Annotated in this window: 49 protein-coding genes, 1 riboswitch and 1 other annotated feature (1 of these 51 running past the window's edge); of the genes, 18 read left to right on the top strand and 31 right to left on the bottom strand. The window is 47.5% G+C overall.

Annotated features, from left to right (window positions below):
* Positions 1 to 1,031: 1,031 nt before the first annotated feature.
* The 8 genes from BUA17_RS20360 to BUA17_RS20395 form a co-directional block, all read right to left on the bottom strand.
* Entirely contained in the window at positions 1,032 to 2,408 is a 1,377-nt protein-coding gene (locus BUA17_RS20360) for an NCS2 family permease (RefSeq protein WP_063568417.1), read from the bottom strand.
* A 179-nt stretch (positions 2,409 to 2,587) separates the two neighbouring features.
* A riboswitch (purine riboswitch) is annotated at positions 2,588 to 2,687 on the bottom strand.
* A 342-nt stretch (positions 2,688 to 3,029) separates the two neighbouring features.
* Positions 3,030 to 3,281 carry a hypothetical protein gene (locus tag BUA17_RS20365; RefSeq protein ID WP_072734818.1) on the bottom strand — a complete coding sequence of 84 codons (252 nt, stop codon included), beginning with the start codon at positions 3,279 to 3,281 and terminating at the stop codon, positions 3,030 to 3,032.
* Positions 3,282 to 3,377: 96 nt separating this feature from the next.
* A complete protein-coding gene (locus BUA17_RS20370; RefSeq protein WP_072734819.1) occupies positions 3,378 to 4,418 on the bottom strand; it encodes a leucine-rich repeat domain-containing protein in 1,041 nt (346 codons plus the stop codon).
* Between the two features lie 179 nt (positions 4,419 to 4,597).
* Positions 4,598 to 6,136: a glutamine-hydrolyzing GMP synthase gene (gene guaA / locus BUA17_RS20375; RefSeq protein ID WP_072734820.1), complete on the bottom strand. Its 1,539-nt coding sequence runs from the start codon at positions 6,134 to 6,136 to the stop codon at positions 4,598 to 4,600.
* Positions 6,137 to 6,452: 316 nt separating this feature from the next.
* Positions 6,453 to 8,816, bottom strand: a complete 2,364-nt coding sequence (locus BUA17_RS20380; RefSeq protein ID WP_072734821.1) for a DUF4129 domain-containing transglutaminase family protein — start codon at positions 8,814 to 8,816, stop codon at positions 6,453 to 6,455.
* The gene (locus BUA17_RS20385) at positions 8,803 to 10,170 is read right to left on the bottom strand and encodes a DUF58 domain-containing protein (protein WP_072734822.1); all 1,368 of its coding nucleotides are present in this window, start codon (positions 10,168 to 10,170) and stop codon (positions 8,803 to 8,805) included. Before BUA17_RS20385 ends, BUA17_RS20380 begins: the two co-directional genes overlap by 14 nt.
* Entirely contained in the window at positions 10,167 to 11,156 is a 990-nt protein-coding gene (locus BUA17_RS20390) for an AAA family ATPase (RefSeq protein ID WP_072734823.1), read from the bottom strand. The genes BUA17_RS20385 and BUA17_RS20390 overlap by 4 nt, the downstream gene beginning before the upstream one ends.
* A 103-nt stretch (positions 11,157 to 11,259) precedes the next feature.
* Positions 11,260 to 12,528, bottom strand: coding sequence for a polysaccharide deacetylase family protein (locus BUA17_RS20395; RefSeq protein ID WP_072734824.1), 1,269 nt, complete (start codon positions 12,526 to 12,528; stop codon positions 11,260 to 11,262).
* A gap of 245 nt (positions 12,529 to 12,773) precedes the next feature.
* Between BUA17_RS20395 and BUA17_RS20400 the strand changes: the two genes are divergently transcribed.
* The 6 genes from BUA17_RS20400 (at position 12,774) to BUA17_RS20425 (ending at position 18,946) form a co-directional block, all read left to right on the top strand.
* Positions 12,774 to 13,418 (top strand): DedA family protein, encoded by a 645-nt coding sequence (locus tag BUA17_RS20400; protein WP_072734825.1) that lies wholly within the window; start codon positions 12,774 to 12,776, stop codon positions 13,416 to 13,418.
* Between the two features lie 254 nt (positions 13,419 to 13,672).
* Positions 13,673 to 15,184: a spore germination protein gene (locus BUA17_RS20405; protein WP_063568174.1), complete on the top strand. Its 1,512-nt coding sequence runs from the start codon at positions 13,673 to 13,675 to the stop codon at positions 15,182 to 15,184.
* An 18-nt stretch (positions 15,185 to 15,202) separates the two neighbouring features.
* Positions 15,203 to 16,405, top strand: coding sequence for a Ger(x)C family spore germination protein (locus tag BUA17_RS20410; protein WP_072734826.1), 1,203 nt, complete (start codon positions 15,203 to 15,205; stop codon positions 16,403 to 16,405).
* 5 nt (positions 16,406 to 16,410) lie between these two features.
* Positions 16,411 to 16,647 (top strand): hypothetical protein, encoded by a 237-nt coding sequence (locus tag BUA17_RS20415; RefSeq protein WP_063568172.1) that lies wholly within the window; start codon positions 16,411 to 16,413, stop codon positions 16,645 to 16,647.
* Between the two features lie 20 nt (positions 16,648 to 16,667).
* Positions 16,668 to 17,774 carry a GerAB/ArcD/ProY family transporter gene (locus BUA17_RS20420; RefSeq protein WP_063568171.1) on the top strand — a complete coding sequence of 369 codons (1,107 nt, stop codon included), beginning with the start codon at positions 16,668 to 16,670 and terminating at the stop codon, positions 17,772 to 17,774.
* 44 nt (positions 17,775 to 17,818) lie between these two features.
* Positions 17,819 to 18,946 carry a GerAB/ArcD/ProY family transporter gene (locus BUA17_RS20425; protein WP_072734827.1) on the top strand — a complete coding sequence of 376 codons (1,128 nt, stop codon included), beginning with the start codon at positions 17,819 to 17,821 and terminating at the stop codon, positions 18,944 to 18,946.
* 92 nt (positions 18,947 to 19,038) lie between these two features.
* Here the strand turns inward: BUA17_RS20425 and bcp are convergent, their stop codons facing one another.
* The 4 genes from bcp to BUA17_RS20445 are packed head-to-tail and all read right to left on the bottom strand — an operon-like array spanning position 19,039 to position 22,180.
* Positions 19,039 to 19,503, bottom strand: a complete 465-nt coding sequence (bcp, locus tag BUA17_RS20430; RefSeq protein ID WP_063568169.1) for a thioredoxin-dependent thiol peroxidase — start codon at positions 19,501 to 19,503, stop codon at positions 19,039 to 19,041.
* Between the two features lie 44 nt (positions 19,504 to 19,547).
* A complete protein-coding gene (locus tag BUA17_RS20435; protein WP_170867911.1) occupies positions 19,548 to 20,324 on the bottom strand; it encodes an ABC transporter permease in 777 nt (258 codons plus the stop codon).
* A 13-nt stretch (positions 20,325 to 20,337) separates the two neighbouring features.
* Positions 20,338 to 21,132, bottom strand: a complete 795-nt coding sequence (locus tag BUA17_RS20440; protein WP_053779604.1) for an ABC transporter permease — start codon at positions 21,130 to 21,132, stop codon at positions 20,338 to 20,340.
* Between the two features lies 1 nt (position 21,133).
* Positions 21,134 to 22,180 (bottom strand): ABC transporter ATP-binding protein, encoded by a 1,047-nt coding sequence (locus BUA17_RS20445; protein ID WP_063568167.1) that lies wholly within the window; start codon positions 22,178 to 22,180, stop codon positions 21,134 to 21,136.
* A gap of 204 nt (positions 22,181 to 22,384) precedes the next feature.
* On the opposite strand from BUA17_RS20445, the gene BUA17_RS20450 reads away from it, so the two are divergent.
* Both BUA17_RS20450 and BUA17_RS20455 read left to right on the top strand, forming a co-directional pair.
* Positions 22,385 to 23,428, top strand: a complete 1,044-nt coding sequence (locus BUA17_RS20450; RefSeq protein ID WP_072734829.1) for an LCP family protein — start codon at positions 22,385 to 22,387, stop codon at positions 23,426 to 23,428.
* Between the two features lie 81 nt (positions 23,429 to 23,509).
* Positions 23,510 to 24,829, top strand: coding sequence for a glutamate-1-semialdehyde 2,1-aminomutase (locus tag BUA17_RS20455; protein WP_072734830.1), 1,320 nt, complete (start codon positions 23,510 to 23,512; stop codon positions 24,827 to 24,829).
* Positions 24,830 to 24,915: 86 nt separating this feature from the next.
* On the opposite strand, the gene BUA17_RS20460 is transcribed toward BUA17_RS20455, so the two are convergent.
* Positions 24,916 to 26,310, bottom strand: a complete 1,395-nt coding sequence (locus BUA17_RS20460) for an aminotransferase-like domain-containing protein (protein ID WP_072734831.1) — start codon at positions 26,308 to 26,310, stop codon at positions 24,916 to 24,918.
* A gap of 176 nt (positions 26,311 to 26,486) precedes the next feature.
* On the opposite strand from BUA17_RS20460, the gene BUA17_RS20465 reads away from it, so the two are divergent.
* The 5 genes from BUA17_RS20465 to BUA17_RS20485 all read left to right on the top strand — a co-directional run bounded on the left by BUA17_RS20465 (position 26,487) and on the right by BUA17_RS20485 (position 32,686).
* Entirely contained in the window at positions 26,487 to 27,422 is a 936-nt protein-coding gene (locus tag BUA17_RS20465; RefSeq protein WP_064642360.1) for a DMT family transporter, read from the top strand.
* A 27-nt stretch (positions 27,423 to 27,449) separates the two neighbouring features.
* Positions 27,450 to 27,753 (top strand) — a binding site (T-box leader).
* 161 nt (positions 27,754 to 27,914) lie between these two features.
* Entirely contained in the window at positions 27,915 to 28,907 is a 993-nt protein-coding gene (gene trpS, locus BUA17_RS20470; protein ID WP_072734832.1) for a tryptophan--tRNA ligase, read from the top strand.
* Between the two features lie 68 nt (positions 28,908 to 28,975).
* Positions 28,976 to 30,082: a GerAB/ArcD/ProY family transporter gene (locus tag BUA17_RS20475; RefSeq protein ID WP_072734833.1), complete on the top strand. Its 1,107-nt coding sequence runs from the start codon at positions 28,976 to 28,978 to the stop codon at positions 30,080 to 30,082.
* Positions 30,063 to 31,532, top strand: a complete 1,470-nt coding sequence (locus BUA17_RS20480) for a spore germination protein (protein WP_072734834.1) — start codon at positions 30,063 to 30,065, stop codon at positions 31,530 to 31,532. The genes BUA17_RS20475 and BUA17_RS20480 overlap by 20 nt, the downstream gene beginning before the upstream one ends.
* A complete protein-coding gene (locus tag BUA17_RS20485; protein ID WP_063568159.1) occupies positions 31,529 to 32,686 on the top strand; it encodes a Ger(x)C family spore germination protein in 1,158 nt (385 codons plus the stop codon). Before BUA17_RS20480 ends, BUA17_RS20485 begins: the two co-directional genes overlap by 4 nt.
* 77 nt (positions 32,687 to 32,763) lie before the next feature.
* Here the strand turns inward: BUA17_RS20485 and BUA17_RS20490 are convergent, their stop codons facing one another.
* Positions 32,764 to 33,174, bottom strand: a complete 411-nt coding sequence (locus BUA17_RS20490; protein WP_072734835.1) for a sensory rhodopsin transducer — start codon at positions 33,172 to 33,174, stop codon at positions 32,764 to 32,766.
* 236 nt (positions 33,175 to 33,410) lie between these two features.
* Here BUA17_RS20490 and BUA17_RS30935 point away from each other — a divergent pair, with 236 nt between their 5' ends.
* Positions 33,411 to 33,647 carry a hypothetical protein gene (locus BUA17_RS30935; protein WP_139295704.1) on the top strand — a complete coding sequence of 79 codons (237 nt, stop codon included), beginning with the start codon at positions 33,411 to 33,413 and terminating at the stop codon, positions 33,645 to 33,647.
* Between the two features lie 241 nt (positions 33,648 to 33,888).
* On the opposite strand, the gene BUA17_RS20500 is transcribed toward BUA17_RS30935, so the two are convergent.
* From BUA17_RS20500 to BUA17_RS20525, 6 genes are all read right to left on the bottom strand, one after another.
* The gene (locus BUA17_RS20500; RefSeq protein ID WP_083584796.1) at positions 33,889 to 35,130 is read right to left on the bottom strand and encodes a rhamnogalacturonan acetylesterase; all 1,242 of its coding nucleotides are present in this window, start codon (positions 35,128 to 35,130) and stop codon (positions 33,889 to 33,891) included.
* Positions 35,131 to 35,187: 57 nt separating this feature from the next.
* Positions 35,188 to 36,027, bottom strand: a complete 840-nt coding sequence (locus BUA17_RS20505; protein WP_024633028.1) for a carbohydrate ABC transporter permease — start codon at positions 36,025 to 36,027, stop codon at positions 35,188 to 35,190.
* A 2-nt stretch (positions 36,028 to 36,029) separates the two neighbouring features.
* The gene (locus BUA17_RS20510; protein WP_024633027.1) at positions 36,030 to 36,932 is read right to left on the bottom strand and encodes a carbohydrate ABC transporter permease; all 903 of its coding nucleotides are present in this window, start codon (positions 36,930 to 36,932) and stop codon (positions 36,030 to 36,032) included.
* Positions 36,933 to 37,073: 141 nt separating this feature from the next.
* Positions 37,074 to 38,357, bottom strand: coding sequence for an ABC transporter substrate-binding protein (locus BUA17_RS20515; protein WP_063568057.1), 1,284 nt, complete (start codon positions 38,355 to 38,357; stop codon positions 37,074 to 37,076).
* A 221-nt stretch (positions 38,358 to 38,578) separates the two neighbouring features.
* The gene (locus BUA17_RS20520; RefSeq protein WP_072734837.1) at positions 38,579 to 40,132 is read right to left on the bottom strand and encodes a response regulator; all 1,554 of its coding nucleotides are present in this window, start codon (positions 40,130 to 40,132) and stop codon (positions 38,579 to 38,581) included.
* Positions 40,107 to 41,894: a sensor histidine kinase gene (locus BUA17_RS20525; RefSeq protein WP_072734838.1), complete on the bottom strand. Its 1,788-nt coding sequence runs from the start codon at positions 41,892 to 41,894 to the stop codon at positions 40,107 to 40,109. The genes BUA17_RS20520 and BUA17_RS20525 overlap by 26 nt, the downstream gene beginning before the upstream one ends.
* A gap of 203 nt (positions 41,895 to 42,097) precedes the next feature.
* Here BUA17_RS20525 and BUA17_RS20530 point away from each other — a divergent pair, with 203 nt between their 5' ends.
* Positions 42,098 to 42,652, top strand: coding sequence for a hypothetical protein (locus BUA17_RS20530; protein WP_072734839.1), 555 nt, complete (start codon positions 42,098 to 42,100; stop codon positions 42,650 to 42,652).
* A gap of 109 nt (positions 42,653 to 42,761) precedes the next feature.
* On the opposite strand, the gene BUA17_RS20535 is transcribed toward BUA17_RS20530, so the two are convergent.
* The 7 genes from BUA17_RS20535 to BUA17_RS20565 form a co-directional block, all read right to left on the bottom strand.
* Positions 42,762 to 44,078, bottom strand: a complete 1,317-nt coding sequence (locus BUA17_RS20535) for an SGNH/GDSL hydrolase family protein (RefSeq protein ID WP_072734840.1) — start codon at positions 44,076 to 44,078, stop codon at positions 42,762 to 42,764.
* A 207-nt stretch (positions 44,079 to 44,285) separates the two neighbouring features.
* On the bottom strand, positions 44,286 to 44,576 hold the full coding sequence (locus tag BUA17_RS20540; protein WP_072734841.1) for a hypothetical protein: 291 nt from the start codon (positions 44,574 to 44,576) through the stop codon (positions 44,286 to 44,288).
* A 25-nt stretch (positions 44,577 to 44,601) separates the two neighbouring features.
* Positions 44,602 to 45,474, bottom strand: coding sequence for an inositol monophosphatase family protein (locus tag BUA17_RS20545; protein ID WP_072734842.1), 873 nt, complete (start codon positions 45,472 to 45,474; stop codon positions 44,602 to 44,604).
* Positions 45,475 to 45,572: 98 nt separating this feature from the next.
* The gene (uvsE, locus tag BUA17_RS20550) at positions 45,573 to 46,574 is read right to left on the bottom strand and encodes a UV DNA damage repair endonuclease UvsE (RefSeq protein ID WP_072734843.1); all 1,002 of its coding nucleotides are present in this window, start codon (positions 46,572 to 46,574) and stop codon (positions 45,573 to 45,575) included.
* A 157-nt stretch (positions 46,575 to 46,731) separates the two neighbouring features.
* Complete coding sequence (locus BUA17_RS20555; RefSeq protein ID WP_053779624.1) at positions 46,732 to 47,055, bottom strand: hypothetical protein; 324 nt, start codon at positions 47,053 to 47,055, stop codon at positions 46,732 to 46,734.
* A 31-nt stretch (positions 47,056 to 47,086) separates the two neighbouring features.
* The gene (locus tag BUA17_RS20560) at positions 47,087 to 48,187 is read right to left on the bottom strand and encodes a D-alanine--D-alanine ligase (protein WP_063568050.1); all 1,101 of its coding nucleotides are present in this window, start codon (positions 48,185 to 48,187) and stop codon (positions 47,087 to 47,089) included.
* Positions 48,188 to 48,318: 131 nt separating this feature from the next.
* The gene (locus BUA17_RS20565; protein ID WP_063568049.1) at positions 48,319 to 49,338 is read right to left on the bottom strand and encodes an amidase domain-containing protein; all 1,020 of its coding nucleotides are present in this window, start codon (positions 49,336 to 49,338) and stop codon (positions 48,319 to 48,321) included.
* A gap of 360 nt (positions 49,339 to 49,698) precedes the next feature.
* Between BUA17_RS20565 and acnA the strand changes: the two genes are divergently transcribed.
* Positions 49,699 to 52,413 (top strand): aconitate hydratase AcnA, encoded by a 2,715-nt coding sequence (gene acnA / locus BUA17_RS20570; RefSeq protein WP_063568048.1) that lies wholly within the window; start codon positions 49,699 to 49,701, stop codon positions 52,411 to 52,413.
* A 182-nt stretch (positions 52,414 to 52,595) separates the two neighbouring features.
* Here the strand turns inward: acnA and BUA17_RS20575 are convergent, their stop codons facing one another.
* From BUA17_RS20575 to BUA17_RS20590, 4 genes are all read right to left on the bottom strand, one after another.
* A complete protein-coding gene (locus tag BUA17_RS20575) occupies positions 52,596 to 53,147 on the bottom strand; it encodes a VanZ family protein (protein WP_072734844.1) in 552 nt (183 codons plus the stop codon).
* Positions 53,148 to 53,175: 28 nt separating this feature from the next.
* On the bottom strand, positions 53,176 to 54,039 hold the full coding sequence (locus BUA17_RS20580; protein ID WP_072734845.1) for a M15 family metallopeptidase: 864 nt from the start codon (positions 54,037 to 54,039) through the stop codon (positions 53,176 to 53,178).
* 98 nt (positions 54,040 to 54,137) lie between these two features.
* Positions 54,138 to 55,226: a HAMP domain-containing sensor histidine kinase gene (locus tag BUA17_RS20585; protein WP_063568045.1), complete on the bottom strand. Its 1,089-nt coding sequence runs from the start codon at positions 55,224 to 55,226 to the stop codon at positions 54,138 to 54,140.
* Positions 55,219 to 55,914, bottom strand: a complete 696-nt coding sequence (locus BUA17_RS20590; RefSeq protein WP_063568044.1) for a response regulator transcription factor — start codon at positions 55,912 to 55,914, stop codon at positions 55,219 to 55,221. The genes BUA17_RS20585 and BUA17_RS20590 overlap by 8 nt, the downstream gene beginning before the upstream one ends.
* A gap of 83 nt (positions 55,915 to 55,997) precedes the next feature.
* Between BUA17_RS20590 and BUA17_RS20595 the strand changes: the two genes are divergently transcribed.
* A complete protein-coding gene (locus BUA17_RS20595) occupies positions 55,998 to 56,948 on the top strand; it encodes a helix-turn-helix transcriptional regulator (RefSeq protein ID WP_063568043.1) in 951 nt (316 codons plus the stop codon).
* Positions 56,949 to 57,020: 72 nt separating this feature from the next.
* Positions 57,021 to 57,671 carry the 5' portion of a zinc ribbon domain-containing protein gene (locus BUA17_RS20600; RefSeq protein ID WP_072734846.1) on the top strand. Its footprint extends 168 nt past the window's final position, so only the first 651 of its 819 coding nucleotides appear in the window; it begins with the start codon at positions 57,021 to 57,023; the stop codon falls past the right edge of the window.

A 57,671-nucleotide genomic window follows, 5' to 3' on the forward strand; every position in this document is an offset into this window, starting at 1 on the left:
AATCATACAGTCCGAAGACGTGTACCGATTTCTCAGCGTCGATCTTGCAAGCAAGATCGTTACTCACTCGTTGTTCAGTTTTCAAAGATCAAACTTGTTTCACTGCCGTGTATTGTTCACCTCAGCAACTTTTATATCTTATCACATCCGAACCAACTTTGCAAGCTCTTTTTTCAAGTTTCTTTCGAAGCTTATTTCATTCGCTTGCCGCACCGTGTTTCTCGTGTTTTCTTGGCCGGAATTAGAATATACCATGTACAGATTTCGAATGCAAGCTTTATTTTCAATTTATCTGTGAGGGGTTCTCTTCTTCCTCTCTACTCCTATTTATACCTTATACGATACTCATCCCTCATCAGCAACTATCTTTCTAATCTCGGAGAATAGCAACTCTCTCACATTACAATAGTTTCTATTATATATAGTAGAGTGTCTTTCAAACTGGCTATATCCAGCTGCTATTTAATTCTCGTCGTGCTGTTTTTCAATTTTGCTATTTTGGTATACACATAGGGCCTGATGATCTTACCATCCGATCCGCTTACATCAAAGAAAACCAACGTTATGCTTCTTAGTCAACTCACGCATCAATTTACAGGCATCTTACGCAACAGACCATGCGAATGCAGCATAAATCACTTCTTTTCCAAGCGAGTATTCTGTTAATCAATTATCTGTTCCCGCTCCTTCCATCGCTTCAAACACATCATCGTCCACATTCATAGAAAGAAATGCCCGAATAGGAATGCTCCTCCGACCACTTTCGACTACTTTGTATGCTCACTATACCATCTTCATAAACGACGCTTTATCAAATGGAGCTCTTGGCTGGATAAAAAATCATCAAATCATAACTCATGTATGTTCCTCCTTTATATATAGAAGGAAGAAGAAAGTCAAAGTTCATGCTACATATATAGAAGAAACAAAAAAGCGAAAGCCCCGTTAATGTACCAAGGCTTCCGCTTCTTTTCATTTGTACAATAATAAATACATCATAAGTATCTGACCCAATCCATTCAGTCAAACCTTTATTCCCCACCTATAAATACATACCGACATATAACAATGATAGCCAATATCCACATAAGCCAGTGTATCTTCACTTTGCGATCCGTAACCAGGTTACCGAATACGGCCAGGATTACATAAGATACAATCCCTGCAGAAATCCCGTTTGCAATTCCTCCAGTGAAAGGCATCAATACGATGGTAAGAAACGCCGGGAAAGCTTGCAGGAAGTCATCCCACTCAATGCTACGAACCTGATTCATCATCAAGACACCCACGATGATCAACGCCGGAGCTGTTGCAGCGGACGGAACAACCAATGCCAGTGGAGCAATAAACAAAGCCAGGATGAACAGGATACCTGTCGTTACAGAGGTCAGACCTGTACGTCCACCAGCTTCGACGCCTGAGGCACTTTCAACGAATGCGGTAATTGTACTTGTACCCAGTGCAGCCCCTGCACTTACACCCACTGCATCCACGAGCATTGCTTTACCAATTGTTTTCTCGCCTTTCTTCTTATCCTTCATAATCCCCATTCGTGTTGCTGTACCCACCATTGTTCCAAATGTGTCAAACAGCTCTACAAAGGTGAAGATGAAGATGATTTCAAACAATCCAAGGCTAATTGCACCTTTCAAGTCCAGTTGTCCAACCGCCAGATCGCTGAAGTTAGGCAACCAGCTTGCACCGGATAAACCGCTGAGATTCGTAACGCCCATGGGGATACCAATCAACGTTGTAGCAATGATACCGATTAGCAGTGCACCTTTGACGCGCATAACCATCAGTACAGCTATAATGAGCAGTCCAATCAGTGCCAGTAATGCATCATGATGTGTGATGAAATTACCTAAAGACAGATTAAAACTGCTGCCAGGAATCGGTTGGCTCAGATCTGCATCAGGTGCAACATTAACTGTTACAGCGACCAGATTAGCAAGTTTGAAACCTACAATGGTAATAAAGAGACCAATACCAACGGTGATTGCCATTTTTAATGAGTCTGGAACTGCAACGAGCAGCATTTGACGAATTTTGGTTACTGTCAAAATAATAAACACGATACCAGAAATAAATACGGCTCCGAGAGCTGCCTGCCAGGAAATCGCACCGTTGGAACTCAGAACCACGGTCATGAAGTAAGCGTTCAAACCCATACCTGGTGCAAGGGCGATCGGAATGTTAACGAACAATCCCATAATGATGGTCATCAGACCAGCACCCACGGCTGTTGCAAAAAATACTGCATTGTCCGACATACCGGCTCCGGCTGATCCCAAGAACAACGTGTTTACGAAAAGAATGTACGCCATTGTCATAAAGGTAGTAAGACCCGCAACAATCTCCGTTCTAACGTTCGTTCCGTTTTCTTTTAATTTAAAGAAACGATCCATAATTCAATAATTCCCCCTTAGAGATGTTGAAGCCTTTTGAAAAACGACAAATACCCCTGAGATGAATGCATCACCCAGGGTTTTAACTGATGAGGAGTGGCACGGTGCCAATTAGGGAGAACAAAAAAAATTCTAATGTGCGTGATGTCATGCCCGACGCAATCATGTAGAATTCATGTGCTCAGCCTTCTCCTCTTCGTAGCCAGATCATTAGGGTGATCTCGTAGAGACTCCCAGGCCAATCCCCGGGATTATACGAAGTAGTATGCGCTATTTGTGTGTTTCCAATCACTATTTTAGGAGGGTTACCTCTAGTTTGTCAATGAGAAAAACGAATATTATTATCACTTATCATATAAATCGTTCGTATTATTTAACAAAATGAACCAGTTCAGCGGTTTACCACCCAAATTAAACTGAGGTTTCACAAATCAAAAAGCTACCGCAATCAAAGGTGGCAAGCACACTTTGATTGCGGTAGCTTCATAGGTTACCGTTACCGAGAGGATGGATATGTGATGAAGATCATGTATTTGGATATTCAAAAAGCTTAGGTATAGAGAGCAGTCTGCTACGGTTACTAGTTCATTTTTTTGCATGATAGGTCCTATGCCATATATTCTAAATCTCTGTCTGACGCACGTCCTGTGCCTGCTGTTGTTCCTGACCTGTATTATCGGTCGATCCCTCAGACAATTCCTGATTCTGTGCTTGATCGGAAGATGAATCTGCTGCCTCTAAGTTCACAAATGAAGAATCTCCCGCACCAAGAGCCAAGTCCTGCATACCCGAGCCGCATCCTGCCAGCATCACCATCAGAAACGCACTTCCAATGCCCATCTTCCATTTGCTCATATTGTCGGTTTTACGCATACATTCAATTCTCCTTTCAGTTGCCATATAGCCTTATTCTGTACTTAGTGTACAAGCCCGACATGAAAATAATATGAAACGAACTTAAAAAAGAAATTAAATATTCAGAGATTCATCGTTATACCACCATCCGCTCTCATCCCACATGCCTGCTGCCATTATCGCCTGCTTCGCCACTTTTTGCTGTTTGGCACTTTTCAAATGAACGATCATTCTTTCCAAGGATTTATGATAAATCAGGGATTCGATATCTTCGGCATTAATATGCTTCATTTGCAGAAGAGCGAGCTCTTTCAGACTTTTGGAAGTCTTTGCCCAGTCAATATTCTCCACATTCACATTGTTCAGGAAAACACGCTGTAATTCAGTCAGATTTTCAAGAGACGGCAGACTCGTTAGATGCGGCTGGTCCTCTATCCCTAATAAGCGCAATCCCTTCAATTCAGGCAATACGGATAGGTCAGATAATCCTTTCACCCTTAGGAGCTTCAACAATTGCAAGGAATCCATGCCCGCAAGGCTATCCAGATTCTCTGCTCCACCAAAACTGAGATGAAGTTCGCGCAAACCCGTTAAATCTTTTAAGTATCCCAATTCCTTTAAGGGCATTCCCGAAACATAGAGGGACCGGAGTGAAGACAATGTTCCGATCGTTTCGATGTTAGTTGTATGACCATTCACACTCAGCGTTTTAAGCTCGGTAAAGCGGTTAAGTACGGACAAATTGGTTTTCTTTGTTTTAGTTTTGCCGATGCGGAGCTGCTCTAAAGTGTTAGGTACAAGTGTTAATACATCAAGAGATTCCGCTTCAAATACGTCAAAAGCAAATTCTTTTAACCTTAGCATTTCACCTAAGCCCTCAATCCCATGAACGCGTCTATTACAATCAATCACAAGCTTTTCTAAATGGTTCATATATCTTAGACCAGACAAGTCGCCAGATTGCGAATGAAAGCCATATATGCGAAAAGTAACATCGGGTCTGTTGGCAAACAGCTCCTCATTCAATATCTGCATCAGGTTCACATCCGGGATATTGTGCTCGCTGTATTGAACAATCTTTAGCTCAGGATGAGCCGTAAATGCGACAACCTCCTCACGAGTCCATCCCGGGTTGAGTTCTATTCTTTCCTTCATCCGCTATTATTCCTCCTTACAGAGTTTCTTCTTCGTAATATCTATTGGTTGGTCCATTGATTATCTAAACCAAAGTATAAATAACGTCTGGCGCAAACACAAAATGAAAAGAAAAAAGAGACCGAAGCTCCTTTAACGGAAACTCCGATCCCTTGTTATTAAATCTGTATAGATAACTTCTATTCCCACTCAATCGTTGCTGGCGGTTTGGAAGTTACGTCATACACGATACGGTTTACGTTATCCACTTCGTTAACGATCCGCACGGAGATTTTCTCCAATACGTCCCAAGGGATACGTGCCCAGTCAGCTGTCATACCATCGATGGATGTTACAGCACGGATACCTACAGTATAGGAATACGTACGCGCATCACCCATAACCCCAACACTCTTCATGTTAGGCAGGGCCGTAAAGTATTGCCAGATTTCGCGGTCAAGACCGGCTTTGGCAATCTCCTCGCGCAGGATGTAGTCCGAATCACGAACGATTTTGAGCTTGTCCTCCGTTACTTCGCCCAGTACACGGATAGCAAGACCCGGACCTGGGAATGGCTGACGCCATACAATTGCTTCTGGCAGACCGCACTCTTCGCCGACTTTACGCACTTCGTCTTTGAACAAGGCACTCAGTGGTTCGATCAGCTTGAAGTTCATGTCCTCAGGCAATCCGCCCACATTGTGGTGGGATTTGATAGTTTGAGCTGTCGCTGTGCCACTTTCCACGATATCCGTGTACAGTGTACCTTGCGCCAGGAATGCAAAATCATCAAACTGCTTGGATTCTTCGTCAAATACGTAAATAAACTCGTTACCGATAATTTTACGTTTTTGTTCCGGATCATCCACGCCTGCCAGTTTGGACAGGAAACGCTCTTGTGCATCGATTTTGACAACTTTCATGTCGAATTTGCCGACGAACGTCTCCATTACGCTCTCCGCTTCGCCTTTACGCAGCAGACCATGGTCGATAAACATACATGTCAGTTGGTCACCGATGGCTTTGTGAAGCAATGCAGCAACAACGGAAGAATCTACACCGCCGCTAAGTGCGCACAATACTTTACCATCGCCCACTTTTTCACGGATATCCTTGATCGTATCTTCGATAAACGTCTCCATGCTCCAGTTGCCTTCGCAACCACAGATTTCGTACAGGAAGTTTTTGATCATTTCATTACCGCGAACAGAGTGACGTACTTCTGGATGGAACTGAACAGCATACAATTTGCGCTCATCGTTGCTCATCGCTGCGATTGGCGCACTTTCCGTGCCTGCATCCAGTTTGAATCCAGCAGGAAGAGCAACCACGTGGTCACCATGACTCATCCATACCGTATGTTCACCTTCGATACCTTGTGCAAGAGCAGAACCTGGTGCAAACTCGATATCCGCTTTACCGTACTCACGCTTCTCGGAACGCTCCACTTTACCATCAAGCTGTTGCGCCATAAGCTGCATGCCGTAACAAATTCCGAAGATTGGCACTCCCAGATCATAAACGGCCGAATCTACGTGTGGTGCATTTTCTGCATAAACGCTAGATGGTCCGCCCGAGAATACGATTCCTTTTGGTGATAATTCTGCGATTTTCTCCGCCGGTGTGTTATACGGCAAAAGCTCGCTGTATACGCCCAGATCCCGGATTCTTCTGGCGATTAACTGGTTGTATTGGCCCCCAAAGTCAAGGACAACCACTATTTCATTTTGCTTATTCATTACCGAGCCTCCCTCAATTAATGAAACTAATTATACGCAACGACAAAACATACCGTCAAGGAAAGGCGAAACTCCTTTTTTCGACATCTCAAAACATGGCATATTCAACGCCTGAGATTACAATATTTAGTCGAATATTCTCGCCTCCATTCTATATATTTCCGATCGGAAATATAAGAAAAGGGTTGACGCACTATTTTCATCATAAAAGAGATCTTCCGCATAAAGCTCACGGTGTATGATCGCGGAAAGACGCCTCATTCGCTTTATGGGGCGAGAAAGGCGTCCTATGTTTAGTGCTGCGCTGTACTTCGTGTTACAGCGCCTGCATGCGCCGGGCCAGTTGAAGTGCCCGGCGCAGGAAGTCCAGACTGTCCGCGCGCAGCGGACGGTCCGGCCCGTACAGCAGCCGTTCCCAGTCGGCTGCGAACCGCGCGATGTCCGCGCCGTCCGTGCCTGCGGCTACGGCGGGTGACGCTGCATATTCACGCAGCGTCATTCCCGGCGGCCGCGGGCCGTAGCGGCGCGCGAGCGCGGTCCAGACCGGAGCGGCGGCGCTGAGCAGCCGCTCGCGGTCCGGAAAGCTGCTGCGCGGCCACGCCAGCAGCAGCCTTAGCCGCAGCGTGGGGCGAAGCCGCCGCATGCGGATGGCCCCGGCGGCGCACAGCAGCGCCGCTGCCGCAAGGGCTGCCGCGAGCCATGGGTGCGCGGCAATGGCCCGTGCGCGGGCGAGCAGCCATGCGCCCGCGTGAGCTACCCCGCCGTCCGTCTGCGGCGGGGTTACGGCAACGGGCTGCTGCCCGCTGAGCGCAGCGGCATCTTGGCCTTCACCCTGCGTCATGGTGAAGCCCGGCGTAGCCTCAAACGGCATCCAGCCCGCACCTAGAAAATACACTTCTACCCAGGAGTGTGCATCTCCTTGGGTCACAATGTATTGCCCGGAGACGTCCGCATCGGCTTCCCCGGGCCCGAATCCCTTCACCCAGCGTGCCGGAATGCCCTCTGCACGTAGCAGCACAATCATAGCTGTCGAGAAATGATTGCAATACCCCTCCCGTGTAACGAATAGAAAATCGTCCACAAAATCAGTTCCTCGTGGTGGCATACGGGTATCCAGTGTATATTCGGCGTGGTCCGCAAGATACGACTTTACGGCTTGCACGGCATCATAACGACTCTCACTTCCCTGAATGATTTCCTTCGCAAGAGCCTGCACACGTCCGGGAAGCGTAGTTGGTAGCTGCAAATACGTTCTGCGAATTGCCGCCGGATCTTTCATGTTGGACTTCTTTCCCAGAAGGCGTAGTTGTTCAGGTGTTGCCACGGGAATCACGATGTCTGCCGTATAACTTTTGACCGGTTGATTGTCATAGGTAGCCGCCAGCCATAACGTGGCGGAATCTTCATTTGATAGTAATAAACGTTTATTCTTCTGATTATCCCTGTTCTTATCCTGGAACGAAAGATTGAGTGGCATTCCACCTGTAAAGAGGGGATTGGGTCCTCTCCATTCTCGCTTCATCGTTACCGTTTGACGAATACGTTGCCAATAGGCTGGATACTCCCAACCATCGGTACGCACCAATCCAGATGGACTTGCCGTCTCAAAGCTCTGCACAGGATCACTCCAGGTGCTTCCGTTATAATATGAACGGGTCTCGCCCCGCCAATACGTAGCTTCCGGACTTTTCGCCGTAAAAAAGATCGTGTCTCCCTGCACCAAAGGTGCGCCCATTGGTGCATCCGCTGTACTATATCCTGTGACGGCGGTTGTGGCAGGAATACTTCCGTGCTGTGTATAGCCTGCCCAGCGGGCCAGCCGTTCACCCATCTGCTCAAGGGATATACGTTCCGGTGGAGGAATGGAAGCAAGTTGACCAGGAATCGCTGAGAAAAGTACCATACCTGCAGACACCGCAAGCGTTACCGTGCACCAACGGCCATAAGGACTATGCTTAAAGATCGGTGTAGTGACCCCGCCATTAAGGCGAAGCAACTGTAACATGGACTGAATGAGTAGAATCCACAGCACAGAACGTATCACCGAAGCATATACATCCAGTCCGGCAAAGGATTCAAGCAGCAGCAAATAGACCAATGTTGCACTGCCAAACAGCATCACACTTCGTCGCAGCAGTACAAGGGACTGCACGGAAGCCATCAGCATGCTCCAACCGCACATCATGAGCAGACCTCTTGTCTCCACACTAATCGAGTGAACACGCCAGGTACTCATGAAACTGCCCATATCCTCAGAAAGAGTGGCCGGATATGTAACAGCCCATCCAGCGGGGTCATTACCTCCATACATACAACATAATGCGGCTAGAGCAATGAGGAGTCTAATCAGTATTCCCGTGATCCAGCCGGTACGAAGCAACCCCGCGAGCAGCAAGGTTCCTGTTAATCCTGCCATCACGGACAAGAATCGTTCACTGCCCTGCTGACCCGTTGACGTAACCGGATAAATCCACTCCAGGGACAATATAAGCAAAATGGCGGAAAGACCGATTCTGTAAAGGAGAGGCTCCGAATTTTGGCCATGACTCTTCAAATCCACTCCAGATGTCCTGGTTTCCCCTTTATATATGGAATGCACAGACTCTAATCCCAAACTGGCGGTGTGCCTCCGGTCAGCCACAGTGGAGTTCACTTGAGGGTTTCCATTATGCTCCCACATCCGTTACCTCCGCCTTTCTCATTGAAGGTAAAGAGCTGTCTGTGATCCAATGGATCTGTACTCCACTTTGACGAAGCTGTTCCAGACTTTCATTGCCCATGTCACGAATGGTTCGATCTATTGCAATAGACTGTGCTGTTTCTGAAACTACAGTGGTATCAGAAGTCGCATCACCTTGAGTTCCTCGCTTCTGAGCCATATTGCTGCTGAGGGATTCCGCTCGCGATATAGGTGATGGATCTTCTCCAGCCATGAACTCCGTTAACTGAACCTCTACCCTGTATCCCAACCCAATTGCACACATTACCCACTCCACAAGAGCTTCGTCCATTCTGCCGGTGAGAACCACAATTCGTGACCCGATCGCCATTCTATCCAACATCTCTGTGCGAAGCGAAGGAGGTACAACTTGAGCCGTGGCAATTCGTGCCTGCGCCAGCTTGTCTAACGCATGGTTTTCAGGAGAATGCAGTAGTTCTTGTTTCCATTTCTCCCGAAGAGCAGATCCTGACCCACCGCCTTCCGTCCACACTTGATAAGGAATGTTGTCCCGTTCAGCGGTATGAACCCAACGAGCAGCTGCACGGACCGCACGTTCAAAAGCAGGCATATCCCTCTTCTCTGACTGCCGCATTTCATAACCCGATGCACCTTCATACACCAGTATACCCAGCGAGACAGAATCGGAGGTTTCAGGCAAAAACGTCTGAAGTCGACCCGTTTTGGCTGTGCTTTTCCAATGAACACGCCCCAGTGGGTCTCCTTGCTGATATTCCCGGAACTCAGGACTGCGATTCCCCTGACTGCTTCTTCGCTCAGACAGGGCATCTTCCCCCACGGCCGAGTATTCTCCAGGATTACTCTCACCCCATTCCGTAGCTTGGGGAACAACAATTAGCGAGGTATGATTCACAGTCTCTGCGGAGACCGTATTCCATCCGAAAACATCACCCCAGTACAATCTGCCTGATTCCCATCTGTACACACCTCTGCGCAAACCCGATAATTCATATTGATACGTAAACTGGCGACGGGTTCCCGGAAATAGTAATTTACGATGTACACCGGCAGGTGTATTCTCACACAGAATGATCCATAACAGTGGAATCGGGCAGTCGAATTTCAGTTCCACTGCCACCCGCGTTCTTTCGCCTGCCACAACCCGATTCGCATGCATTTGCCGCCGAATGTTAATATTGCGCGGACCGAAAAAATGGATGATCAGTGCGCTTGCGAGCATCAAGGCCGCTATAATGGACAGAAATAGCGCGGCTTTGCCGCCATGCCATACATATAAAGAGGCAAAAGCCACGACCAGGACAGCACTCAACATTCGTTGACCCAGCGCATTCATTGACGCCGTCCCCTTCCCTGTGCCGCCATCTGTACAGGTACAGGAACCGATGACAGAGCTTCCTGAATCAATTGCGCCTGTGCCCAGATTTCGGCTCTGTTCTGGGCTTTTAATTGAACGCGATGGGAAAGGACCGGTACAGCCATCTCTTTCACATCATCGGGAATGACATAACTGCGTCCTTGGAGGTAAGCAAACGATTGTGCAGCAGCCATCCAGGCCAATGTTCCACGAGGGCTGATTCCCAGTCTTACCGATGGGTGACTTCTTGAGGCAACGGCAACAGCAACCAGATACTGTTTGACAACAGGGTCCACATGTACATGTTTTACTTCACGCTGCATAGCTACGACTTCTTCAGCAAGCATGACAGGGCGAAGCTCATCAAGCAGTTCTCTGCTTTGCATCCGGGTTAACAGTTCGACTTCCTGCTCCGGATCAGGGTACCCCAGTCCAATCTTCATGAGAAAACGATCCAACTGCGCTTCAGGCAGACGATAGGTGCCCTCAAACTGCAACGGATTCTGCGTCGCCAGCAAAAAGAATGGGCGCGGCAAAGCATAGGTTGTGCCATCCACCGTAATGCGTCGTTCCTCCATCGCTTCCAGAAGTGCCGACTGAGTACGAGGGGAAGCGCGATTGATTTCATCAGCCAGAACAATATTGGACATGACGGGTCCTGGTCGAAACTTGAATTCTCCCGTATGCGGATGATACATCGACGTGCCCGTCACATCTGCCGGCATCACGTCCGACGTGAACTGAATTCGTCCCATGGAGCAATCCAGCGCAGAAGCGACGGCGCGAACCAGCATCGTTTTACCTGTACCCGGTACATCTTCCAGAAGTACATGACCTCCACTAAGCATTGCAGTTAACACATAACGAATCTCTTGTTTTTTGCCAATGATCACACTTTCAACTCGCTTCATAACTCTATTCAGCAATTCTACGGCATGTTCATGTTCCATTCGGATATAAGACATTTCTTCTAATCTCCTTCCATCCATCGGCATTCCTGAACCATACTAATCTATGATTCAGTGTTGCCCGGAAGTAGAGAGAATAGTCCTGTACGAACGACTTTATTCAGATCAATTTATCCAAATACATACTGTTAGCTGCTGCCAGAGGAACGCTGGCTTTAACCATCCATTCCTTTTCATTCGCCTTTAGTGAATCAACGGTTACTCCCATATGCTCCATCAATTCCCGTAGCGGAACCCAAATCGTTCCTCCCTGGCTCTGAACGACTCCCTCTGTCGTCCTGTCATTCATCTGGTCTGCACGTTTCGTTGTCAAGTCTCCGCTGATACTGTCTGCATGGATGGTTCGGTCTTTCCATATGGCTGTAGCTGTCCGGGTCTCTGCATTCCAGCGAGCGCTGCCACCGAACTTTTTCATAAAGGTCCGCAAAGGCACCATGATCCGCTGATCTTCCACGCGAAATTCTCCTTGCTTCAACGTGGCTGCTGCCAAGCCAATTTCCACCTTCAATTCCTTGCCAGCCAACCACAGATTGCTGTTCTCCTGTACATTTTCTGCAACCCATTCCTTACCCGGAGCTTTGCGAGACTTGTATTTACCATTGGAATCGATGCGGAATTGAACAGGCTGATCCGTGGCCTTCATCGTGTCAAAACGAAAACCTTGATCCTGGTAATACTTGATAATGCCAGGTAGTGCTTTTACCGTCTCAGCATGAGCGCCTCCATCATGCATCAATACAATGACCGAACGTGCCCCGGCAGGCACCTTGGTCGCATTGCGTAAGATCTCTTTGGCCGGAACACCCTTTCGTTTGGAATCACCACTGTCTACGTTCCAGTCCATAACGGTGTATCCGCCCAATTTCAGCAAATCAAAATAACTCTTGTCGAAATGTCCATAGGTACCGCCCGGTGCCCGGACCAGATTCGGCCGAAATCCTGTAATTCGCTCTACTATCGCCTCAGTCTGTTTGATCTGCTTCCAGAACACTTTGAAATCACTGTACAGCTGTTCATAATTATGATTAAACGTATGATTGCCCAAAGCATGTCCATCTTCCACAACCGCACGGATCATCTCAGGATAACGTTCTGCTTGCTCACCAAGCACAAAAAATGTAGCCAAAACCTGCTCCTTGCGCAAAATATCCAATACTTCACGGGTATGGTTACCCGGTCCATCGTCAAAACTCAAATAGACTACCTTGTCTTTAGGATTATCTTCTTTGGAGGCGGATGCATCAGACCCTGATACAGAGGAAGCGTAAGTTGTGCCTGCCGATGCAGCGAATACACACAGCAGTACCACAATGCGAATTATAAGCACAGACCATTTTCCAGATAAAATTGTATGTATTGGTGTTACCATGTTCGAATCAACCTCCAACGTCTCTAGTGAATTTGCTGATAGACTTCAGCAGATTTGTTAGAATTATATGGAGGACGCGCTGAAAAAAGACGCGATTTTGTTTTATAATTTTTCACAATTTGGGATGGCTCGTGATTGATTCTTCGCTTCGGATTAGGTAGCATAATGGACAGGTAGGATCGTGAACAAAACTCCTTGGAGAGTACGTATCTCCTCCCACCCTGTCTGCAGGAGAGTGAAGTCTATTGGAATTGCTTGAGAAGGTCCAGCATCTGTTTGGATCCTACGGATACAGCGTTTTGTTTTTTGGCTTATTGCTGGAATTCATCGCCCTTCCCTTCCCGGGAGAAACGACTATGGCTTATGCAGGGTTTCTGTCCTACAAGGGTCATCTGGACTTTGGAATACTTGCCATCCTTGCTTTTCTGGGAACCACGATTGGCATGACGATCACCTATTTTATTGGGGCCAAAGCAGGTCTGCCGTTCATTACACGATATGGAAAATGGTTTCTGATGAAACAGGACAAGCTGGATAAAACGCAAAAGTGGTTTGCCAAGTACGGCAATGCCCTGATCTTCATCGGTTATTTCATTCCGGGAGTGAGACATTTCACCGGATATTTTGCGGGCATAGCCGCTGTTCCCTTTCGCAAATTCGCTCTCTATGCCTATTCAGGCGCACTGTTGTGGGTCATGCTGTTCCTGGGCATCGGTAAAATATTCGGCCCCCAATGGAACGCGGTGTTCCAGCTTGCTCATCAATATGCACCTTACATCGTGGCGGGGATCGGACTGTTGCTGATTGCAGCCGTACTGTACCGTTATCGAAAAGCGTGGGCAGCCCGATCATTGCGCAAGCCTGCCGCCATTCGGCAAAGACAAAAATAAACGGTACCATTCACATATCTATCGATGATATCAGTGGTTGAATTCAGACACATTTAGCGCAAAGGTTTTTCTGCCTATTAGATGTGGGAACACCAGGTTAACCCTTCTGTTATTAATAAGGAGCTGCATATCGCGGCTCCTTTTTTTCATGTTTTTTTTTTATTTTGTGGGATATTCAATAACACTTTTGTGATAATCCTGATTCATCCAGGTCATACTAATTTGCAAATATAGGGTGTATAAGGGGTGAAGGAATGAGTACAACAGCGCAGAGCAGCCAGGATCAGAGAATATCTCCGAATCTTACGGAAAATACGGATTATTGTAAGAAGGTGATGGGGAATAGCAAAGACTTGATGATTCGTCCTCTGCAGTGTTTGCACAAATGGCCTTCTGTCATGTTGTACATCGATGGGATGGTAGACGTGCAGATTGTGAATCATTCCATCCTGGAATCCTTGTTACAAACCCGTGAGCTGCCTGACTTCTCAGCGGAAAATGAGCATCTGATCTATCTCCAGAATGATGTCTTGGTGGCCAGCAACGTAATATTAATCGAGGAGATGAAAGACGTCCTTGATGCTCTCTTGGCAGGCTTTGCCGTTGTGCTGCTTGAAGGATCGAATCAAGGCCTGAAAATCGCAGCAGCGGGCTGGGAAGACCGTGCCGTCGGCGAACCCATCTCCCAAACGGTTGTTCGCGGTCCCATGGAGGGCTTTAATGAAAATTTGCGAACGAATACAGGCTTGATCCGCAAACGAATTCGTGACCCCCATCTCTGGATTGAAGAAAGGGAGCTTGGCCGAGTCACCAACACCAGGGTAGCCGTGGTATATCTGGAGCATATCGTCGATCAAGAGGTTATAAAAGAACTGCGGCGAAGGCTTGATGAAATTGATATTGACGCTATTCTGGAAAGTGGATATATCGAGGAGCTCGTGCAGGACAAAACAGGTACGATCTTCCCTACGGTCTATAACAGTGAGCGACCAGACACCGTATGCGCCGCACTGCTTGAAGGTCGGGTCGCGATCATTGTAGACGGTACTCCTTTCGTACTGCTTGTTCCCGCTCTGTTTGTTCATTTCTTTCAGTCCCCCGAAGATTATTACCAACGGGCCGATATTAGCTCATTGATTCGAATGATTCGTTATCTAGCGTTCTTTATTGCGCTGCTCGCTCCATCCTTCTATATTGCCATTACTACCTTTCATCAGGAGATGCTGCCCACCAACCTGCTTATTAGTCTGGCAGCTCAGCGAGAAGGTGTTCCATTTCCGGCATTCATCGAAGCCATATTGATGGAGCTGACCTATGAAATTCTGCGGGAAGCCGGCATCCGTATTCCAAAGACCGTCGGTCAAGCCGTTTCCATCGTAGGTACCCTTGTTATTGGTCAGGCCGCAGTAGATGCTGGCGTTGTATCGGCTGCCATGGTTATTATCGTATCCATTACAGCGATATCCAGTTATGTTATTCCGGAAAATGGACTCTCCATTTCTGTGCGGATTCTGCGATTTGTCCTGATGATTCTGGCTGCTGCCTTTGGTTTCTACGGAATTCTGATGGTTCTACTGATTACAGTAACCCATCTATGCAGTTTAAGATCTTTTGGTGTGTCTTATATGTCCCCGTTCGCACCTTACATCGGGAAGGATCTCAAAGATACCATATTCCGCGTGCCTTGGACCCGGATGAAAACCCGTCCGCTCTCTACCGGAACTGCGAACGAAACCAGACAAGCTAACAAAAAAACGAAGCGATAATCGGTAAGGAGAACGTGTATGAACAAATGCCTACAATTGATTCTATCTTTTGCCGTTCTGCTCCCTCTCCTTACCGGATGCTGGGATCGACAGGAACTCAATGAGCTTGGCATCATGCTGGGTCTTGGTGTAGACAAGGATGGCGATATGATTAAGGTTAGTGCTCAAGTGGTTGTTCCCAATGAAGTATCCTCCAAGTCAGGAGGAGGTAAAGGAACGCCTGTGACTCAGTATCAGGCTTCTGCGCCTACCTTGTTTGAAGCCATTCAAAAGTTAACGGAATCTAGCCCACGTCGTATATTCATGGCACATATCCGCGTGATGGTCATTGGCGAAGAGTATGCTCGCAAAGTGGGCATTTATGATATCACAGAAGCATTAATGCGCGAGCCTACGGTTCGTCCTGACTATTACGTCATGGTTGCACGAAATACAACAGCTTCCAAGGTGCTAGATGTGCTGACACCACTTGAAAATTTACCTGCGGAGAAGATGTTCAATTCATTGGATGTATCCACCAAGACTTGGTCACCCACAACAACCGTAACTGGGGATCAGTTAATGGAATACATTTTGGCTCCTGGAATACAGCCTGTAATTACCGGAGTGGAGGTTGTTGGTCAACCTGAGAAAAGTGGAAGTCAAGCTAACATTGCGACCATTAAGGCTCCTGCTAGCCTCAACTCAACAGGACTGTCTGTATTCAAGGGAGACAAGCTGATTGGGTGGCTAACCGAGGATGAATCCAAGGGATATAACTACATTCGAAACAATGTGGTATCCACCATCAGCCATCTTCCCTGCCGAAAAGAAGGATATGTGACCTTCAAAACACTTCGTACAACGACCAAACGGAAAGCAAAAGTCGTAGCAGATCACCCTTTAATCAATATTAAAATCAAAAATGTATCTTCCATAGGTGCCGTTGAATGTGGAATCAAAATCGGTTCAATGAAAGTACTCAAGGAATTGGAACAGGACAGTGAGGAACGGCTTGTAGAACTGATGCAAAAATCCATCAAATCGGTACAGCGCAAGTTTCACGTTGATATTTTCGGATTCGGGCAAGAGGTCTACCATGCTGATCCCAAGTTCTTCAAAAAGGTGGAGAAAGATTGGGATAGTTATTTGGAAAATCTGGATGTTCATTACGATGTCAATGTTCAAATCAAACGTGTAGGTACACTGGATGATTCGTTCAAAGATCAAATTAGGGAGTGAGACAGGTGTTAATTACACTTAGTGTCATTGTGACCGCAGGGGTCATTGGGTGGTTCGATCTGCCGGGGCTCATACGTAGCAAGGAATGGAAAGAATTGGCTGTTTACAGTGTCTTACTGCTCTTGGCTACCATTCTCAGTGTCTTTGCGGCCAACCTGTGGGAAATCCCAAGCCCACTTTATCTCATCATATGGATCTATGAACCTGTAAATCAATTTCTGGCACACTTGACTGGAACTTAAGGAAAAAAGGAGGGGACATTATGCTTGAACAGGGTCGCATCGGAACAAGACAATTGTCCATCCTCATTTTTATGATGGTGGTCGGGGATATGATGCTCATCTATCCCTCGGTCATCACATCCTATGCCAAACAAGATGCCTGGATATGCGCTCTTGTCGGGGTTCCGTTGGGAATGGCCCTCACGCTCATGTTTTTAAAGCTGTGCAGTCTGTATCCGGAGGAAAATCTGATACAGATTTCACGGAGCATTCTGGGATTTTGGCCAGGCAGTCTTGTATCCGCATTTTACCTATTCTTTTTTGTAATAGGTGCCTCTACGCACACCCGAGAGGTCGGAGATTTCCTAACTTCCCAAATCTTTCAGTACACCCCGATTCGAGTCATCATTCTGATGTTTGTTATTACAGTTGGCTGGGGGTTATATCATGGTCTGGAGACGATGGGGAGAAGCAGTGAATTGCTGATGCCTATCCTTATCGTGTTTATTCTCGTGCTTGCATTCTGTCTACTACCTCAGATTGATCCCAGCAATTTAAAGCCTGCTACAGATACTGGCGTTGTTCCCATCCTGCAGGGTATTCTCATAAGTATCATATATCCCGTAGGTGAACTGGTCCCCATTATGATGATTATTCCCTACACGCTAAAACAGGCTCACCGAACTCGGGATGTTCTTATGGCGGCAGGACTTGGCAACTTGTTGCTGGCTATATTGGTTACCATCTCTCTGCTTGTTCTAGGTGCTTTCCTTACACAGCACAACATCTATGCTTCCTTTATTTTATCTCAGAAGATTAGCATTGGTGGCTTTTTTGAGCGTATTGAAGCCATTATGGCTTCTTCCTGGCTCATCTCCACGTATGTTAAAGCGATGGTGTATATGTACGCATTTATCCTCGGATGCGCCGAACTATTTAGGCTCAAGCAGTATCGGATACTCATCCTACCTGCAACATTGCTTATATTTGGCCTTGCCAATCTGGTCTCGCCCAATTTGACCTTCATCGTCATTACCGTCGTTCCATATTGGGTAGATTGGGATACCACATTGAGCATTATATTGCCAGGGCTGTTACTGTTGGTGCATATGTTCAAAAAGGGTTGGAAAAACAAGCCTTCGGGATAAGGCAATGCTGGAGTTCTAATATGTCAGGAAGGAGGCTGGAGACCATGATAATTAAAGATAAAATTACCATTCGGCAATTTGCCCTGCTTACCTTTCTTGTCATGGTTGGGGATATGATTCTGATCTATCCTTCGTTGGTCACAACCTTGGGTAAACAGGATGCATGGATATGCTCTTTCCTCAGTCAGCCCATCGGTCTATTTATCATTTGGATTTTGTACAAACTACAACAAACCTACCCTGAACTATCTTTAATCGAAATTTGCAAGAAATTGCTTGGTCCATGGATTGGATCAGTCTTGTCTGCTGGTTACCTGTTCTATTTCGCTATAGGCGCTGCCATCTGTATCCGGGAAGTTGGAGACTTCATGACGACTCAAATCTACCTCCAGACCCCCATCCGTGTCATTTTGATTATGCTCATGTGTTCCCTGATCTGGGGCCTAATGAAAGGATTGCAAACCATGGGAGCAACCAGTGAACTGTTAACTCCTATTGTTTTTGTTTTTATGGTTCTCCTGTTCGTGGGTTTGCTGCCCAAAATAGATGTCTCACATCTGCAGCCTATCTTTAACATCAGCCGGGTTCATTTGATTGAAACCGTTATTCGCGGATCCTTTACCGCCTTCGGGGAGCTGCTCGTGCTTACTATGATTCTTCCTTATGTAATGCGAGGGCCGCACCTTAAACGAGACTTGTTGCTTGCCACTTTCTGCGGAGGTCTGCTCCTGTGTGTATTGCTATTGTTTTCCCTTATGGTTGTGGGTCCTTTCCTAACCCAGCATAATATTTTCATTTCGTACACCCTGTCTCAAAAAATTAATATCGGTAACTTCTTTGAGCGCATTGAAGCCTTCATGGCTACTGCCTGGTTAATTGCGACCTATTTCAAAAGCCTGCTGTACATGTTCGCTTTTGTTATCGGACTAGCTCAGCTGTTTCAGTTGAAAACATACAAACCACTCATTCTCCCTTCATCCTTGCTCATGTTTGCATTGGCCATCCTGATCTCCCCCAATGTCATTTTTTATATCGAAACCATCATGCCTGCATGGGTGGATTGGGACATTACTTGCAGTTTTATTATTCCTCTGTTGCTTTTACTTGTTCATCGCATTCGCTTTGGCAAGAACAGAAAAAATCAGTCCCATCCAGAACGATTGCCCACATAAAAAGGCTGTATTCACGGTATAACCCGCGAATACAGCCTTTATTATGAAGTGAACATTTTTTTGTTGTATAGAGAACAGACGAGTTTACCTTCCTAAAGTTGCTGCAAAGCCTCAAGTGCTGCTTCAATATGCCCTTTGACTCGCACTTTAGACCACGACTTCAGCAGTATACCCTCTTCATCAATAAGAAACGTGGAGCGTACCATCCCCATGTATTCCTTGCCATACATCTTTTTGAGCTGCCATACGCCGTATTGTTCGGCAACCTGATGTTCTTCGTCGGATAACAGGATGAATGGTAAGCCGTATTTGGCAATGAATTTGTCGTGCTGCTTCATCGGATCAATACTAATCCCCAGAATAACTGTATTTAATCCCTTGAACTCCTCATGACGATCACGGAAATCACATGCCTGCTGTGTGCAGGAAGAAGTCATATCCTTCGGGTAAAAATATATCAGCACCCGCTGTCCGCGATAATCGGAGAGTTTTACCGTCTCTCCCGTACTGGACGGAAGTTCAAAGTCTGGTGCCAGCTTGCCTTCGGTTAATGTCATCTCATTTCCTCCTATATCTCGTCTATACTTTCAATGGATATCTGTTATGATCCTGCTCCGCGATACTTCTTCACGCCATAATTCCATAGCAGAAGACCGATGGAGCCAAACACCAATCCCATCACAGGTGTCAACATCGCCATACGATGCATTTCGGATCGTTCCAGGAACAGGGCTGCCGGATAAATGCCCACGAAGGCAAATGGAATGACCCACGTTAACAGGACCTGAATCGCGCGGTTATAGATGGTTACCGGATAACGTCCATATCCCTGAATGTTGTACATTAATGGCAGGATACCTGTAGGCGCGTCCGAATAAAATGATAACGACGTCAAGGTGATATAGATTCCTGCATAGATTAGCACTGAACTAATAGTAAGAATAATGAGGGCCGGAATATGCCACCACTCCAGCACAAGCCCCATCTCCGCACCGCTGATGACCATAATGATCAGACCGATAAACGAACCAACGAGTGCAGGCGGGTCCACATTTTCGAGTAAAATCTGGAACAGGTTATGCGCAGGTCGTGTTAATATGCGATCCATCTCGCCTTTGACAATATACCGTTCACTGAACCCCCACAGATTGATAAAGCAACTGAAGATACCGTAAGGCACCATAAAATATCCATAAACAAAAAGGACTTCACTCTCACTCCAGCCGCCCAAATTATCCGTATGTCGGAAAACCACAAAGATAAAGATCAGATTGGTTGCCTGGAACAGCAAATCCGAAAGGATTTCGACCCAAAAATCGGCGCGGTACGTGAGACGTGTTTTCATGTAATTTTTTAAATATTCCCAGATCAGACCCATATAGTACACTCTGTTATCCTCCTTGCACGAACAGACGCTTGCGCGCCTGACGCCAGATCAGCATCATCGGAATGAGCAGTATGACAAACCAGAACACCTGAATGCCGAGTACGCTCCAGATGCCTGTGCCCTCCACTCTTCCTGTGAAAACCGAACCGGGTAGATACGTAATGGCCTGAAAAGGCAATACTTTCATCACTGCGGACATCCAGCCCGGATAGAGGCTGATTGGAATGATCAGACCTGAGAACAGATCAACCACGACACGTTTCATACGCATCATGCCTTCATTGTTTTCCACAAAGAATGCGGCCAGCCCCGTAATGACATTAATCTGGGAATTAATGAGGAAACTGAAGAACAGCATGACCAGAAAGCCAATCCATGCGGACGGCGCCGTGGGCAGTTCAACCGGGAACAACAGAATCGCAATGAGCATTCCAGGAATCATAAGCAGCAGGAAACGGAAAATACCTTCGCCCAGACCCTGCATCATTTTGACCATGACATAGTTGATCGGTCTTATGAATTGAATGGCAATGGAGCCATCCCGAATGTCTGCGGCTATTTCCCGGTCCAGGTTGTTAAAATAAAATGCACGCGCCATCCACGATACAGCCACATATGTTGTCATCTGAGCTGCCGTAAAACCGCCCAGTTCACCACTACTGCCGTAAATGGCTTGCCATGTAAAGTAATACACGCCGATATTCAGCGTATATATCAAAATGCCGGAATAATAATTCACCCGGTATGCAAGCATCGTCAGGAACCGGATGCGCATAAAATCAAAAAATGCACTATTCATCTTAGGATACACCCACCGCTTCGTTCTTTGCTCCCACAATCTCGGGACGCTCGGCGGAACCGGATTGGTAAATACTGCGCACAATCTCATCCGTGTTAATCTCAATAATCTGAATATCGGTAATATCTGCCTGTCCAACGACGCGTCCCAGCACATCCGACACGTTGAGTTCAAGTGGAATCCAGACCGATGCGGACAGTTCATTCTCCACCGTCCAGCGAACAGGGAGCGCAGCAGTCCACTCCAGCATTTGTTCCATGGGATGAGCCGTGCCAAACTTGAACCGGATCTCCCGTTCCTTGCCCCACTGAGATTTCAGATGATCCAACCCGCCATCATAGATGATATTGCCCGCATCGAGCATAATAACTCTAGAGCATAAAGCTTCGATGTCCTGCAGATCGTGGGTTGTCAGCAAAATGGTTGTTCCGTGTTCCTTATTCATGTCTTTCAGAAATTCACGGATTTCCGATTTCACAACAATATCCAGACCAATGGTAGGCTCATCCAGGAAAACAATATCTGGATTGTGCAGCAGCGCAGCGACCAGCTCACAGCGCATACGCTGTCCAAGACTGAGCTTACGAACAGGACGGTTCAGCAAATCCTGAAGCTGTAACCGCTCAACCAGTTCATCCAGACGTTTGCGGAAATCGACCTCACCTACTCGATACACCTTGCGCAGCAGATGGAAGGACTCAATAACACCGATATCCCACCAGAGTTGGCTGCGTTGACCAAATACGACACCAATATTCTGCACAAACTTCTCACGTTCCTGATACGGAACATATCCACCAACCGATATTTGCCCTGAAGTAGGCACCAAAATGCCGGTCAACATCTTAATCGTTGTTGATTTACCGGCACCGTTCTCCCCAATATATCCGCATATTTCGCCTTGCGGAATTTGAAATGAAATATCATTTACAGCCAAGACCTCCTGGTATTGACGTGCAAACAGATCCTGAAATGCGCCCTTAAGCCCTCCTCGACTTTTCTGGACGCTGAACGACTTGCGTAAATCTTTGACATCAATCGCCAGCATGATTATACCTCACTTGGATTTTGTTGAAATTGCTTGTAGCCCAAAAAGAAATTATAATAGTATCAGTCAAAATTCAGCAAGCTTTAAAAAATAGTCTGAGGCCGCGTCCTCTGTTGTATCACACAGATATGTCGTGTACGGAAAGCCCGGGCTAAATCAATTTGGACTCATCTTCATTTATTTTGAATACAAAGGAGAGCTAGCATGACCAGAAAGACGAAGAGAACCATTTGGATTTCTCTTGCCGCCTTCGTGCTTATTGTTGGAGGCGCTGCGGCATTTTATTTCGGTTCTATTCTCAATCAGTTGAATGGCTTGCAAAAGGAAGGCGATGAATCGCCGTTTGCCGGTATCGAAAATGTTGAAAAAGTAAGTACACCGGATCCTCCGAAATGGGAAGGCACCGAAACGGTTAATATTCTCGTTATGGGTGTTGATGCCCGCGGGCTGGAGAAGGGGGAAGTTCCTCGTTCTGACAGCATGATGGTCGTTTCGCTTGACCCACTCACCAAAAAAATTAATCTATTCTCCATTCTGCGCGACACATACGTCAACATTGACGGATATGGCAAGGAACGAATCAATACTGCTATTACCCATGGTCCCAACGTAGCAATGAAAGCTGCTGGAGACCTGCTGGGTATCCCTGTCCAGTATTATGTGTATACCGATTTCCAAGGATTCATCAAATTGGTGGATGCCGTTGGCGGTGTGGATTTTGACGTAGAGAAGGACATGCACTATACAAGTAAAGCGGACAATAATGAATACGATATTGATCTGAAAAAAGGCTACCAGCATTTGGATGGCGATACGGCTCTCATGTACGTTCGCTTCCGTCATGACGCCATGTCGGATTATGCCCGCTCCGAGCGGCAGCGCGAATTCCTGAAAGCTGTAGCAGCGAAAATGCAGTCAACGACAACGATTGCCAAACTGCCTTCCATTCTGGAAGAAGTAAATCCTTATGTAGATACCAATCTGACCCTCTCCGACATGTGGAAGCTGGGCGGACTCGGATATCAGAGCAGCATGAACGGCAGCGAGCAAATCCCGCCAATGAAAATGCTCAAGGAAGAGCGTACACCGGGCGGAGCTGAGGTGCTGACGGTAACCAGTGAAGAAAAACTTAAGCAATATATTCAAGATATCATTCATCCTCCTGCTCAAGAGGAAGGCAGTACTACTGGAGCCGAAGACAAAACGGCAAGTGGTGACGAACAAAACTCCAAGCAACCCGCACAGTAATGAAGTGCAACACGCAGAGGGCAGCCCACATGCTGCCCTCTCGCTGTGTTTGGTTTATCTAATACGAAAGGAAGTTATCTTATGAATCCATCACGTTCCCGTTCCGAGCTTTTATACGAAGAAGCACTTCAACATATTGTAGGAGGTGTGAACAGTCCCTCCCGCTCATTCAAAGCGGTGGGTGGCGGTGCACCTGTATTTATGAAAAAGGCGCAAGGTGCGCATTTCTGGGATGTCGACGACAACCGTTATATCGATTATCTCGCAGCCTACGGCCCAATTGTTACAGGACATGCTCACCCTCATATTACCCAAGCGATTACCGAGGCAGCAGCCAATGGTGTACTGTACGGTACGCCTACGGAACTTGAGATCAAGCTCGCCAAAATGCTGAAGGAAGCCATTCCTTCAATGGACAAGGTTCGTTTTGTAAACTCCGGTACAGAAGCGGTCATGACCACCATCCGGGTTGCCCGCGCCTACACCAAACGTAATAAAATCGTGAAATTCGCCGGATGTTATCACGGTCACTCCGATCTGGTCCTTGTGGCAGCAGGTTCGGGGCCTTCCACGCTGGGTATTCCGGATAGTGCAGGTATTCCAACGAGCATTGCGCATGAAGTCATCACGGTACCTTTCAACGATCTGGACAGCCTGAAAGCAGCTCTGGAGCGTTGGGGCGATGATGTCGCTGCAGTCATGGTTGAACCGATTGTCGGCAACTTCGGTATGGTTATGCCGGAACCTGGCTTCTTGGAAGGACTCTGTGCCATGACTCGGGATAACGGCTCACTCGTTATTTACGACGAGGTCATTACAGCCTTCCGTTTCCACTATGGCTCCACACAGACGTACGCGGGACTGGACAATCATGCGGAGATCGAACCGGATCTGACTGCACTTGGCAAAATCATCGGCGGCGGTCTGCCCATCGGTGCTTACGGCGGTCGTAAACAGGTTATGGAGCAGGTTGCTCCACTTGGCCCGGCCTATCAAGCCGGAACGATGGCTGGTAACCCTGCGTCTATCTCTGCGGGTATCGCTTGTCTGGAGGTTCTGCAAGGCGAAGGTGTATATGCCGAGATGGAACGTCTTGCAATTGATCTGACAACAGGCCTTCAGGCTTCTGCGGATCGTCATGGCATTGCGTTAACCATTAACCGAATTCGTGGTGCCTTTTCCACCCACTTCTGTGACCATCCGATTACGAACTATGATCAAGCCCAGGATACCGATGGGGAACTGTTCGCTTCCTTCTTCCGTCATATGCTGAATCGTGGCATTAATCTGGCTCCTTCCAAATATGAAGCCTGGTTCCTGACCACTGCACATACGGACAAGGATATTCAAGAAACATTGGAAGCCGCAGAATCTTCCTTCAAAGCTATGGCTCAGGCGTAAACCGTTATCTAACAATTCACAAGTCGCAGCATAGCATGTCACTGAAATTAAATTAATCACATGAAATAAAGGCGTCCCACAAGCGATTATTCCGCTTGTGTGGACGCCTTTTGCAGTTTCATTATCTCCTCACGGATAATCCTCAGCCCTTCCTTGATCCGTTGCTTAGGTACATTGGATATGTTTAACCGCAGCATTTTATCCTGATGTACCTCCTGTGCACCCTCCGGAAAATATCGTTCTGTTGTATCGGCAATCACTCCCCGTTGCTCCAACCGGGACAGCAAGACCTTGAGTGGCATATCCTTAGGCAGTGGCAGAACCGTATGCTCCCCTCCTGTGCGTGGTGCATTCACAAACGGAGTAAAGTCCGGGTAAGCATTAAGCTGTTGATACAGCTTGTTCATCCGGGCAGCATAACGACTGCGGATGACTTTGCCATGGTGGGCAAACATCCCGTTACGGATGTAGACTTCAAGTGCTGCCTGGGATAGTACTGCAGTGTCAATATCGAGCATTTTTTTGTATTTACTAAACGATGCAGTAAGACTGGCAGGCAGAATAGCCACGCCAATCCGCAGGCCGGGAAACAGGATTTTGGAGTAACTTTTCAAATAAATGACTCGCCCTTCTGTATCATAGGACCATAATGGGTCCTGCTTCGTGTTCTCTTCCAAATCAGCCAAGAAATCATCCTCTACCAGATAGACATCATAACGCTGCGCCAGGCGGATTAATTTTTTCTTCTCAGCTGCCGTCAGGGAAGTCCCAATCGGGTTGTGAAAACGCGGCATAACATAAAAAAATTTGATGTCTCCTTCGCGGAACTGTCGTTCGAGCGCGTCCCAATCCAGGCCCTCCAGAGAGCGCCTGACACCTGCAATAGGGACATTCAGTCCTTGTAGAAGCGAAGGCATATTATGATAACCCGGCAGTTCCAGCATTACCTGCTTTTTCCCATTTGGAAAAGGCATTAACGCCAGCACAGCTAGAGCTTGCTGCACCCCTGAAGTAATAAAGAACTGCTCCTTCCGGGCAAACACCTGATAATCGGCGAATTGCTTCTGCAACAATTCAATCAAGGAAGGCAAGCCTCTCTCGGTTCCATACAAAAACAAATCCGCCTGTTTCTTCTCCATTGCCTGGTCCACACAATGGCGAAAATCGGAATAAGGGAATACTCGCGGATCAGGAGCTGCGGAGGCAAAATCCAGCGGTCCCTGCCACTCTCCATCCTCCACTTCGGCTCCATTCTGTACCGCATAATATCCAGACTGAGGCACCGCGTAGACCAGATGCCGCTCTTCCAGCCACTCATACGCTCGTATGGCTGTACTCACACTACATTGATATTGCTCAGCCAGAACACGCACAGCCGGCAGTTTGATTCCTTTATCCTGCCATTGTCCACTATTCTGCTGCCGCAATTGGTCCTGAATCCATTGCTTAAGTGATTCGGCGATGATTTCGTATTTTCTCATTGGATTCTGCCACTCCTCCGACTTCAGCATTACCTTAAGTGTACCGGTACAATAAACGTTTTTGTCTATTGTACCACTATTGGTCTGGCAGTATATTGAATAAGGTCAGACAGCGTACGCAGCAACATATGCGCGGTTGTAGTAGTAAAGAAAAACGTATTATTGGAGGAAACCCTATGAACAATAGCCAGACTAGAACATACGCATATGTAGCAGCTGTTTTATATGCAGCCATTATTGGTTTATCCTTTTTATTTGTCAAAATGACGGTGAGTGTGGCACATCCAATTGATGTACTTGCACATCGTTTTGCTTTGTCATTACTCGTAGTCAGCATCCCTGTCATTTTCGGATGGATCAAGATCAAGCTAACTCTTCGTGATCTGTGGCGTATCATTCCGTTAGGGCTGCTCTCTCCTGTTTTGTTCTTTGCCTTTCAGGCATTCGGGCTAGTCTCGTCCAACTCATCGGAAGCAGGAATTATCCAGGCGATGGCCCCCGTATTCACACTTGTGTTGGCCTCTATCTTTCTAAAAGAACGTACATCCCTTTTGCAAAAACTGTTCCTGCTGTTGTCCGTGGCAGGTGTAATCTTTATTTTCTTGATGAAAGGGAGCGGGATGTCGGCAGGCAACTTTAAAGGTATTGCTTTACTGCTGCTCTCCACGGTGTGTTTTGCAGGTTATGGTGTATTGGCAAGACCCTTGGCGCAGAAATATAAACCGATGGAATTGACCTGGGTGACCCTGATGGTTGGATTTATCGTCTTCAACGCAGCTTCTCTGATTCGTCATGCGTCGAGCGGAACCATGATGGATTATGTGAAGCCACTCGGAGATGCATCTTACCTAGGAGCACTGGCCTATCTGGCCGTCCTCTCCACCATGTTCTCCACGCTGCTGGCGAGTTATGCCCTGACTCATCTGGAAGCTTCCAAAATGAGTGTATTCAGTAATTTGTCCACACTCATTTCGATTGCTGGCGGAGCCTGGATATTGCATGAACCTGTCCATGGATACCACTTTGTTGGAGCCTTGCTGATCATCGCAGGTGTACTTGGCACCAATATGAGCGGAAGAAAACGCAAGCTGGTCAATCCAGATAAAGCATGATACAATGTGAAAAATTATAAACGGATGTTATCAACAATGATGAAGAGAAGTACACAGGACAGGATACCTCAGAGAGCCGGCGGATGGTGTGAGCAGGTGTATCGGTCATGTGGAAATGGGCTTCGGAGTTCCGAGTTGAACCCTTTCTGCCACCTGTACTCAGGAGCGCGGATCGTCAGTAGGCAAGGCGGCATGTTCAGCCGTTATCCATGGACAGGATATCGATAAGGAATATGTGGGCTTCCTGCATATATTTATCCGTATCCCTCAAGTGGGCCGCAACCAGCGGCCAATTAAGGTGGCACCGCGAAGCATAAGCCTCGTCCTTCTATTCTGTTCCCGTCTGGGAAACAGGATGAAGGACGAGGCTTTTTTGATTTATGTATGTACCCAAAACTGTTGCAGGCTGAAAGGAGGTGATGGTCGTGGAAGACGGCTGGTGGCGTCAGCAATTAAGGATCGAAAAATTACAACATCAAAGGAGAATGAACCATGAACAAGAACAAAGACATTATTTTAACCGGAGACCGGACAACCGGACAGCTTCATCTCGGCCATTACGTGGGCAGCCTGCGCAGTCGGGTGCAATTGCAGGATGAGTACAAAACGTATATTTTACTGGCTGATGTACAGGCGCTTACGACCCACTATGATCAACCGGGGCTGATTGCAGACAGCGTGCATCAAGTGACACTCGATTATCTTGCCGTAGGTATCGATCCCAATAAAGCCACTCTGTTCATCCAGTCGATGATCCCGGAAATTGCCGAGCTGACTGTCATATTCTCCATGTTTATCACGGTGAACAGTCTTCGGCATAATCCCACGATTAAAAACGAAGCGCGTGACCGTGGCTATAAGGATCTCTATTACGGATTTCTCGGTTATCCCGTCAGTCAGGCTGCGGATATTGCGTTCTGCAAAGCAACCCTTGTTCCAGCGGGGGAAGATCAGATCCCACATATCGAAACAGCGCGGAAGCTGGTCCGGCGGTTCAATGAATTATATTCGCCAGTTTTGCCTGAACCACGTATTCTGACCGGAGAACGGCTGGGCGGACTGGATGGCGTGGGCAAAATGAGCAAAAGCATGGGCAATGCCATCTCGTTGAATGCTCATCCTGATGATGTGTATGCCAAGCTGGCCAGGGCAAAAACCGATCCTGCCCGCATTCATCGTTCTGACCCGGGACATCCGGATATTTGTCCGGTATTTGCCTATCACCAGCTGTTTCGAAAGGATCAGGCCGCTGAGATTCATGCGAGCTGTAGTGACGGCACCATTGGTTGTAAGGATTGCAAGATGATTGCAGGCACTGCAATTAACGAACTGCTCTCCCCCTTCCGTGAACGGCGAAATTACTATGAACAACGTGGACATGAAGTGAAAGAAATCCTCGTGGAAGGCACACGCCAGGCCCGTCAGGCTGCACGTGAGACGATGCTTGAGGTTCGTGAAGCAATGGGGATACGTTATTTCGACTAACGGTATGAGAAGGCTTGATCACGTTAACACTGCTGAGAACAGTATATTGGGAAAAGAGGTCCCTCAGCATGAAACCAACACAGCCTTCTTTTTTGCAAGCCATGATGTTAATGATGTTATCTGTCGGCCTGATCAGTCACGTCCTGATCATCCCTGCCCTTTTGTCTTCGGCCAAAAGAGATGCATGGATATCCGTTCTGTTGTCTGCAGGGCCTTATCTTTTATTCACTCTAATGCTTGCCTATGTCTCTCGTTTTCTCCAGCACCAAACCCTGCATGAATGGCTGACTTCCCATCTTGGCAAGCCTCTTGGCCTGCTGTTTCGGGTGGGAAACAGCCTCTTTTTTCTGTCCGTGATCTACTTCACTCTGCATGATACCACCACTTGGGCCAAAACCAATTACCTGACGGAGACGCCCATATTGGTTACAAGCATTGCTCTGATGTCTCTCTGTGCCTATGCGGCCTATAAAGGAATACGCTCTCTGGCATTTACAGCAGGTTTGATCCTGCCCCTGGTTGTGCTGCTTGGCTTCTATGTAGCTATCGTCAATACACAGTACAAGGATTACAGTCGTCTGCTGCCTGTGCTTGAACATGGCTGGCATCCCGTACTTCATGGCACAGTCTACAGTCTTGCAGGCATGTTTGAGTTGCTGTTCATCTGGTACTTGCAGCCCCACCTCTCCAAACGGATACGTGTATGGCAGTACCTGATGCTCGCGATCATTATCCTTGGGCTGACACTTGGCCCACTCATTGGGGCGATCGTGGAATTTGACCCTTTTGAAGCTGCCAAAATGCGATATCCCGCCTTTGAAGAATGGCGAATTGCGTCCTTGGGCAAATATATTGCCCAGACTGATTTCTTTTCCATTTATCAGTGGCTCGCCGGTTCTTTTACCCGGATTAGTCTGGCCATGTATATTGTAGTAGAAATTTGGAATATTAAGAGCGCCTCCAGAAGGATCATATGTTGTGCCACTCTTGGCGTCTTTTTTATTCTTACCATGCTGTATCCTCTGGATGATATGACATTCGAAAAACTGCTTGTCCAATACATATTCCCGTTCAATCTCGTGTATCTGAGCGGACTAGCGGTGGTTGCAACAGCAGTTGCATACATCAGTTCACGCCATCAGAGGAGGAAACATCATGGAGCACCAAACGATTGACACCACGTCCCATGAAACGCTGCTTGCCTCTTTCGAAGAGCAGTTCAGTCCCTGCGCAGATGTTGTTATTCAAAGCTTTCCTGCCAAAGATGAAACCGATATGTCGGTGATTATGCTCTATTGCGACGGTTTGGTCGATGGTAAACAAATCAATCAGTTTATTATCCCACGGCTGGAACAGCATTCTCTACATGAAGAAGAAGCACATCCCAAAGAATTGGGGTTAACATTGAATCCGGTGGATGATCTCACAGATACAGAGAATTTAAATCTGCTGATTTTCAGCGGACAATTACTGCTCATTTTCGGAAATGGTGATCAATCCTGCAGTCTAGATATCGCGAGTATACCAGGAAGAACCCCTGAGGAGTCGGCGATCGAGTCATCGATTAAAGGACCTCGGGATGGGTTCACTGAGGAGTTATCCGTGAATATTGGCCTCATTCGCAAACGAATGAAAACCTCTTCCATGTGTTATGAGAAATATGTTAAAGGTGGTCGTACCCAGACCGCTATTGGTCTGTTGTACGTCAAAGACATCATTAACCCGGATATTCTGAAAGAAGCACGCCAAAATCTCGACCAAATTGAAATCGATGGCATTCTTGGTACCTCTATTATGGAACGTGCCATTATGGGGGGAATTCGCAGCATCTTCCCACTCACGGATAATACGGAGCGACCCGATTATGTCGTGGACTCCCTTTTAAATGGGCGATTTGCGGTTCTCATTGAAGGTTCACCAGTAGCCATTATCGCTCCAACCACTCTGTTTAATCAGTTAAAATCGCCGGAAGACGAGAGTACCCCTTTTTTCATTGTTACTTTTGAGCGAATTTTGCGCATTTCCGGATTACTGATTGCCTGCTTCTTTCCTGCCTTCTATATCGGCCTGACTAGTTTTAATGTGGAGCAGATCCCCTTGCCTCTGCTTGCAACCATTTCGGGTACACGGATGGGTCTACCTATGCCAGTAACGCTGGAAGCATTTTTAATGATATTTATGTTTGAGATATTTAATGAAGCCGGCCGCCGACTCCCACGAGCCTTGGGACAAACCGTCAGCGTCGTAGGTGGGCTTATTATCGGAGATGCAGCTATTCGAGCAGGAATTACTTCCCCCACGATCATTGTCACGGTGGCTATTTCAGTAATCTCCAGCTATATCTTGGTGAATACCGTGCTTAGTGGGGCTACTGCTCAAGTCCGGATTGGGATGCTAGTCATTTCTTCCATTCTTGGATTATTCGGTTTCATGATTGGACTACTGGGTCTGCTGGTGCACCTCGTATCCTTGGAGTGTTATGGCGTCTCATACCTGTCACCTGTCTCTCCTTATATTCCCGGCGACTTCACCCAAGCCGTATCCATGCCCCCTTCTATGAAACGGACCAAGCGCCCAGCTGTACTCCATACACAGGATTCCACTCGCCGGAGGAAAGGCTCGTGACAAGATGGATGGCTAAAGTTAGCTTGTTAATAAGCTGCTTTATCCTGCTGACCGGGTGCTGGGATTCCAAAGAGGTTCAGAGCATTAACTTTATCACGGCTGTAGGAATAGATTATGTAGACAACCAATATGTTGCTTACGCCCAACTCATTGATTTCTCCAGTATTGCCAAGCAGGAAGGGCCAACTTCAAGGCAAGCAAGTGATATCTGGATCGGACGGGGTGAGGGTTCTACGCTGAGTATGGCTATTGATGATCTATATCAAACTTCTCAGCAACAAACGTTATGGACCCATGTAAAAGCGATTGTCTTATCCAAAAATGTGTTGAATGGACGGCTGGAAGATGTCTTTAATACACTGTTGCATTCAGGCCAACTGAGATATACCCCATGGCTCTACGGTACAGAGCGTAACATTACAGATGTACTCGCTCCCTCTGCACTGCTGAACCAATCCGCCCAGACCATAGAGCTGTTTGAACCGATGAAGCTGTATAAGCAACATTCCGGTTATGAACCCATCCGGCTTCATCAGCTCCTTGACGGATTTCGGGAGCCTGCTTCAGTTATTCTTTTGCCTTCCATTACCAATCAGAATGAGACCTGGTTTAACGGAGAAAAAGCCCCCCCGCTTATTAGGATGGATGGGTTTTACGTCATTTCAAATGGTAAAAGTCAAGGCAGGTTAACGGGTAAAGACGCTGATGGCACACGATACGTGAATTATGACCGCGTCTTTCAATATCCGCTGTATGTATACAGCAACGGGAGCAAAACGCCGGAGCTGACGCTTAGGCTTAATCACCCAAAGACCACGATTAAGGCGAGGAAAGAAGGAAACGGTGTAACATTCGACCTGGTTACGTCGGTTAAAAGCGCCATCATCGAGGATCATAACTCTCATCGCTCTCCCCATGTTATGGAAAAGGAAGCGGAGAAACAGATTGAGTCCGAAATTCGCAATACGTTTGAGAAAACCAAATCACGCAAGATTGATTCCTACGGTTTTGTGGAACATCTATATCGTCATGATCTCCCCCTATGGAGACAGGCGGTATATAAACGGGCCAACCCACTTGAGGGGTTTAAACTCGGTAAGGTCGAGGTTCATGTGAAAATCCTCAATGCCAGTACGTATAAATACGATGAGTAACGCAAAAAGACGATCAGCAGCCTGCAGTCCATGCAAGGTTACGGGTCGTCTTTTCATTTCATAATTAACTTAACGTCTTATCCCAGTGGAAACGCCATAACACTCATGAGTGCCAATTCAGGCTGAGTGGTATCCAGACGACTGTACTGTATGATAACAGGAACATCGCTGGAGACGGTAATGGCATAGGGTACTCCCGGAGGGATGAGTTGTTCACCCGATCTCAACGACGCTGTCCGAATATGCTTTGTTCTTCGCGCAGGCACCTCAGCCACGATGTCTTCGAGCGGTTCCCTATCTTCAAAATAGATCGTTATTTGCAGCTGTGCATCCACTGTGCCTGTATTTAATACACAGATGCTCTCGTGACTCTCCAGTGAGCCCGAGCTGTCCGGTGGAATGTAACCATCGGGGATCACCCAGTAGGTGTGACCTGTCGCTGTGGAAGATATTTTATGTGCTGAAGTGTTCGTCTGATCCTGTGCCATTAATAATTCCTCCTTTGCTAATGCAATAATTAGTTAAACGCGCGTAAGGCTCGCGGTGCGGGCGCTTCGGTGGACGGATCGGGCTGTGGGCCGCTGTTGGCTCGGGATTTCTTTTATTCCCCCCTCAGCAGGGGAAATCCCGCTCCAAAGGCGGACGCTTCGCTCCCTCTGCTCCGATTCCGCCCTCCTTCGCTGCAACGCTCGCCATGGCTTTTTAAAGGCTTATTGCCTTCGATATGTTCGCTGGGCAACTTAAGAGCAACCTTGCTCGTTACTTCGTTAACTCGCTTAATAAAAAGGCTGCTTGCGGGGCAGGCGCTTCGGTGGGCGGATCGGGCTGTGGGCCGCTGTTGGCTCGGGATTTCTTTTTTATTCCCCCTCAGCAGGGGAAATCCCGCTCCAAAGGCGGACGCTTCGCTCCCTCTGCTCCGATTCCACCCTCCTCCGCTGCAACGCTCGCCATTGCTTTTTAAAGGCTTATTGCCTTCGCTATGTTCGCTGGGCAACTTAAGAGCAACCTTGCTCGTTACTTCGTTAACTCGCTTAATAAAAAGGCTGCTTGCGGGGCAGGCGCTTCGGTGGGCAGATCGGGCTGTGGGCCGCTGTTGGCCGCTGTTGGCTCGGGATTTCTTTTATTCCCCCTCAGCAGGGGAAATCCCGCTCCAAAGGCGGACGCTTCGCTCCCTATGCTCCGATTCCGCCCTCCTCCGCTGCTTACCTCAAATACATTTGCAGCGGCTGCAGTCGCAGCTCGCGGATGGCTTCCGCCACCTGCATGGCGAGGCGACGGGCACCGCGCTCCTGAAAATGCGTGTTATCCTCCACGCCTGCTGGGAAGTTCACGTACTCACCCGGCAGCACCCACATGAAATCCTCCTTGCTGCCTTCAACGCCCGCTTGCTCGAACAGGATACGGCTTCGATCAGCCAGATCGATCAGCGGTACACCTTCCTCTTCCGCTAGCTCACGCACAGCGACGATATAATCGCCATGGGTGTCGGTCAATGTGCCGTCATCAGCGAAGTAACGCCGATGCACCGGTGTCACGAGCACCGGACGCGCCTTAGCTTCGCGGGCGGCATCGATATACTTTTTCAGATATTCCTTATATGTTGTGAAAGGCTCCGTTCCCCGGTCAGGGCCCGGCTTCTCATCGTTATGTCCAAATTGAATAAACAGAAAGTCTTCCGGCTTAATTTTCTCCAGAATGGCATCCAATCTGCCTTCATTGATGAAACTGCGGGAGCTGCGTCCAGACTGGGCATGGTTATCCACAGCAACATCATGTTTGAACTGTGCAGGCAACAGCTGGCCCCAGCCACAGTATGGATATCCACTTTCTGGCTGATCCGTCACGGTAGAATCACCAGCGATAAATACAGTCATCGTCTGATTGGCAAGCGTGATTTCCAATGCATTAATCCGCGGCGCAGGACCGGAGAAGGATAGTCGGAGCTTTCCGCCACGAACCACAACTGAGAATCGAACCTCTGCACATTGCCCAGGAAGTGTACGAATGGTTGGCAGCATCAGCCTGCCCTCTCCGGCTTTGACTCTGGTGATCGTCTCCGCCAATTCATCCCCTGCAATTAACAAGACCTGATAGGTTCCATCGGGTACATTAACGATGAAAGATGCCTTGAGCGGAATACAAAAGCTTGAACGCAATCGGGCAGACACATTGGCCTGCCCTTGTTTGCCGTTGTTTGCCCTACTGGAATTCGATACTTCGTCTTCACTTATCCGTTGTTTCTCATACACAAGGGAGCCGGATTCGAAACCGTATTCTCCCTGTTCTTCATATGCAGTGCTGGCAGACACTTTCAAATAACCCTCAACCTCACCTGCACTGCCAGAGTCCGGTCCAAAATTGAACTTCCAGTGGGTAACGGCCTCTTCACCGCCCTCTGCCGTTACCTCCGTGGCAACAGCCTGACTACCCTGGGCCTTATTCAATAGGAACAACCTCCTTTGTTCAATATCCAATTCAGGTTTGAATCCAGTGAATATCGTTTATCCTTTCAGTCCGCTGGTGCTCATGCCCTGTACAATTTGTTTTTGGAAAATAAAGAACACGGCTACAACGGGTACGAGACTCACAATGGACATCGCGAACATCGCTCCCCAGTTGGAGGCAGACTCACTGTCCAGGAACATTTTCAGTGCCATGGAGACCGTATATTTATCCGGCGAGTTGAGATACAGTACTGGACCGAGCAGATCCTCCCATCTCCAGTAGAAGGAGAAGATCGCAGCCGTTGCGAGTGATGATTTGATGAGTGGCATAATAATCTGTACATACAGTCTGAACTTGTTACATCCATCAATGGTAGCAGCCTCATCCAGCTCTTTCGGAATCGTACGAATGAACTGTACCATCAGGAAGATAAAGAACGGCATCCCGAAGAACGTAGGTACAACTATCGGTAGAATGGTATTCAACCAACCAAGCTTCGTGAAAATAATATATTGGGGTACGAGTACAACATCATGCGGCAACATCAGAGTTAACATCATCAGGGAGAACCAAAAGTTACGGCCTTTGAAGTTGAGTCTGGCAAAACCAAAGGCAATTAACGATGAGGATAACACGGCACCAATCGTAGAGATGACCACAATAACGAGTGAGTTGGTGATGTAATCCATAAACGGTCTTCCGCCTGCGCCTTTCCAGCCATCCGCGTAGTTACTCCAGATCCATTCCGTAGGGAACAAGGACTCGGCAGTTACGAAGATGGTACGACTTTCTTTGAATGAGCTGAAAAGCATCCACAGAACGGGATAAAGCATCAGGAGGGCCAAAGCTGCAACGAACAGGTGATAGATGGGCCATTTCACATTTCTCCAAACCATCGTTACTTCCCTCCTTCGGATTCATAAAACACCCAGAACTTGGATGTCAGGAACACCGCGACTGTGAGTATACCGATCATAATAAGCATGATCCAGGCCATGGCCGAAGCATAACCCATGTTGTTAAACATAAATGCCTGACGGAACAGATACAGCGAGTAAAGCATCGTACCGTCCATTGGACCGCCCTCGCCTTTAGAGATGATATATGCAGGTACGAAGGTCATAAATGCACCGATCGTTTGCATAATAAGGTTGAACAGAATGATTGGACTGAGTAGCGGTAAGGTGATACCAAAAAATTTACGTACCGGGTTGGCACCATCCACACCTGCTGCTTCGTACATCTCGGGAGATATATTTTTCAGACCGGCCAGGAAGATGAGCATGGAAGATCCAAACTGCCAAACAGATAACGAGATCAGCATAACCAGAGACGCATTCGGATCACCAAACCAGCTAATTGGCCCAATTCCGATTGCCGTTAATGCACTGTTGATGACACCTTCATTACTGAAAAGGTTACGCCACATAATCGACACGGCCACACTACCACCGATAATGGATGGCAGGTAGTACAAGGTACGATACGTTCCGACCATACGGGATCCCGTATTCAGGATCATGGCTACGAAAAGTGCGAAGACCAGTCTTAGAGGGACACCAATGAACACATACAGAAACGTTACTTTAACCGAGTTCCAGTACTTCGGATCATCAAAGAACATTTTGGTGTAGTTGTCCATCCCGATCCACCGCGGTGAAGTGAACAGGTTATAACTCGTAAACGACATGTATAGGGATACAAACATCGGAATAAGCGTAAAGCCCAGAAAGCCGATGATAAAAGGACTAATAAAAGCATACCCGGTTAGGTTTCTACGCAACGACGAATATTGCCTCAACGGAACAAACCTCCTTTATTGATCTGCTTGCTTTCCGCGACCTTGCTTCGAGCTACTGGACGGGGAAAGGCCCTCGCGGTATGCGAGTAGCCCTGTTCCCGTCCATCCCGGTAATGGGATGAGCAAGCGATCATTCAACTGTTATTTATTGTTGGCAAGAACGGCTTCGGCATTTTTGCGGAATGTCGCTGCTGCTTGTTCCGGTGTAACCTTACCAAAGTTCAGTTCCTCCACAACATCCGCCAGAGAAGCAATGACTTCCGGCGAACCTACCGGTGGTGGTGAGCTCATTGGCGAAGCCTTAGGCTCCATGGACGCTACGAAGTCAAATACCTGTTTCGTTGCATCACTCAACTCAGGAGCGATAGCTTCTTTGATTTTGCCTGAAATCGGCACACCGCGCTCGCCTTTGATCAGTTTGTTAGCTTCCACATCGTTCACCCAGAAATCGATGAATTTAGCTGCTTCTTCCTTCACTTTCGAGTTCGATGTTACAGCCCAGTACATACTTGGCTGCATATAGAGTCCTTTTTCCATATCCGGTCCAGGCATTGGTGCAATCTCCAAAGGACGATTAGCTACCTGCTGCAAGGCCACAAACTGGTTGGACCATTGCCATACGCCAATTCCTTTTTCCTTAACCAGATCGGATTCCTCAATAATACCTTTCGTCTGGTTAACCAGATCCGGTGAAGGTGCAGCTCCCTGCTCAATCATCCGCCGCATGAGTCCGAAGAACTCAACGAATAGTTTGTCGTCATCATAGCCAAGACCCGTTCCTTCAGCATTGTAGAGGGACAGTCCTTTGGTCCGCAGGAAATAGTGGAAGAAGATATCCGGCGCTACGCCCCCATCCAAAAAGAGTCCTTTGGCAGCCGTTTGCTTGCCAAGCTCTTCATACGATTCCCAAGTCATATTTTCTGGAATGGCATCCACACCCGCTTTTTTGAGCAAAGCCGGATCATATTGGAAACCCAGTACGTTAACACCAGCAGGTACTCCATATTGTTTGTCGTTGATAACACCTGTGCTGATTACGTTCTCGGATACGTCGTCTACTTTAATCTGGTTTCCGAGATACGGTGACAGATCTTCGAGCTGTCCGTTCTTTGCATATTGGCTGATGTAGGAAATATCCATCTGAACAATGTCCGGCAGTTGATTCGCTGCAGCTTGTGGAGCGAGCTTTTTCCAGTAGTCATCAAATGAGGCGTATTCCACGTCAATTTTGACATTCGGGTTTTTCGTTTTGTACAGGTCAATGACCTTCTGTGTGTATTCATGACGTGCATCTGATCCCCACCATGCGATACGAAGTGTTACCGAACCATCCCCAGATGTTCCGCCCGATTCACCGCTGCTGCTGCACGCCGTTGTTAATACCAGCAATGCCGCCATCATCAGGAATATCGCCTTTTTCACCATGCCAATCTCCCCTTTTATGTTGAAATGGTTGTGTGAACGAGTTACCTTTCACTTTCTGATAACGCTTTCACGAACTTTATATTGTCATTTTCGCAAATGTGGGACCATAGTTGAATACACAAAACCGTCTTGTTGGTTCAAAAAACAGAGGAGGACAACTGCACCTCTATCGGCGCTGTTCGTCCCCCTCATATTTCGATTCCATAATCGTCAGTCAATTGTTATAAGCCAGTTCTGCGAAATTCGGTAGGTGTCATGCCGGTCCACTTTTTGAACACCTGACTGAAATATTGCGAGTTCCCCCCGAAGCCAAACAATTCGGCAAGCTCAAAGACCTTCACATCTCCACCTCTGCGAATATGGTCGCAGGCACGCTCAATGCGCAAACGATTCACATAGTTGGAGAAGTTTTCACCCGTCACTTTTTTGAAAATTTTGCCGAGATAATCCGGATTCATATATAACATCTGATGGGCAACCCCGTTAAGCGAGAGATCAGCCTCACCATAATGGCGATCCACAATATCCATCATCTTCTCCACAGCAGAAGACTGACGGCTAATATGGTTTTTGTAATAACCGGAGGTTAACCGGGCTGCGCTACTGGCAACAAAGGATTTTAAGCCAGACAATGTGTCGATATGGGGCAGCTCTGCCATCCGTTGGGTGAATTCCGTCGCCTCCTCAGGAGGACAGACATGAATCATTGCGGAGTACAACTGCACCACATACGAACGAGTAATCCCGATTTCAAGCTGCTGACCAGACAAAAGCTCGAACAGGCGATCCACTTCAGCGCCCGCTTCTTCCGTATTGCCTGACTTAATCAACTGACATAACTGCTCTGCATCTTGTTCAACATGTACACCATCACATTCCCCGGCCAGCTCCAGATCACTTTTGGTAATCAGCTTGCCTTCGCCGATAAAAAAGCGATGGTTCAGGCATTGCAGCGCCTCACGGAACAAACGCCGGGACTGGATCATTCGATCTGCTTCACTGAGGGCAGCCGTAACTTCCAGTTTATATAGTCTGGTGAAAGCAGTCCGCACTTCCTCGATGCTCTCCTTTAGACCGACCGAATCGGCAGAGTCCCCCAACAGAATTAACAGTTTACCTTCAATGGTTGTGCTTAACAGAACATGGGGCAGCAGATCACTGGCAATATTTTTGATCGCAAATAAATGACTATAATCATGTTCATCTGCGATTCGGAACAGCAGCAGCCGAACTTCATTATCCTCCAGCTCCAGGTCAAACAGTTCCTGATAATACTCCAAATCGACCGGACCATAGGTTTGATTTGTCATAAACTCCAGCAGGAACTGTTCCTTCACATGTGGCAGCACCCGCTGCAGCCGCTGTTTCATCTCTCCGGCCACATGTTCCTTTACCTGGGCATCCTGGTGTTCCTGAAGCAACTCGGACAAGGCATCGTGAATTTGGTTCTCGTTACACGGTTTGAGCAGATAATGCTTTACTCCATATTGCATGGCCCGGCGAGCGTATTCGAACTCTTTGTAGCCAGACAACATGATAAAGCGGAGTCCAGGGTAAGCCTCAGATGCTTTTTCAATGAGTCCAAGACCATCCAGGCCCGGCATCGAAATATCCGTAATGATAATATCCGGTCTGGAATGACCGATTTTATCCAGCGCTTCAATCCCGTTTCTCGCGGTATCCACCAGTTCCGTTCCCGCTGCAGCCCAATCCACGACTTGCGAAATCCCCTCCAGAATGACACGTTCATCATCTACGAGCATCACTTTGTACATCGTCATCGTCCTCTCTGATCCAAGGTATTCTGATCGATACTACGGTCCCTGATCCGGGATTGCTGCTCATGATCATTTCGCCTTCGTCGCCGAAGGTCAACCTGATCCGTTCTTTGATGTTCGACAGTCCGATCCCCTGTCCCCTCGTCTGTACGCGTCCCTCTTGCAATTGCTCCAGAAATTCGGGAGTCATGCCCGGACCGTCGTCCTCCACCTCAATTACAACGTTGTCTCCGTCTGCTCTCGCCCTAATCCGAATACGGCAAGGTTCTATGCTTGGCTCCAATGCATAATGAATGGCGTTCTCCACCAATGGCTGCAGAGTTAACTTCGGAATGCGTGCAGTTCCCACTTCGGGCGCAATGTCCATGTCAAAATCAAGTCTTTCCTCGAATCGCGTGTGCTGGATCGTCACATAACTGCGGACGATGTCCAGTTCCCTTTCCAAAGTAATCCACTTCTCGGACATGTTCACTGAGCTTCGCAGAAGAAATCCGAGGGCCTCAACCATTTCGGAGATTTGATGCTGCTTCTGCACTTTGGCAAGCCAGTTGATCGATTCCAGTGTGTTATATAGAAAATGTGGATTAATCTGTGCCTGAAGCGCTTTCAATTCAGTCTCTCGTATCACGAGTTGCTTCGCATAATTCTCGTCAATGAGTTCACGTATACGCTGTACCATCATCTTAAACGTGCGATGCAGCAATCCGACCTCATTTTGTGAAGATACCGGGACATTGCCCAGCGCTACTTCCTCCAGCTTATCCAGATCGCCTTTTTCGATATTGCGCATTTTCTTGATCAACTGGGCGATAGGCTGTGTAATACTGCGGGAAAACTTGGCTCCGAATATAAGTGCCGCTAGGAATATCATGATAAAAATGACAGTCACCAGCTGTTTAACAAACTGGATCTGCTTAAACATCTGGTCAAAGGGCGTCATATACAGATACACCCAATCTGTATATGGAGAATTCGCACGAGCGACAAAATTCCTTCCCTGCTCAAACATCGCTATCCCATAGGGCTGAGTGCGCTTCAGTTCAGACTCGATTTCAGATTTACTAACAGTCGACTCTGTTGGATAGATTACTTCCCGGCCATCTGTAATTAATAGCTGTGAATCCTCTGCCGGGTGTTGCATCTGGTCTTGGACAATCCGATCCAATCGTACACGAATAACCAGGGTGCCCAACTTCTCCAGCGTAAATGCTCCACCGGTAAAAGACTTTACCTGTCTAACCGACAGTAATCTGGCTTGTTGGTCCCCGCCTGTGTACCAAGCATTAGAGCCCGAATATTGCTGTCCCAAAGCAACCAATTCTCTTTGCTTCTTCTCCGAGATTCCCTCCCGGTTTCCAGCTGCCATAATATTATTATCATTATCGATAAAGATCATGGAATAGACGTATTTCTCTGAACCTGCATATGCCACCAGTCTGTTGGTAATTTTTTTGCGCAGGCCATTTTTCTCATACCCCGATTCAGCCTTATCCAACTGAAGAAGATATTGCTGAAGAGGCTCGTCGGACATGACCTTGAAGGATAGATTGGAGATATCACGCAGTTGGTTCTCGATGCCCACCGAAGACATATTAAGCACCTGTGAGGATTTCTCATAGATTTGTCGATCATAAATGCCGAATACATATCCCAGGACAGATACATAGAACGTGAAGCTGATCATCATCAGTAATCCGATGAGAAGAATGGTTTTGTGATGAATCGGCAATGTCGTGAAAGCGTTTTTAATTCTACTCATCCAAAGCGCTCCTTTGGCTCACGAAGGGTGCAGTCATTCGAAACTGTTTTCGATCTACTGTAAGTTATTTTCATATTTACACATCCATGGTCAGATGACAAGTCATATTTATGCAACATTTTAGGTTATTTCAGCAGGGTAATAGGTTTTATTTTCATGGAAATTATAGTAATTTATATATTAATAATCGCAAAGGAGGAAATATGAACTCCACTCATATAGCAATTCTCTTTATTTTGCTACTTTTTCTTTTCCTATCACTAAATGAAATAATTAAGTATATAGCTCGCAAAGATAAAGAATCGCCCCCGCCAGTGAACGTAAGACTTTGGCTTATCCCAATGTTATCCCTATTTATCATTGTTCCTGTTGCTTTTTTCACAGTACTATATAGTTTATTTTTCTATACTTTTGGTGGAATGAGTAATTCGTTATACTTTGAACAGATTGGTGATGTGATTATATTTTCTGTATTTATTTTAGTTGGATTTATATTATTTGAGACCCTTATCCATCCTATTATCATTGCTGTCTTGAACTATGGTGTAAAAAGACGGGTTTCAGTTTTCACCAGAAATTCTGTCACAATAATAATCGATGGTATCATTATTTATTTTTTGGGCTCTATTTTTGAAGGGGTATATATCCAAGATTTCTGGTCAGCTCTATCCATTTCAGTTTTATATCATATTATAGAATGGATATTCACTTGGATTCACCATCTTTACAAAAAGAGGAAAACTAATATGACTTTATAATTTAGTCTCCCAAGTATAAATGCTAAAGCCTTCCTAAATAATAGGAAGGCTTTAGCATTTATATTTTAAATCGTTTTAAATTCACAAGCTTTATTTAATAATATACGTTTTACGGATTTACAAAAACGGTTTTTAACTTGGCGACATACTGCACATCAAAGCCAAGACCCTCGGCTACCATAGCAACCGGCACATATGTTTTGGACTCTGTGCCCACCTTGTTCAAGAATGCAGGTGTATCCACGGCTACGGATGCACCATTCACCTGAACGGCCGTTGCACCAATCTTCACGGCAACCTTCCGATCTCCGTATGTAATCGTTGCGGTTGAGGTTTTGTTATCCCATACCGTAGTTGCGCCAACGGCATTCACGATATCCTGGATCGCCACAAAGTTTTTACCATTGCGGTTGATTGGTTTGTACGGCGTGTCCAGCGTTTTACCACTGACAATGATATTCATCGGTTGGCCTGCAGCAGGAGCCGTCAGCTTGGTGTAATCGCCCCAGATCGTTTCTGCGAATACTTTGGCAATCGCTTCATATCCGAACTGATTCGGGTGGAAATCGCGGTCCTTAATCATGTGAGTCATCGTACCTTCACCGCCAATAAACTCCTTGGCGACATGAGCCACTTTTACATCAATTCCTTTAGCGGAAAATTCAGTCGCAATTCCATCAATGGTCGCAGTAAACCCTTGGGAAGCCTCCATCAGTTTCGCATAGAGCGCTTTACCAGCTACTTCAGGCATGGGTTGGTACTGGTCAGCGATTACGATTTTGGCATTAGGATTAATCTCATGAATATCATTGATAACAGCGCTAACATTGGCTGTATAGGAAGATAGCAATTCCTTCACTTTTGCTTCCAGTTCCGCATCACTTAGCTTATCTGCTGAACCGAGCAACTCGGACACATCGTTCCCTCCGATTGTGATGGCAACCAGATTAGCCCCAGCTACACTCTCCCGGATGGCAGCAATATTGGCTCCAACTTGTGCCGCTCTTGGATCAGGGAGGCTCGGTTGAATGGCTTCGGAAGTGAGCGCTTTCCCTTCTTTAATCGCATCTGCAAAGTTTTTCAAACCACTGCTCTTCAATCCGGCAATACCATAGTTGTCCACCTGAGTACGTCCGTGAAGTAGACCTTGTTCCTGCAACCGTTCTACATAACCATAGGGCAGTTCTTTCAGGTTCGGCTCATACCCTACGGTGATGGAGTCCCCCAATGTGACGAGGTGGAATTCCTTGGTTACTGATATCGCATCTTTCTGTACAGGCAATGATGATGTTACGCTTCCTGCGGGTAACGCATTGCTATCCGCAGCATGAGCGGACTGTGCGGATGATGCCAAAATCAGCATCCCTGCTAGCATACTTGCCGTTAATCCCGCGGCGGTACTTCTCCATATGCGTTTACGTTTCATTCTTAGAACACTCCTTTTTCCCGTATCTATAAAATAAAAAAATAATTACATATTACACTGTTCACTCCGGTGACAGAAGTTCGTGTAACTCTATTCTAACATTATTAAAGGGGCGCTGTCGTCTCCACCCCATATCCGCACGAAATAACAGACTCCCCTAATTAGGGAAGTCTGTTATCCGTTGAGTATAGTCACGATGTTCACTCGTTAAGAATTTGATTTATTCGTGTCTCCAGAATCAGAACCATTCGTGTCCATTTCCGTTTTGTTCCCGGCAGACCGATCTAGATATCGATCGTAGCGATCGTCCACCTCACGTGCCATGTCCCGGTACTTCAACGTTTCTTCGACAATCGGGTCCCGCTCTGTCTGAATGCGCACCTCGTACTTGGGAGGAATAAGCTGACGTTCACGTTTGCCAGCATCGCCGGACTCCTCCATCTCCCCTTCAGTCAGCATATCACTCAAACGTCGTTCCAGTTCTTTGGATTCATCCATTGTTGTTCGCTCCTTCAGTAAATTTTTACTCCAAACCTGTTGCGTTTGCTTCCTTCAGCACACCTGTCAGTGCATCATGAATCTTGCCATTGCTGGCAACCACATGGCTCACGGACAGTTGGTAAGGCGTCCCCACGGTATCGGTAACCTTGCCGCCGGATTCCTCAACTAGCAGTGCACCTGCGGCGATATCCCAAGGCTTCAAACCGACTTCGGTATAAGCGCTGAGGCGCCCCGCTGCAACATATGCCAAATGCAGGGCAGCAGAACCACCTGCACGCAGACTGCGTACTTGCGGTGCCAGTGCCTGAACAGCGGCCATATTGATCGGCAACGCGCAGGTCGTATCCGCCGGGAAGCCAACTGCGATCAGGCTCTGGGCCAGTTCCTGTTCACCAGATACAAGCATCCGGTTTCCATGGACATAAGCGCCTTTTCCTTTTTCCGCAACAAACATCTCGTCACGGGAAGGATCGTAGATTACCCCCACAATCACCTCACCGTTATGAGCCAAGGCAATGGATACGGAGTAGAACGGAAAACCATGTACGAAATTGGTCGTTCCGTCCACCGGATCCACAATCCAGAGAAACTCTTCTTCCTCAGCTTCTTTCAGTGCCTTCGCTGATGCTTCCGGTCCTGGTTCCACGCCTTCTTCACCCAGAATGGCATGATGGGGAAAATGCGTCAGAATCAGGCGGCGGATCATCTGTTCCGCACCTTTATCGACTTCAGTGACGAGATCCTGCGGCGAATACTTGGTTCCGGGCTCCCCCACAGTTCCGAGACGACTCTTGATCCACTCTCCAGCTTTGGAAGCTGCATTAATGGCGACGGCAGTATAGCTTTTGCTTGTCACGACATAAGGTGTTTTTTCCTTCTCATTCAAAGCGTTCACTCTACTTTCTATATCAATCTACGAAAAATTAAAATACTTGTTAAAAGTATACGCCCCGAGGGTCGTAAAGTTTCTCGTTGCCCAGGCCCCTTTTGGCGCTACGGATGAATGATTACCGTCGACTCGTCCACCCATTCCACACCCTCTTCGTGATAGAATGCTAGTTTCTGCATTAACTGCACCAGAGCTTCATCCTTGCGTTTGGCCTCAATCATCACATCAAGAGCGGGCGTATCTGCTGCAATATGACGTAAAAAAGCGAGCATCGGCTCCACCTCAACACCATCAGCATGACCACGCAGGTCCTTCTCACTCTTTGGACTGGAGACGTGAATTTTGGGCGGCAACGGCTTGTCTGCCGGAGAATCAGCTTGAGCAAGCGGAGACTCCCAAGTCTTCAATATATCCGGCCAGAGATCCCATGGCTGTTCGCCTTCATTGTTCACCCATTGATGGTGGATATCCAGCACCATGGGCAGCCCCATACGTTGACATACCGAGAGGGTCTCGGGAGCATTGAACGTTTTGTCATCATTTTCGAGCGTCATCCGTTCCTGAATATCCCGATCCAGCTTCAGAAAATTTTCTTCAAAACGCAGCGCTGCACTAGGCTTGTCCCCGTATGCACCACCAATATGTATATTGTTCTTGGCAGTGGCATTCAGCCCCATGGCATCCAGCATCCGTACATGATGGCGAAGGTCGCGCATGGAGTTGCGCAGCACTTCCTCCCGAGGTGTGCTGAGTACCGTAAAATGATCCGGGTGGAAAGACACACGCATCTCGTTCTCCTTCACAAAATCGCCAATCGCGGCAAAATCCTGCTTAAGCGCGGGAAACGGGTCCCAATCACTGAGATCCTCATGCGTTGCTAGCGGAATTAATTTGGAAGAGAAACGATATACATGAATATGGCTTCCTTTGTTGTGTCTGAGCAAACGTAATGTATTATGCAAATTCTCGGCTGCAATCCGTTCAAGCTTGCGAATTGCTGCTTCCCTATCATCAATTTTCTTAAAGCTGGACATAGTCATCGTCCGGGAAGGTGAAGCATTCTCCACAAGCACGGACATCGCCACATAACCAAAACGTACGAGCATGAATTTCTTCCTCTCTATTAGGGCGGGATTCCTTTCCCGGTATATGAAGCCGGCAGTCTTCCCTTCACTTTATATAACCAAGTTTTACCCTAAAAGAGTGACCATAATCGTGATTTGGATAAATCCGTCCATTCAATCCCGGTCCACATGTAACAAACTACCCCTGTGCCTGTTCACCAAAGAACATCTCGTCCGCGAGAGCAGTCTGAATGCGTGATTCTTCCTCGTTCAGTTTACGGATCAATTGCATCTCCACTTCGGTCACTTCTTGACCCTGGAAGTTAATCTCAGCAATGGAGACTACGATTTTTACGATGGCTACGGCCACGTTATCCGGTGTGTAAGCAATGACTTTCTGTCCGGTAGGAAATACACGAAAGCCTTGTTTGACCATTTTGCCACGGCCGTATTCAAGCAATTCAAACAGCTCTTGTTCATTCTTGAACTTGCACACGGAATTGAATTCGGTCTGAAATCCCATTCATACCCCTCCTTATAATGTCGTCCTTAGGCTATGCCTGTACGCCATTCTCATAGTTCAGCGCCTGCTTGCGGTTGTAGCGTTCCAAAGCCAGCTCAATCATGCGATCCAGCAGTTCGGCATACGATACGCCCGTTTCACGCCACAAGAGCGGGTACATGCTGTATGGTGTGAAACCAGGCATGGTGTTTACTTCATTAATAAGCAATGCCCCATCCGATTTGCGAATGAAGAAGTCTGCACGGGAAATGCCATTGCCTTCAATCGCACGGAATGCCTGCAATGCGGCCTCACGAATGCGATCTGCGGCTTCCGGGTCGAGCGGAGCAGGGATCAGCATCTGAGACTGTCCATCGATGTATTTGGCTGCATAGTCATAATATTCACCGGAAGATACGATTTCTCCTGGTACAGAAGCCATCGGTTCGTCATTTCCAAGTACACTGACTTCAACTTCTCGAGCCTCTACAAACTCCTCAATGACTACCTTGGTATCGTAACGGAGAGCGAACTCCACTGCTTTCTTCAGTTCATCCCGGTTACGCGCCTTCGAGATTCCTACGCTGGAACCGAGATTGGCCGGCTTAATGAAACACGGATAGCCCAGTTGATCTTCCACCTGCAAGATCATTTCATGTTCGGTCTGTTTCCATTGAGTAGCGTTAAAATACGTAAAGGCACATTGGTCGATTCCGGCCTGCGCGAACAGTTTCTTCATGACCACTTTGTCCATGCCGCCTGCCGAAGCGAGTACACCTGCGCCAACATAAGGCATATCCGCCATCTCGAACATCCCTTGAATCGTGCCATCCTCACCAAACGTACCGTGCAGCAGCGGGAACATGACGTCCATCGCCTCTTCTCCGCCATATAAACGGCCGAACAGCGCGTTCAGCGCTTCCTGTGTTCCGCCCGCCGCCTGCTCCAGCTTCAAATCTTCAATCTGCGCGAATGGCGCATGCATGACGGATCCTTTTTTCCACGTACCTTGCTTGGAGATATAAAAAGGAACCAGTTCATACTTCTCATAATCAAATGCGTTCGTTACAGCAAACGCCGTTTGCAGCGACACCTCATGCTCGCCTGACTTTCCGCCGTAAACGACGCCTACTGTTAATTTATCCATACTCATGTGTAACCTCCGATTATCTGTGCAATGATGCTGCCATGTCTGATGTCAGCACCACTTTTATTCTGTTATCTAGACTTATTTTACACGGAACCGGATGTCCACGTCACCGAATCCCGTAAAATCTTTGACCATCAAAACTCATCTGCAATGTGAAAAAGCCGGTACACCGTCCGCTCGTTCCAAGCGTAAGAATCCCGGTAATCCCAAAAACGGTGGCGGCTGCTGACTGTATGTGCGTTCACAAGTGGCATGCCCCCCGCATCAAAAGCGGTCACAACCGTACTGTGCTGAAACCTGCCGTCCCCGTCCCAGTCATAGAGGACTACATCTCCAAGCATTAGCTGCTCTGGACGATCCACTTCGGTTGCTGACAATCCCCAGCTGCTGCCAGATAAATAACGCTCCAGACTATTGGACACGGCCCAGCTGTAACTCCACATTTCAGAGCCATTTACATAGCCTTTGTACCACCATCCTGCTTCTCTTTTACCAGTATAGTGGATGGGTGCTCCCCCTGCAAAGAGACATTGGGACACATAATTGGTGCAATCTACTTCGAATTCCTCAAATGCCGGGTTTCCCGCATTCCACCACCGGTCCGCATAGGCGACAGCCAGATCCCTGCGATACAGCTGCTGCTTCGATCTCCTACCCTGTCCCAGTACTTCTCGGTTAAGCAGCGGCCGATTCATCGCCTGTACAAAATCAGCTTGTTGAAAAGGACGGCCCTCTCCTACCGGGCGACGCTCCGGCACTTCACGTTCTACACGTGCAATGGTCCAAACTCCACCTTGCCTAAGAAAGGTCAGGCGTTCCCGTTCAATCCGGTCTTCCCGATGGGTCAAACCATTCTTCTCATAGAACAGCCTGCTGTACAATTGCACATCGACGACCGATTCATCGGACCCATCCATAAGTGTCCGCACAAGCTTGGCGCTGGTCTCACTGCGAAGAGGCACCGCCCGCCGCTTGCGGTACCATTGGTCCAGTCTGGCCATCCGCTCTCCCCGTTCCAGCACAAATTCCGGATCGGTGACAATCCGTTCGCTTGTCTGTGGACGGTAGTCGATCTCACAGCGATTATACTGGTTCACGTAGGTATATAAGGCACTCTTCCATTCGCGTTCCAAGCCTGTGTCCCCCTTTGGCATGAGTTCTGTCCGGAATGATCCATTGCATGAAAACTCTTTTTTATTTATATGAGAGAATTTCGGTTGTATGTGTCTGGTTCTGTTTTGAAGCCTTATTATCGGGGATAATGCGTACGGAAGAGATCGCGTCCATTCCCTTTACTTGAGAACGCATTCAATCTCTCAATGGCTTGGCTGGACAGGCAAAAAGCCCTTTACGTACGGAGTTGAAAACGGTATACTTAAAACTAAAGTTACGATTATGAAATTACGTTTCACCTAATGAAACTAACGAACGAGGACACGGAACGATGAAGGCCTGTTCTTCACCTAAATGAACGTTTTCTTCATCTCACCGACACATTTTAAGGAGGTACATGTATGTCAGCCAAGAATCATTTCTCCGCGGCCCGCAGTCTTGAGGTCGGAGGCAAGTCTTATCGCTACTACAGTTTAGATGCTCTTCAGGAAGGCGGCTACGGCGACCTTTCCAAGCTCCCTTTCTCCATTAAAGTGCTGCTCGAAGCAGCTATTCGTCAATTCGACGGACGTGCTATTACCGAAGAACATGTAAAACAACTGACCGGCTGGGCAGAAGGCCGTGACAATAACAAAGAAATTCCATTTATCCCTGCACGTATCGTTCTGCAGGATTTCACTGGTGTACCCGTGGTCGTTGACCTTGCAGCAATGCGCGATACCGTGAAAAAAGCAGGCGGCGATCCAAAACAGATCAACCCACTCGTTCCCGTCGATCTCGTTATCGACCACTCCGTTATGGTTGATGCGTTCGGAACGAACGATGCACTCGACTACAACATCAAGGTTGAATTCGAGCGTAACGAAGAGCGTTACCGCTTCTTGCGCTGGGCACAAACGGCATTCAACAACTTCCGTGCAGTTCCACCATCCACAGGGATTGTTCACCAAGTTAACTTGGAGTATTTGGCTTCCGTGGCTGCAACCAAAACCATTGATGGCGAAACTGTTGTATTCCCGGATTCCCTCGTAGGAACGGACTCCCACACCACCATGATCAACGGACTCGGCGTTGTTGGTTGGGGTGTTGGCGGGATCGAGGCTGAAGCAGGTATGCTGGGCCAACCGCTTTATTTTGTAACACCGGACGTTATCGGTTTCAAATTGACAGGTAGCCTGAGCGAAGGCTCAACGGCAACGGATCTGGCACTCACAGTTACTCAAATGCTGCGTAAAAAAGGCGTTGTCGGTAAATTTGTCGAGTTCTACGGACCGGGTCTTAGCAACATCAGCCTGGCTGACCGTGCAACGGTAGCCAACATGGCACCAGAGTACGGCGCAACAATTGGTTTCTTCCCTGTTGATAGCGAAACACTGAACTATATGCGTAATACCGGCCGTACCGACGAACAGGTGGATCTGGTTGAAGCTTATTACAAAGCTCAGAACATGTTCCGTACTGCTGATACGGTTGATCCTGAATTTACAGATGTGATCGAACTTGACCTGGCATCCGTTGTACCAAGTCTCGCGGGACCTAAGCGTCCACAAGATCGCATCGAGTTGACTCAAATGAAGGATAGCTTCAACAGTATCATCCGTACGCCGATCGACAAAGGCGGTTACGGACTGAGCGACGAAAAAATTGCAGAAAAAGTACCTGTGAAACACCCGAACGGTTCCACTAGCGAACTGTCTGCTGGTGCTGTCGTTATCGCGGCAATCACAAGCTGCACCAACACATCCAACCCTAGCGTTATGGTCGGAGCGGGTCTACTTGCGAAAAAAGCCGTTGAACGTGGTCTGACTAAGCCTGGCTACGTGAAAAGCAGCTTGACTCCGGGTTCCCTCGTTGTTACCGAGTATCTGGAAAAAGCAGGTCTGATCGAATATCTCGACAAACTCGGATTCAACGTTGCCGGCTATGGTTGCGCAACTTGCATCGGTAACTCTGGCCCACTGCCAGACGAAGTAAGCGAAGCAATCTCCGAGAACGATTTGACGGTAGCGGCTGTATTGTCCGGTAACCGTAACTTTGAAGGTCGTGTGCACGCGCAAGTCAAAGCCAACTATCTGGCTTCTCCGCCACTCGTTGTGGCGTATGCTCTCGCGGGTACCGTTAATATTGATTTTGCAACCGATCCAATCGGTTATGATACCAACAACGAGCCTGTATTCCTGAAAGACCTCTGGCCTAGCTCCGAGGAAATCAAGGATACCATCGCTAGCTCGCTGAACGCACAGATGTTCCGCAACAAATACGAGAACGTATTTACAGCTAACGAACGTTGGAATACGATCCCTGTACCGGAAGGCGAATTGTATGAGTGGGATCCAAACTCCACGTACATTCAGAATCCACCATTCTTCCAGGAGCTTGGCGACAAGTTGACTGATATCGCAGATATTCGTTCCGCACGTGTTATGGCATTGCTTGCTGACTCCGTAACAACGGATCACATCTCGCCAGCGGGTAATATCGCACCATCCAGTCCGGCTGGACTGTACCTGAAAGAACATGGCGTAGAACGCAAAGACTTCAACTCATACGGCTCCCGTCGTGGTAATCATGAAGTTATGATGCGTGGTACGTTTGCCAACATTCGTATCCGTAACCAAGTAGCTCCAGGTACTGAGGGTGGCATTACGAAATACCTGCCAACGGACGAAGAAATGTCCATTTACGATGCTTCCATGAAGTATCAGGACGAAGGACAGAACCTGATCGTTATCGCAGGTAAAGAGTATGGTACAGGAAGCTCGCGTGACTGGGCGGCAAAAGGAACATTCCTGCTTGGCGTCAAAGCCGTTATCGCAGAAAGCTTCGAGCGTATTCACCGCAGTAACCTGGTGGGCATGGGCGTAATGCCATTGCAATTCCAGGAAGGTCACGGCTGGTCCAGCCTCGGTCTGAACGGTCGTGAAACGTATGACATCACAGGTCTGAGCAATGATGTGAAGCCAGGACAAGAACTGACGGTTACCGTAACCCGTGAGGACGGCACCAAGTTCGACTTCCCTGTCATCGCTCGTCTGGACAGCATGGTGGACGTGGACTACTACCATAACGGCGGTATCCTGCAAACCGTATTGCGTCAAATGATGAAAAAATCTTAATCGCATTTATATTTAATGCAGTTAAGTTGTACAAAAAGCTCCCCGCCACGTGCGCTCTGCACGGTGACGGGGAGCTTTTTTTAATTAATATGACAAAGGCTGTGTAACGCCTCTACACTTCCTTTTAATGTCCAATGTAATGTGAAACTTGATCAAGGGATTGCAGTGTGTGCTCCCCCTCCTTACACCCGACTCTGATTGGAATTATACTCTTTTCTGGTAGTGCAAGCTGCTCCACCTATGATTATCCGTTTCAGACCGATAAGCAGGCTGTACAGAACATAACCGATCATTCCACCAAAGGTGTTCAACATAAGATCATCCACGTCGAATATGCCCATGCCTGTCAATAGCTGTGTCGCTTCAAAAGCAAAACTTAAGAGCAAGGAAAGTACGAGTACCTTGGCCCCTGACAACAGCTTGTTCCCCATCAGCACTGGAATGAAAATACCCAGTGGGATAAAGGCCATGACATTACCCATCAGATGAATTGCGGTACCCGGACGATGTAACGACAGGCTATGCCAGTCTCTTGAGATTTCCTGAAATGGCGTCAGGTTAACGGTTCGCGTATGAATCAGATCCGGCTGTTGCGCGATCGCCATAAGTTGAACCCTCACAATGTCCCAATCCACCGTATGCCCTTTGAATAATATCAGCTTGGTTAGCAGATACAGATAGACGATCAATGCCGCGACCCATATCAACTTCATGTTGAACTCCTTTGGTTTCATATATGAACCTCCATGTATTTCTAGTTGTTTATTCCTCCACCGTCACGACAACTCCCTTCATGTTGTCTCCCGATATCTCATATTGACCATGCTCAGGTATATTAATGGTTTCATCTTTGGATGCATCGTAATAACGTATAAGATACTGCTCGTCCCCGACTTCAGCGGAAATACTCTTTTTCTGCTGTAGCAGCTCCAAATATTGCTCCAGCACCAGATGATTATGATACATGATGGCGCTGTGCGGCAATCCCACATACCGGAAATGCCATGGTTCGAATTGGATGCCGGTGATGTCCACTTTATCCTTCGGATAACGCAAGATGAATCCGAATTTCCATGCATTCTTTTCCAGCCAGGCTCCTTCCGGTGCTTCACTCATAGCAGCCAGCGTAGAGCCGATATCCATAGACAAGCCCAGGTTATGTTCACTATGACCTGCGGGAAGCGCATAGTCCGATCCCTTTTCCTCATAAAGCTGTTCTTGCTTCGTAAAGTCCCGATAGCCACTGCTGATGATGAAATATCGTACGTCATCTTTCCCAGCAGCTTCAACCATCTTCTGGAATGCTTGCGCTACGTACTTTGACAACATAATGTTATTATCCAGCAATCCGTATCCACGGATCAGTTCTTGTTGTTCAGCCAGATTAACAATATCGGTTCTAATCCCCTCCGCATGCACGGGATACTCCGAATTGACCAGCAATAAATTCCCTTTATGTACTTGATTCTTCATATCCACGTTAATTATTTTGGTATATCCTGCACGAATTTCACCCGTATCCTGAACTTCCAGATTAGCCTCTTCCTTCTGCTCAAACAGTGCGGGTGACTTGGAAAAGATATATCCCAGTACAATGATACATATCAAAAATCCCCACTTTTTCATTCCATGCTCCTCCTTTACCTCGTAATTCAAGGATAGAGAAAACTAGTTAAAAAAAAGCAGGGCAATTCTAAAGTTTTTCTTAAATTCAGCCTTTTACTTCATTCTAATGCAGGCAATCGCACTTCAAATACGGTCCGTACGATATCACTTTGGGCCGAAATGGACCCATCATGCTGCTCCACAATATTTTTGGCGATAAACAGGCCCAGACCTGTTCCACCTTCCTGAGGTGTCCGCGCACGATCTCCGGTATAGTACATATCAAAAATATGAGGCAGATCATCCGGATGAATATGTCCCCCATAGTTCATGATCTGAATGATAACCTGTCCTGCATCACGGTGTCCGTTGATATCCACATAAAGACCATCTGTACCGTGTCGCGCTGCATTAATCAACAGGTTCTCAAACACGCGTGCAAGCACCTCACCATCGCCAGAAATGGTTAACTCGGAATCGATATGCAGTCGGGTGACCAGGCGGTTCTTTTCAAAAACAGGGTAGAGCTCTTCGTTCATCTGCCTTAGCAGTTCACTAAGATCAAGCCTCTTTTTCTCAATCGGCAACATGCCATAGTTCATTCGTGTAATCTCGAACAAATCATCGATCAGTTTCTCAAGACGTTGAGACTTGGTAAAAGCAATCGCTGTAAAGTGCCTGACCTGCTCCTCCGTCAGCTGATCATCCTTCATCAACAGATCCAGATAACCCAATACTGATGTTAAAGGGGTACGCAAATCATGCGCCAAGTTTACAACCAGCTGGTCCCTGCTGCTCTCCGCAAAATCTCCCCGTTCTACCGCCTCCCTCAGTTTAAGACTCGCCAGATTGATATCCTCTGCAATCGCGCCCAACTCGTCCTTCGTCGAAATTTGCACACGGTGCTGGAAATCACCACTCGCGAGTTGCCGGATACCTGTGGAAATATTTTTGAAGTAGGTAACATACGGCTTGGTAAACCAGAAGAAAAACAGGATCGCAAGCGGTATGAACAAGATGAGGAAAAAGTAAATATCCCCTATACTTCTCATAAAATGACGATATTCTGCTAACTGATCCTCCGCACGCACACCAGTGTAATAGTATTGCATCACTTTATATACCCCAAAGGTAATCGCGCCAGATGCCAGCATGCTTAAACCAAGCAACAGAATCATGGTCGTTCGAAAACTTCTGCGTTTATTCATTGAACGTGTACCCCACACCCCATATCGTTTTGATAAACTTGTTCTTGTCCACATCTTCGCCCAGCTTTTTGCGCAGGGTCCGAATATGAACCATCACGGTATTGCCGCTCTCATAATAAGCCTCTCCCCACACTTGTTCAAAGATGCTTTCCGCACTGAACACCTGTTTGGGATGACTTGCGAGCAGATACAGGATGTCAAACTCCTTCGGTGTTAACTCTACTGGCTTGCCGTATAGGGTAACGCTATGTTGATCTGGCGAGATAATGAGCCCGCCTTTCTCCAGAATGGAGCGCTGGACCGGTACAGACTGGCTAAATTGAAGGGAACGGCGCAGTTGGGAATTGACCCGGGCGACCAGTTCCATCGGGTTAAATGGTTTTGTCATGTAATCGTCCGCGCCCATCACGAGCCCGGTGATTTTATCCATATCCGAGGTTTTGGCACTCAGAAAAATGATAGGCAGGTGATACTGCTCCCGAATTTTGCGGGTCACCTCATATCCGTCCATACCCGGCATCATAATATCCAAAATGGCCAAATCTATTGCTTGTGTCTGAACGGCTTGAACCGCCGCTTTCCCATCGAATGCCTTGATGATGTGATATCCTTCTTTTTGCAAGTGCAATGCAACCAGATCAGCGATCTCAACTTCATCATCTGCGATCAAAATCGTAATACGCTTCATTGCTTATTCCACTCCTATATGTGATGCTCAACAATATAACATATCTGAATCCAACTTATAAATGATTGAAGGGAATCCAATATATGAAACTGGACCGTTTATTAGCCATTGTTGTGCTGTTAATCAATCGTGGCCGGGTGCAGGCCAAGGATCTGGCGGATACGTTTGAAGTATCCATCCGCACCATCTACAGGGATATAGACACCCTGGGTCAGGCGGGTATTCCTGTCGTCACCTATCAGGGTGCAAGCGGTGGTATTGGCCTGGCAGAGGGCTATCGTCTTGACCGAAATGTACTGACCGACAAGGATCTGGCCTCCATTGTCACTGCGCTGCGCAGTGTCTCCACCTCCCATACGAATGTAGCACGGGATCTGTTGATGGAGAAACTCAGCAGCATCGTACCTGAAGCCAAAAATGAGGACTTCCAGGCCAATACCAGCCGCTTCATTGTGGATTATTCGATGTGGACGCATCCCGAAGAGCTGCAAATCAAACTTCAGCTTATTGAACAGGGCATGGACCAACTACGGCCCATTACATTTACCTATTGTAGTGCAGAAGGTACTCAAACTCATAGAACGACCGACCCGCATACTCTTGTGCTCAAAAAGCATTCCTGGTACCTCTATGCGTTCTGTCACGAACGAAACGATTTCCGCATGTTCAAGCTGGTCCGCATGCGAGATGTCGTCCTTGCCCAAGGAAGCTTCGAACGCAAGCCGATCAACCTGCAGGACAGGCCCTGGCAGCAAGAGTGGGCAACTCCGGATAATAAAGTGGCCCTGAGCCTGAGATTCCATGCTCGTATCCGTCACATCGCAGAGGAATGGTTTGGCATAGAGAACGTCGTTTCGGATGGTGAGGGGTATTATATCAGCCAAGTCGCATTCCCGGAGGACAACTGGTTGTATGGGTTCATTCTTGGATTTGGCGCGGATGTTGAAGTGCTGGAGCCTCTACATATTCGGGAAGAGATTCATAGAATTGCTGAACAAATTGTGCAAAATTATAAAGCTCCGCCCCTAACCTGACAGACAGGTGTCCAGTTCCTCCCGTTATACTTCTACTATATTCAAGCTGTACATAACGAGGAGGAATTGCTGATGAACGTCACAGTATGCCAGAGCTGCGGAATGCCACTTACTACCCCTGCTCAATTCGGAACAGAAACGGATGGTACTACAACCCGCGAATACTGTATCTATTGTTATAAAGAAGGCCAGTTCGAGCAGCCCGATATTACGCTGGAGGGCATGATTGAAATGTGCACCGCCATCTTGAATCAGGAAGGTATGGACGAGGAATCAGCAAGGGCAATGCTGCGCAACCAACTTCCTTTTTTGAAAAGATGGAATGCATCCGGCTCAGAACGGAACGTGGCATTTGGGGCAGAACATTCGGATGAGTCCGTTGAATTTAATCAAGGAACTCACGACAATCGGCTTTCCACAGAGCCCATTCGGTATGTCACGCTGCCAGGGAAGCGCCTTGCAGGTGTGTCCGCCAGAACAACCAATGCCATTGAGATGAGTGGCAAAGGCTGTATTCAGGGACTCTGGAACAGCTACTTCGCCTCAGATCATCAGCCTGCCCCTGAAGCCGCCCGCTTTGGCTGTTACGCTGATTATACAGATGGTATAAATGGAGAATACACCATATTGGTGGGTCATGAGGTGGGTCCGGATGAAGCGTTGCCTGAGGGAGTGAGTTCCGTTGAGCTGCCACCTGCAACATATGCGGTGTTCACCTCTAGA

It is taken from the genome of Paenibacillus sp. ov031 (assembly GCF_900143165.1).
Taxonomy (GTDB): Bacteria; Bacillota; Bacilli; order Paenibacillales; family Paenibacillaceae; genus Paenibacillus; species Paenibacillus marchantiae.

Excerpts from the sequence above, each read along its gene's own strand:
- BUA17_RS20360 (WP_063568417.1), bottom strand. The coding sequence starts at position 2,408 with ATGGATCGTTTCTTTAAATTAAAAGAAAACGGAACGAACGTTAGAACG.
- BUA17_RS20365 (WP_072734818.1), bottom strand. The coding sequence starts at position 3,281 with ATGCGTAAAACCGACAATATGAGCAAATGGAAGATGGGCATTGGAAGT.
- BUA17_RS20370 (WP_072734819.1), bottom strand. The coding sequence starts at position 4,418 with ATGAAGGAAAGAATAGAACTCAACCCGGGATGGACTCGTGAGGAGGTT.
- guaA (WP_072734820.1), bottom strand. The coding sequence starts at position 6,136 with ATGAATAAGCAAAATGAAATAGTGGTTGTCCTTGACTTTGGGGGCCAA.
- BUA17_RS20380 (WP_072734821.1), bottom strand. The coding sequence starts at position 8,816 with ATGTGGGAGCATAATGGAAACCCTCAAGTGAACTCCACTGTGGCTGAC.
- BUA17_RS20385 (WP_072734822.1), bottom strand. The coding sequence starts at position 10,170 with ATGAATGCGCTGGGTCAACGAATGTTGAGTGCTGTCCTGGTCGTGGCT.
- BUA17_RS20390 (WP_072734823.1), bottom strand. The coding sequence starts at position 11,156 with ATGTCTTATATCCGAATGGAACATGAACATGCCGTAGAATTGCTGAAT.
- BUA17_RS20395 (WP_072734824.1), bottom strand. The coding sequence starts at position 12,528 with ATGGTAACACCAATACATACAATTTTATCTGGAAAATGGTCTGTGCTT.
- BUA17_RS20405 (WP_063568174.1), top strand. The coding sequence starts at position 13,673 with ATGAGTACAACAGCGCAGAGCAGCCAGGATCAGAGAATATCTCCGAAT.
- BUA17_RS20410 (WP_072734826.1), top strand. The coding sequence starts at position 15,203 with ATGAACAAATGCCTACAATTGATTCTATCTTTTGCCGTTCTGCTCCCT.
- BUA17_RS20420 (WP_063568171.1), top strand. The coding sequence starts at position 16,668 with ATGCTTGAACAGGGTCGCATCGGAACAAGACAATTGTCCATCCTCATT.
- BUA17_RS20425 (WP_072734827.1), top strand. The coding sequence starts at position 17,819 with ATGATAATTAAAGATAAAATTACCATTCGGCAATTTGCCCTGCTTACC.
- bcp (WP_063568169.1), bottom strand. The coding sequence starts at position 19,503 with ATGACATTAACCGAAGGCAAGCTGGCACCAGACTTTGAACTTCCGTCC.
- BUA17_RS20435 (WP_170867911.1), bottom strand. The coding sequence starts at position 20,324 with ATGGGTCTGATCTGGGAATATTTAAAAAATTACATGAAAACACGTCTC.
- BUA17_RS20440 (WP_053779604.1), bottom strand. The coding sequence starts at position 21,132 with ATGAATAGTGCATTTTTTGATTTTATGCGCATCCGGTTCCTGACGATG.
- BUA17_RS20445 (WP_063568167.1), bottom strand. The coding sequence starts at position 22,180 with ATGCTGGCGATTGATGTCAAAGATTTACGCAAGTCGTTCAGCGTCCAG.
- BUA17_RS20450 (WP_072734829.1), top strand. The coding sequence starts at position 22,385 with ATGACCAGAAAGACGAAGAGAACCATTTGGATTTCTCTTGCCGCCTTC.
- BUA17_RS20455 (WP_072734830.1), top strand. The coding sequence starts at position 23,510 with ATGAATCCATCACGTTCCCGTTCCGAGCTTTTATACGAAGAAGCACTT.
- BUA17_RS20460 (WP_072734831.1), bottom strand. The coding sequence starts at position 26,310 with ATGAGAAAATACGAAATCATCGCCGAATCACTTAAGCAATGGATTCAG.
- BUA17_RS20465 (WP_064642360.1), top strand. The coding sequence starts at position 26,487 with ATGAACAATAGCCAGACTAGAACATACGCATATGTAGCAGCTGTTTTA.
- trpS (WP_072734832.1), top strand. The coding sequence starts at position 27,915 with ATGAACAAGAACAAAGACATTATTTTAACCGGAGACCGGACAACCGGA.
- BUA17_RS20475 (WP_072734833.1), top strand. The coding sequence starts at position 28,976 with ATGAAACCAACACAGCCTTCTTTTTTGCAAGCCATGATGTTAATGATG.
- BUA17_RS20480 (WP_072734834.1), top strand. The coding sequence starts at position 30,063 with ATGGAGCACCAAACGATTGACACCACGTCCCATGAAACGCTGCTTGCC.
- BUA17_RS20490 (WP_072734835.1), bottom strand. The coding sequence starts at position 33,174 with ATGGCACAGGATCAGACGAACACTTCAGCACATAAAATATCTTCCACA.
- BUA17_RS30935 (WP_139295704.1), top strand. The coding sequence starts at position 33,411 with ATGTTCGCTGGGCAACTTAAGAGCAACCTTGCTCGTTACTTCGTTAAC.
- BUA17_RS20505 (WP_024633028.1), bottom strand. The coding sequence starts at position 36,027 with ATGGTTTGGAGAAATGTGAAATGGCCCATCTATCACCTGTTCGTTGCA.
- BUA17_RS20515 (WP_063568057.1), bottom strand. The coding sequence starts at position 38,357 with ATGGTGAAAAAGGCGATATTCCTGATGATGGCGGCATTGCTGGTATTA.
- BUA17_RS20520 (WP_072734837.1), bottom strand. The coding sequence starts at position 40,132 with ATGTACAAAGTGATGCTCGTAGATGATGAACGTGTCATTCTGGAGGGG.
- BUA17_RS20525 (WP_072734838.1), bottom strand. The coding sequence starts at position 41,894 with ATGAGTAGAATTAAAAACGCTTTCACGACATTGCCGATTCATCACAAA.
- BUA17_RS20530 (WP_072734839.1), top strand. The coding sequence starts at position 42,098 with ATGAACTCCACTCATATAGCAATTCTCTTTATTTTGCTACTTTTTCTT.
- BUA17_RS20535 (WP_072734840.1), bottom strand. The coding sequence starts at position 44,078 with ATGAAACGTAAACGCATATGGAGAAGTACCGCCGCGGGATTAACGGCA.
- BUA17_RS20540 (WP_072734841.1), bottom strand. The coding sequence starts at position 44,576 with ATGGATGAATCCAAAGAACTGGAACGACGTTTGAGTGATATGCTGACT.
- uvsE (WP_072734843.1), bottom strand. The coding sequence starts at position 46,574 with ATGCTCGTACGTTTTGGTTATGTGGCGATGTCCGTGCTTGTGGAGAAT.
- BUA17_RS20555 (WP_053779624.1), bottom strand. The coding sequence starts at position 47,055 with ATGGGATTTCAGACCGAATTCAATTCCGTGTGCAAGTTCAAGAATGAA.
- BUA17_RS20560 (WP_063568050.1), bottom strand. The coding sequence starts at position 48,187 with ATGAGTATGGATAAATTAACAGTAGGCGTCGTTTACGGCGGAAAGTCA.
- BUA17_RS20565 (WP_063568049.1), bottom strand. The coding sequence starts at position 49,338 with ATGCCAAAGGGGGACACAGGCTTGGAACGCGAATGGAAGAGTGCCTTA.
- acnA (WP_063568048.1), top strand. The coding sequence starts at position 49,699 with ATGTCAGCCAAGAATCATTTCTCCGCGGCCCGCAGTCTTGAGGTCGGA.
- BUA17_RS20575 (WP_072734844.1), bottom strand. The coding sequence starts at position 53,147 with ATGAAACCAAAGGAGTTCAACATGAAGTTGATATGGGTCGCGGCATTG.
- BUA17_RS20580 (WP_072734845.1), bottom strand. The coding sequence starts at position 54,039 with ATGAAAAAGTGGGGATTTTTGATATGTATCATTGTACTGGGATATATC.
- BUA17_RS20585 (WP_063568045.1), bottom strand. The coding sequence starts at position 55,226 with ATGAATAAACGCAGAAGTTTTCGAACGACCATGATTCTGTTGCTTGGT.
- BUA17_RS20590 (WP_063568044.1), bottom strand. The coding sequence starts at position 55,914 with ATGAAGCGTATTACGATTTTGATCGCAGATGATGAAGTTGAGATCGCT.
- BUA17_RS20595 (WP_063568043.1), top strand. The coding sequence starts at position 55,998 with ATGAAACTGGACCGTTTATTAGCCATTGTTGTGCTGTTAATCAATCGT.